We start from the raw sequence: 47,521 nt of genomic DNA, 5'->3' as shown, positions 1-47,521 counted from the left end.
ACCCGCTGGAAAGCGGCGTTGAACGCCTTCGACATCACCTTCGACGGCCGACTCACCGCCGGACGGAACTAACCCAATCAACCCGAGTTACACCGTTATCTGGACAGACCCACGACGCCCGGTGTGGGACGGGCACATTCGTGGAGGTCGACCGGAATCCACTCTTCCAGTCGGCGGCCGTGGGCTTGTTCGAGGTGGTCGGCCCAGGGGGTGCGGCGTTCTTCGTCGGTCATGGCGAGGAGGGTGTGGAGTTTGTTCCAGGCCTCGGGGTCGGCGGGGGTCCAGACCTGCATCCAGGAGCCGGCGATGGAGGGGAGGGACATGCTGGTCATGTACATGACCAGTTCGCCTATGGCGAGGTTGCGGATGACTCGGGTGCGGCCGAGCGGGAGGGCGACGTCGTTGCGGGCCCAGAGTTCGGCGAAACGCGGGCTCAGGGTGACCATTTCGTCGATGAAGGCGACCCATTCGGGGTCGCCGAGGTTGCGGGCGTAGGCGGCGCGGAGGTAGCCGACCATGCGGGCCAGGTGTTCCGGCTCGGAATGAGCCGGGTAGGGGGTGCAGCAGCCGTCGGCGAGGAAAACCTTGCGCAGGATGTTGCGGGAGCCGGTCAGGAACATCGGGTACATGGCGGTGTAGGCGGCGTTGCACGCGATCAGGTCGTACCTCGCGCCGAGTAGCGCGGCGGGCAGCGGATACATGTGGTCGAGGATGATCTGCACCTCCTCGGGCACCGGCTCCTCGAGGACCGGGTTGGGCACGGTGGGGACATCGGCCAGGCGGTACAGGTGTGCGTGTTCCGCGCCGTCCAGGCGGAGCGCCCGGGCGATAGCGTCCAATACCTGGACGCTGCAATTGATGTCGCGCCCCTGCTCGAGCCACGTGTACCAGGTGATCCCCACCCCGGCCAGCTGGGCGACCTCCTCGCGCCGCAAGCCCGGCGTACGACGGCGGATGCCCACGGGCAGACCGACGTCCTCGGGACTGATCCGCGCCCGCCTCGACTTCAGGAACGCCGACAGTTCCTCCCTGCGCACCTTGGCTTTTCCGGTTCCCGCCACCATGACTCCATCGTGGCGGTAATCGCCACCGGTATCCAGGTGCTGCCAGTACCCGTATAAGCAGGCTCCTGTTCCGGGCCTCGGCCGCGCCGCACGCTCAATTCATGACACAGAGCTTGACCCAATCCCCACCGGTGGCGGCTACCGCTCCGGTTACCGTCCGACGGCCACTGGCCGTACTGGCCGTCATTCTGATCGGCCAGTTCATGGCGGTGCTGGATGCCTCCATCGTCAATGTCGCCATTCCTTCGATTCGAACCTCGCTGCACGCCACGGGATCCGGGCTGCAGCTCATCGTCTCCGGCTACGTCATCGCGTACGCGGTATTGCTGGTCACCGGCGCGCGGCTGGGTGACCGGTTCGGGCTGCGCACCATGTTCGTGACGGGGCTGGCGCTGTTCACCCTCGCCTCGCTGGCGTGTGGGCTGGCCTGGAATTCCGGCTCGCTCATCGCCTTCCGATTCCTGCAGGGTGTCGGGTCGGCGGCCATGGTGCCGCAGGTGATGACCTTGATCCAGCGGCAGTTCGCCGGGGCCACCCGGGCCCGCGCGCTGTCGGCCTACGCGGCCGTCATCTCCAGCGGGTTCGTCGCGGGGCAGCTCGCGGGCGGACTCATCCTCAACGGGGATATCGCCGGAACCGGTTGGCGCGGAGTGTTTCTCGTGAACGTGCCCATCGGCCTGGCGCTGCTGGCCGTCGCGCCGCGCATCCTGCCGACGGCCGGTACCCGCGTCGACCGCAAGCTGGACCTACCCGGCCTGGGCATGCTCACCGTCTCGGTGCTGGCGCTGGTGGTGCCGCTGGTCCTCGGCCATGAACAGGACTGGCCGCAGTGGACCCGAATCGCCCTGGGCGCGGCCGTGTTCGGGTTCATCGGCTTCGCCCTGGTAGAACGCCAGGTGCATCGCATCGGCGGGGAACCGCTCTTCGCGGACCGCGTGCTCCGGGCACCCGGAGTAGTGCTCACCGCCATCACCCTGTTCCTGATCATGTGCACCTTCGGTGGCTGGACCTTCCTGTTCACCATCCACCTGCAGTCCACGCTCGGCTACAGCGCCCTGCACGCCGGGCTCATCTTCCTGCCGAACGGTCTGACCTTCGGCCTGGTGAGCCTGTACTGGACCCGCATACCGGCCCGGTTGCACCGCATGATGATTCCCGCGGGGCTGGTGATCGCTGCGGTGACCATGGTCGTGATGGGCCTGCAGATGCGCGATGGCCACGACATCGGCCCGCTGGAACTGATCGTGTTCGGGCTCATGGGTGTCGGCTACGGCCTAGCCTTCAGCCCCCTGATGGCCCGTGCCACCGGCAAGATTCCGCTCGCCCTGGCCGCGGACGCCAGCGGCATACTCGTCACCTGCGTGCAGTTGGGCGTGGTCATCGGCGTCGCGAGCTTCGGCACGGCCTTCCTCACACTGGCCGGGTCCACCGCCCTGTCTGCCGCACACGCCGTCGCCACCACCTCCCTCGCCGAGGGCGTCACCGTCCTTGGGGCTGCGGCCTTCGCCTGGCGCGCCACCAGCGAGCGGCCCGGAATGCCAACCAGCCCAGCATGATCAGCAGGACCACGATCGCGATGAAGGCCACAATTGGTATGACCAGTGCCAGAATCGTGAGGACCAGCGAGGTGGCGTCCTCGGCGGTCGAGACCACCGGATTCCCCACGCCCGCCGTGGTTCCGGTGACAAATGGTCTGGCCACCGTACGACCGGCGTGGACGCTGCCCGCGGTGATCGCGCCGAGTACGGCGGTGGCCGCGGGCGGCAGATGCGAGGACAGGCTGGACTCGGCGGTGAACAGGATCGCGCCCGAGACGGGGGCCACCAGGGTTCCGATGCCGTGCAGGACCGAATCCAGGGCGGGGATCTTGTCGCCGATCAGGTCGAGGACGAACAGCACCCCGATCACCGCCAGCGCGGGCACCGAGGACAGCCACCCATACGAACTACCCAGATCGATCCAGCCGGCCCGGTCCGCGATCCCCACCGCCAGCAATGGCAGCCAGGCATTGAGCCCCGCCGCCCCCGACAGGCCGAAGGCGCCGAGTACCGCGCCGACGGCCGATGTGATCTCCATGCCCCAAGTGTCCCCGCCGTCAGCGGATCGGGAGTGCCGCGAGGATCGGGTCGTAGGCCCAATTCAGCATGCGCTCCGCGTCATCCCGCGCCGCCGCACCGCTGCCGGGCGAGCTGTGCAGGACCACACCGATCAATGGGATTCCCGCCCTGACGGATTCGAACAGCAGGCAGGCTCCGGCGGCATCGGTGGATCCGGTCTTGATGCCGATGGCGCCGGGGTAGTTCTTCAGCAGCAGGTTGGTGGTCTGCCAGACGTGATCGCGGTTGGCCGGGCCGGCGGGCAGGTGATAGCTGCGCGACCCGGCGACCTCCCGGAAAACCGGAAGCATCATGGCGCGCAGCCCGAGCGCCACCAGATCCGCGGGGGTGGAGTAGGTGGAATCGTCCTCGGGGATGGGCAGGCCGCTGGGGTCGGCGAAATACGTTGCCGCCAGACCCATCTGACGCGCGGTGTCGTTCATCCTGGCCATGAAGCCGTCCTGGCCGGGACCGTAGGCCTCGGCGAGGGTGTAGGCGGCGTCGCAGCCCGAGGGCAGCAGCAGCGCGTAGAGCAGATCGCGGGTGGAGAGCACCTCCCCGGCGGCCAGGCCCGCGGTGCTGCCGTCATTGCGAACGCAGTAGGCGATGCTCTCCGCCGGCACGGTGACCGGCCGGTCGAGATCACCCGCGGTGATCACGACCAAGGCCGTCATCACCTTCGCGATGCTGGCGATCGGCACCGGCGTGTTCGCCTCCCGCGACCACAACATGGTGCCGGTGACCCCATCCGCCAGCGCCGCCCCGGGTGCCCGCACGCCCTGCGGCTCCGAATTCCCCCACAGCAATTGGCCGAAGGGCCCGGGCAACTGGCCGATGGGCTCGGGCGAACGGTGAAGGGGCGCGGGCGATTGCCCGATGGGCGCGCTCTGCGCCGGGGCGGCGGTCACCCCATGGCCGACCACCACGACCAACGCACCCGCGACGACAGCGTGCAACACCCGGGCAATTGTCCGCATGCCGCACATTCTGCAACCGAAACCCCTGGACCAGCGGGATTTCCCGCACCGGCCCCGCGCGCCGCCGCAGTCCGCAGGTTGCCACCCGTGCGGTGATCGCCTTTCCCGCCGCGATCACTGCCCCCGCTACCGACGACGGGGTGACCACCGACACATGCGGAGGTGTCACGGTTGGAGTGCGGGCGGTGTCTCCGAGCTTGTCCGCATCATCCGGAAGCGAAGGAGAGCTGGGATGAAGGCCCTGATCGTGTGTGTTTCGGTGTCACATGGCAATACGCGGCGAGTCGCCGAGGCCATGGGTGAGGTGCTGGAGGCCGCCGTGGTCGAGCCCGAAGAGGTCGACGTCGATGAGCTGGGTTCCTACGACCTGGTGGGGTTCGGGTCGGGAATCTTCAATCAGCGGTTTCATCCCCGGCTGCGGGGATTCGTGCGCGGGCTGCCGAAGCAGCGGCGCGGCAAGGCATTCGTCTTCGCCACCAGTGGGTTTCCGCCGCAGCTGTGGCCGATGGAGCGACTGGCCCGCCGGGCCGGGTTCGAGGTCGCCAACACCTTCTCGGTGCGGGCGTTCGACACCTGGGCGCCGCTGCGGCTGGTCGGCGGGATCAACAAGGGCAAGCCCGACGCGGCGGACCTGGAGACGGCGCGAGAGTTCGCCGCCGGACTGCGCGCCCGGGTGACTGCCGGGTCGTGAAAGACCCGGGCGCGCAGTTGTTCTCGGCTGACTCGGTGATTCTCAGCTGACGGTGAACGAATAGGTGGGCGCGGTCTTCTCGCCCTTCGAGGCGTCGTAGCTCAGCACATAGGAACCGGTGGCCGGGGCCGGAACCACGAATACGACGAAATTGTCTGCGTGGTCGATGGTTTCGCCGCGGTTGAGCAGTTCGTTGATCGGGCCGCGGATGTCGGCGACGGCGGTCTGGCCGTCGGGGGTCTTCAGGCTGAAGTAGTCGTAGAAGACGTTCAGGCCGCCGTCGGAGATCCCGGAGCCGCCGACCAGCTTGATGTGCAGGGCCAGGTCCATCTTGTTGCGCTCACCCTTGGTGTAGCTGGGTGTCAGTGTGCCGCCGGTGATTTCGACGGTGGTCTGGTCCTGCACCAGTTTCCCGGACACGTTCAGCGTCTTGGGCGCGACGCTGTCGGCCTTGGCATCGGCCTTGAGCGGGATCAGAGTCTGATTCTCCTGCGAGGTGCCGTAGACGACCGTGAGGGTGTCGAGCAGATGATCGGCGGTGTCGAGCTTCTTCACCGTGGTGGTGATATCGCCTGCGGCCGAACCCTTTCCGGGCACGGTCGGGGTGTCCCAGCTCGCCCCGGCATCGAGCGCGCCGCCGATCTGCAGGCCCGGTGAGGCGTTGAGGGTCTTGTCCTTGGTGGAGGTGTTCTTGTAGGTGATGTCGATGCGCACCTTCGCGCCGCCGAATTCGTCCGGTGTGACGGTGGCCTTGTCGACGGTTATCTCGAAGCCCTCGTAATAGCCGGTCTTGCCGATGGTGCGCACGGCCGACTGCGAGTTCGAGCCGCCCTTGGTATCGGTGGGCGCCCCGCCCAGCGGCACCTGGCTCACCGAGGTCACCGGCGTGCCCTTGACGTCCTTGTCATTGCAGGCCGTCATCAGCACCGCCGAGGTCGCGATGAGTACCGCCGCTCCGACGGTCGTGAGTTTCTTGCGCATGGCTGCCTCCCCTTAGTCGCCATAAGAGTTTCCACCGCCCGGCGACTCCGGGCGAGTGATTCGCCATGAAATCCACCCCGCGACCGGGCGCGTTAACCGTAGCGCCCGGCAAGGAAACCGCAACCCGAAAACACTATGCACTGAATTGCATAGTACGGTCCGTAGCAGTTATCCTGACGGCTATGGCCCTCGAACACGCGCTCCTGGTATCGCTGACCGAACGCGCCAGCTCGGGGTACGACCTGGCCCAGCGCTTCGACAAGTCCATCGGCTTCTTCTGGAACGCTACCCACCAGCAGATCTACCGCGTGCTCAAGCGCATGGACGAGCAGGGCTGGGTGGTCGCCGAGACGGTCCCGCAGGACGGCCGCCCCGACAAGAAGGTCTACACCGTGTCCGAGGCGGGCCTGGACGAATTGATCCGCTGGATCGGCGAGCCCATCGAACTCGAACCCATGCGCAACGAGATGGGCGTGAAGCTACGCGCGGCCTCGCTCGGCGACATCTCCGGGATCATGGCCGAGATCAAGCGCCACCGCGATCAGCATGAGCACCGGCTCGACCTGTACCGCGCCTTCGAGAAGAAGGACTATCCCGCGCCGGATCAGCTCTCCGGCAAGAAACTGCACCTGTACCTGGTTCTCCGCGGCGGCATCCGCGTCGAGGAGGGAATCATCGACTGGTGCGACGAAGTACTCGACGCCCTCAAACGCGATTCTGGCACTCCGAAAAACGACACAGCCCGATCGCAGGCGTCCGGACCGAAAGGCTCTCAGCGATGAGCGCGTACCCGCACCTGTTCGAACCCCTGGACCTGGGATTCACCACGCTGCGCAACCGCGTGGTCATGGGTTCCATGCACACCGGCCTCGAGGATCGGGCCTGGCACATCAACCGGCTGGCCGCCTACTTCGCCGAGCGCGCCAAAGGCGGTGTGGGCCTGATCATCACGGGCGGCTACGCCCCCAACCGCACCGGCTGGCTGCTGCCCTTCGGCGCGAAGCTGACCAACAAGACCGAGGCCTACCGGCACCGGGCCATCACCAAGGCGGTGCACGCCGAGGGCGGCAAGATCGCCCTGCAGATCCTGCACGCGGGCCGCTATTCCTATATGCCGACCAGTGTTTCGGCCTCGGCCATCAAGGCCCCGATCAATCCGTTCAAGCCGCGCGCGCTGTCGGGCAAGGGCGTCGAGGAGACCATCGACGACTACGCGCGCTGCGCCTCCCTGGCCAAGTTCGCCGGGTACGACGGCGTCGAGATCATGGGCGGTGAAGGCTATTTCATCAACCAGTTCCTGGCCGAGCGCACCAACAAGCGCAAGGACAAGTGGGGCGGCTCGGCGGAGAACCGCCGCCGCATCGCCGGTGAGATCGTGCGCCGGGTGCGCAAGGCGGTAGGCCCCGACTTCATCATCGTGTTCCGGCTGTCCATGGCCGACTTCGTGGAGAACGGCCAGACCTGGGACGAGATCGCCGCTGTCGCAAAGGATGTGGAGGCCGCGGGGGCCACCATCATCAATACCGATATCGGCTGGCACGAGGCCCGGGTGCCGACCATCGTCACCTCGGTGCCGCGCGCGGCGTTCGTGGAATGGACCGCGAAGGTCAAGGACATCGTGGACATTCCGGTGTGCGCGTCCAACCGCATCAATATGCCGGAGACCGCGGAGGAGATCCTCACCCGCGGCGATTCGGACCTGGTGTCGCTGGCCCGCCCGCTGCTCGCCGACCCGGAGTGGGCGCGCAAGGCGCAGGACGCGCGGACCGACGAGATCAATACCTGCATCGCCTGCAACCAGGCCTGCCTGGACCACGCCTTCCAGGCGAAAACCGTTTCCTGCCTGCTGAATCCGCGCGCGGGCCACGAGACCGAGCTGAAGCTGCTGCCGACGCGGCGGACCCGGAAGTTCGCGGTCGTGGGCGCGGGCCCGGCGGGCTTGTCCGCGGCGGTCAGCCTGGCCCAGCGCGGGCATCACGTGGACCTGTTCGAGGCCGATGACAAGATCGGCGGGCAGTTCGACATCGCGCGGCGGATTCCGGGCAAGGAGGAGTTCAGCGAGACCATCCGCTACTACACCCGGCAGATCGAGATCAGCGGTGTGCGTTTGCATCTGCGGACCAAGGCGACCGCCGAACAGCTCATCGCGGGCGGCTACGACGAGATCATCCTGGCCACCGGCGTGAAGCCGCGCATCCCCAGCATTCCGGGCATCGACCATCCGAAGGTGCTCACCTACGCCGAACTGGTGCGCGAGGGCAAGCCGGTCGGCAAGAAGGTGGCGGTCATCGGCGCGGGCGGCATCGGCTTCGATGTCAGCGAATTCCTCACCGTCGAAGGGCATCCCAGCCTCAAGCTCGACGAGTGGAAGGAAGAGTGGGGCGTCTCCGACGATCCCAACGTGCCCGGGTTCGTCACCACCCCCAAGCCCTCCCCCGCGGCCCGCGAAGTCGTGCTGCTGCAGCGCAAGTCGTCCTCGTTCGGCAAGGACCTGGGCAAGACCTCGGGCTGGGTGCACCGGGCCGCGGTCAAGGCCAAGGGCGTCGAGCAGATCGGCGGGGTCAACTACGAGCGCATCGACGACCGCGGGCTGCACATCAGCTTCGGCGAGAAGCGCGCCCGCCCGCAGGTCATCGAGTGCGACAACGTGATCCTGTGCGCCGGACAGGAATCCGTGCGCGATCTGCAGGAGCCGCTGGTGGCCGCGGGCGTGAAGGTGCATCTCATCGGCGGCGCGGACCTGGCCGCCGAACTGGATGCCAAGCGCGCCATCAACCAGGGCACCCGCCTGGCGGCGGAGCTGTAATGCCGAACCTGACCCACCTGGGACTGCCCGGAGACGAGCGGTCCTGGGCGGCACTGGGTTTCACGATCCGCGACGATCGGATCCGGATCGGCGGGGTCGACTGCGCGCTGGGCGAGGCCGCCTGGGGATTCGACGAAACCCACTCAGCCCCTGACACACTCGGCGTCGCGTATCTGGATCCCGAACCGGCCGAGAACGATTGGCCGTCCACGCATCCCAATGGCGTCACGACCGTCGACCACGTCGTCTACTGGGTCCCCGACCTGGACGACGCGGTCACGAATCTGACAGCCGTGCTGGGTGTTCCGCCGCGCCGCCGGTTCTTCCCGCGCGGGCCGCAGGGACCGGAGATGGCGTTCTATCGCGTCGGTGAGCCGTTCATCGAAGCGGTCAGCTCGGGGCTGCAGCCCGCGCTGGTTGGCGTCGCCTTCCTGTGCCCCGACCTGGACGCCACCGTGGCGGCCGTGCGCGCCGCGGGCGGGCCCATCGGGGACCCCAAACCGGCCGTACAGGGCGGCCGCATCGCCAGCGTCTGGTTTGGACATCTGACCTGGGGCATCGCCTTCATGGAGCCCGAAAAGTCAGGGGTATAGTCCTTCACGTTTCGCCACGTTTCGCCACCTGATCTGCATCGATCAAAGGAGACGAGCACCATGGCATCACCCCGCAAGGCCTCCGCACTAGTTGGCTCCGCCCTCGCCGGAGGCGCTCTGCTCATGTTCGGCCCGTTCACCCCGACCGCCACCGCGAGCACGGTCTGCAACGGCGGCACCCTGACCGTCACCACCAGCCCCATCGGTGAGATGGACATGCCGGTGAACGGCAATCTCAGCGGCAACCTGACCGGCTGCGACGTGCAGGGCTTCCAAGGCACCTTCAACGGCAACGGCAGCTGCAACGACGTCAATGTCAATGTGGACGCGGATCTGATCTGGGCCAACGGCGACAAGACCCACGTGACCGGACCGTTCCATGTGCCCGGCGGCCCCACCCCGCCCGGAACCAGCAATACGCTGCAGGCGACCTCGGGTCCCGACGCGGGCTCGAACATCATCGTGAACACCGGGCCGATCGACAACCCGCCGTCGCTGGTCGGGCCCTGCCTGGGCGCCACCGCGCGCAGCATCACCATCCCGTTCCAGTCGGTCATCATCGGCTGAAACCGACCCTCCCGAAAGGCCCCGTCGAATCCGGCGGGGCCTTCGTCGTTTGAAATGACCTATACGGCAACCGATTCAGATGGTCGGAGTTGTCGTACCGCCCTGCCATGATCGCGAGGCACCATAAATCGATCTTGGGGGAGGAACTCTCAATGCACCTGTCTCGTAAAGCCGCCCTCGCGATGGTGGCCTCGACCACCACCGCACTGTTCGTCGGCGGTGCGGGCACCGCGCAGGCCGCCGGTGACCTCTACGGCGCGATCGCGGTCGGCGATGACGGCTACTACTACAGCTTCGGCACCGCCTGGAACTACACCGATCAGGGCGGCGCGGACGCCGCCGCCGTCCACGAGTGCGGGGTCTCCAACTGCTACGTGAAGGTCCGGTTCGTGAACGGATGCGCCGCCATCGCCAACCGCGACGGCAACCTGTTCACCGGCATCGGCCGCACCAAGGCGATGGCCGAGAGCAACGCCATCGCCGCCAGCGGCACGAGCCCGAACCCGCTGCTGGTCAGCCTCGGCAGCGCCGAGCCGAGCGAAGTGCACATCAGCGAATCGCAGTGCACCGGCAACGCGGGCTGACCGATACGGCCACGGGGTGAGCCCCGGGGCGGGGTGTGGGTAGGCTGCGATGTCGTGAGCCTGCCTGCACCCACCGCCGACAATCGTGCCGTCGTCACCGGATCCTCCTCCGGGATCGGCGTCGCCCTCGCCGAAGAGCTTGCCTCGCGGGGCTACTCGCTGATCCTCGTCGCCCGGCGCGGCGATCTGCTGGCCGAGCTGGCGCAGCGGCTGACCGAGCGGTACGGCATCACCGCCGAGGTGCGCGCGGTGGATCTGTCCGACCGCGACCAGCGCGCCCCGCTGACCAAGGAACTCGCCGCGCGCGATATCGCGATCCTGTGCAACAACGCCGGCGTCGCCACCTTCGGGCCGCTGGCCAAGCTGGATCTGGACTACGAGCGCGACATCATGGAACTCAATGCCGTTGCGGTGCACGATCTCACGCTGGCCGTGCTGCCCGGCATGCTGGAGCGGCGCGCGGGCGGCATCATGATCACCGGGTCCGCGGCGGGCAATATGCCGATTCCGCACAACACCACGTATTCGGCGAGCAAGGCGTTCGTCAACACCTTCTCCGAGTCGCTGCGCGGCGAACTCAAGGGCACCGGCGTGCACGTCACGCTGCTCGCCCCCGGGCCCGTGCGCACCGACAATCCGGACCAGGAGGAGATGGGCAACAAGATCCCGGAGTTCATCTGGGTCACCGCCGCCCACACCGCCAAGATCACCATCGACGCGCTCGCCCGCAACAAGATGCGCGTGGTTCCGGGCCTGATCAGCAAGGGTATGAGCCTGGCCGGGCAGTTCGGGCCGCGCTCGATCACCTCGGTGGTGGCCGGGGCCGCCTACAAGAAGCTGGGCGAGTGAATACCACCAAGGTCAACATCGCGTAAGGATCCGCGCGAGCGGCGTCAAGGCCGCGTAGCCGGATGTACACCGGCGCCGGTACCGGCGTAGTCCTGATGTCGGCCCCGCAGAAGAGAAAGCGGGGACGCCCACAGGAGATGCCTTGACGCTGCTCGAGATCTTTCCGTCGCTGCGTGACGGGGGCATGACGCCCCGGCTCGACCCGGCCATCTGGCCCCGGGACACCCACTACGACGACGACGGGCGCATCACCGTCGGCGGGGTGGCACTGGCCGATATCGCCGATCAATACGGCACCCCGACCTACGTTCTCGACGAGGGCGAGGTGCGCGGGCGCTGCCAGGAATACCGCAAGCGCTTCCCCGACGCCGAGATCATCTACGCGGGCAAGGCGCTGCTCACCCGCGCGGTAGCCGAATGGATCACCGACGAGGGGCTCTCGCTCGATGTGTGCTCGGCCGGGGAACTGGCGGTGGCACTGTCGGCCTGGGCCGATCCGCGGCGAATCGTGCTGCACGGCAACGGGAAGCCGTTCGCCGAACTGGAGACGGCCATCAACTGCGGGGTCGGGCGCATCGTCGTCGACTCCCCCACCGAGATCACGCTGCTGTCCGCGCTGGCGAATCGGCCGCAGCGGGTGCTGATCCGGGTGACGCCCGATATCGACGTGCACGGGCATCCGGCGGTGCGCACCGGGGTCACCGATCAGAAGTTCGGCTTCCCGATCGGCGGGCACGCGGTGTGGGAGGCGGTGGATCGCATTGTGCGGCAACCGAATCTGGAGCTGGCCGGGTTGCACTGCCACATCGGGTCGCAGATCCACGACACCTTCCCCTACGGCGAGGCCGTGCGGCGGATGATCGGCGAGATGGCGCGCATCCGTGACGAATTCGGTGTCACGCTGACCGAACTCGATCTGGGTGGCGGGCATGCGGTCGCCTATCGCAGCGGGGACGCGGAGATGAATCTGGCCGAGCTGGCCGACATCATCGAGGACTCGCTCGACGCGGCCTGTGCCCGGCATGGATTCCCCAGGCCCCGAATCGCTTTGGAGCCCGGCCGGGCCGTGGTCGCCCGCGCGGGCATCACCCTCTACCGGGTGCTGTCGGTCAAGCACGTGGAGGACGGCCACACCTATGTGACGGTGGACGGCGGGATGAGCGACAACCCGCGTGTGGCCCTCTACGGTGCGCAATACGACGCCGTGGTGGTCAACCGTCACCCCACGGGCCCGCACATGACCGCCACCATCGCGGGACGGCATTGCGAGGCCGGTGACATCCTCGCCCACGACGTCCGGCTACCCGCCGATCTGCGGCCGGGTGAGGTTCTGGCGATGCCCTGCACCGGGGCGTACCACCACAGCCTGGCCTCCTCCTACAACGGCATCGGCCGCCCGCCGATCATCGCCATCAACGAGGGCCGCTGCCGGGAGCTGATCCGTCGCGAAACCATCGAGGACCTCATGTGCCGCGAGATGGGCAACTGAGGCACCCGGGCCACCGCAGAAAGCCCCGTCATTCCCGCTCATGCCGGGATGACGGGGCGTCCGGTCAGCGTTTGCGGGTGCCGAAGATGCTGCGGCTGATCTCGCGCCCGGCCACGGTGGCGGCGGAGCGGAGGAGGTTCTTGAAGGCCGGGTTGTTGACGATCTTCTCGGCCATGGATTCCGGCTCGGGGGCCGCCTTCGTCGAGCGGGAGGACTTGGCCGGGGGTTCTTCCTCCGCCTGCTGCTGGGCGGCCGCCAGCTTCTCGGCCAGGATCTCGTAGGCCGAATCCGCGTCCACCGTGGTGCCGTACTTCCCGTACAGCGTGGATTGCTGTGCGCGAGCGCGGATCTGGTCGTCACCGATGGTGTCCATGAGCGAGCGCGGCGGCTGCATGCGCGCCCAGGCGACCGGGGTGGGCGCGCCCTTCTCCGACAGCACGGTCACGATGGCCTCACCGATACCCAGTGAGGTGAGCGCCTTTTCGAGATCGTAGGTGGCGGTCTTCGGATACGTGCGAACCGTCTTCGACAGTGCCGCTTGATCTTCCGGCGTGAACGCGCGCAACGCGTGCTGGATGCGGGCGCCCAGCTGCGAGAGCACCTGATTCGGGATGTCGGTGGGCAGCTGGGTGCAGAAGAAGACGCCGACGCCCTTGGAGCGGATCAGCTTGACCGTCTGCTCGACCTGGTTGAGGAACGCCTTGGACGCGCCGTTGAACAGCAGGTGCGCCTCGTCGAAGATGAACACCAGCTTGGGTTTGTCCATATCGCCGACCTCGGGCAGGGTCTGGAACAGGTCGGCCAGCACCCACATCAGGAAGGTCGAGAACATCTGCGGGCGCGCGGCCTGCGCACCCAGCTCGAACAGGGTGATGACGCCCATGCCGCCCGCGCTGCGCATCAGGTCGGCCGGGTCCAATTCGGGTTCACCGAAGAACGTGTCGCCGCCGTCGGCCTCCAGATTCACCAGCGCGCGCAGGATCACGCCCGCGGTCTGCGCGGAGACGCCGCCGATCCCCTTGAGATCTTCCTTGCCCTCCGGGCTGGTGAGGAACTGGATGACCGCACGCAGGTCCTTCAGGTCCAGCAGCGGGAAGCCGTTCTGGTCCGACCAGTGGAAGATCAGACCGAGGGTGGATTCCTGGGTTTCGTTGAGCCCCAACGCCTTACTGAGCAGAATCGGCCCGAACGAGGTGATGGTGGCGCGAATCGGCACACCGATGCCCTCCGTGCCCAGCGAGACGAATTCACATGGGAACCCTTGCGGTTTCCAGTCCGCGTCGCCGGTTTCCTGTGCGCGGGTGAGGAGTTTGTCATTGGACTGGCCCGGCTGCGACAGCCCCGAGAGGTCGCCCTTGATATCGGCTACCACGACCGGCACGCCCGCCGCCGAGAGCTGCTCGGCGATCCCCTGCACGGTCTTGGTCTTACCGGTACCGGTGGCGCCCGCGACCAGCCCGTGGCGGTTCATGGTCTTCATCGGAATCCGCACGCGCGCATCGGGGTGCACGGTGCCGCCGGTGATGACGGTGCCGAGTTCGAGGGCCAGGCCCTCCATGGCGTATCCGGCGGCGATCTCCTGCGCCGCGGCCTCGTCCTTGTCTCCCGAACCGCCGGCAGTGGCCGCGCTCTTCGCCTTCTTGCCGGAATCCGGTTCCGCGGCAGCGGCTTCGGCCGCCTGCTGCGCCGCCTCCTGATCGGCCGCTTCCTTCTCCGCCGCCTCGGCCGCGGCCGCCGCCTCCGCCGCGATCCGCGCCGCGTCCTCGGCTGCCTTCCGTGCCGCCGCTGCCTTCTCCTGCGGGGTCGTCATCGCGCTTTCCTCCGTCTGCTCTGCCAACTGCGACTGCCCTGCGAACGTGATGCTCTCTGGAACTGCCCAACCAACATGCCGACCGCTCTGTACGCGCGGATGGTGAGAACGATACTGCCCGGTCGCACAGGTGAGCGGCCTCGACGCGGCCGGGTACCGGGGGCGAAACGCACGGAAGGGCTAGTGTTTGGCGCGTGTCCGACAAATACGTGGTGTGGATGGATTGCGAGATGACGGGCCTACGGCTCGACAGCGACAAGCTGATCGAGGTGGCCGCGCTTGTGACCGATAGTGACCTCAATATCCTCGGCGAGGGCGTGGACATCGTGATCCACGCCGACGACGCCGCGCTGGCCGCCATGCCGCCGGTGGTGACCGAGATGCACGCCCGCTCCGGGCTCACCGATGAGGTCCGCCGCTCCACCGTGTCGGTCAAGGAAGCCGAGCAGCAGATCCTGGACTACATCAAGCAGTACGTCCCCACCCCGCGCACAGTCCCCCTGGCCGGCAACTCCATCGCCACCGACCGCGGCTTCATCGCCCGCGACATGCCGACCCTCGACGGCCACCTGCACTACCGCATGATCGACGTCAGCTCCATCAAGGAACTGGCCCGCCGCTGGTACCCCCGCATCTACTTCGGCCAGCCGGAAAAGGGCCTCGCCCACCGCGCCCTCGCCGACATCCAGGAATCCATCCGCGAACTCCAGTACTACCGCCGCACCGCCTTCGTCGCCCCGCCCGGCCCCTCCACCGCCGAGATCGCCGCCGTGGCCGCCGAACTCTCCAACCCCACCCCCGAGGCGGGCTAAACCCCACCTGAACAGCCGATTAGGTACTCGACCGGGGAACAAGTTAAGCTCTACCGCGCCGGAAGTTACCGGCAATGGTGGCTGTAGTTCAGCTGGTAGAGCACCAGGTTGTGATCCTGGGTGTCGCGGGTTCGAGTCCCGTCAGCCACCCCAATCGAGGCCCCTCGATCCATGTGGATCGGGGGGGCCTCGTCATTCAGCGTCTTGCGGAACCGAGTGCGGTGCGAGCGATACGGTCAACCTATGAAACCGTTCCGTTTGCTTGTGGTGGTCACAGCGGCGCTCGCGGTGATGGTTTTCGGCGGAGCGTCGGCGTGGGCCGACCCACCGGATCCCGGCGCCCCGAGCGGACCGGGTGACGCCCTCGTCTTCCCCCTGATGTTCATCTGCGTCAACTTCTTCGGAACCGGTTCGGACTCACCGAACCCGCAGTGCATCGCGACGTTCGAGCCCATGCGCTGGTGGCTCCGCCAACACGGCAGCTGACCGCGGCGGCCCACCCCGCCGCCGACTACTGGACGGCGGTGATAGCGGCGGTTGTGCCGAGTAGACTCGTTGCCTGGTGTACGCGTCGCGCCCGGCCGCTGACGCAGGTGGCACGGACGGCGTGGTCTGTGATCCACGGGTTCGAGAATCGAAGTCAGGCCCTCGCGGGCACGCGGATTTCGATCGCGAGGCACAGGCAATGGGTGAACATCGGGCACTGCTGCGTTGCTGGTGGCAGGATCGCGTCGACTATCGAGGACTGACAGCCACGCTGGAGTCCTCCTCGGCGTTGTCCCTGATGCGGTTCATAGTCGCGCTCGGCGGCGCCGTGCTGAGTGCGATCGCGATTCTGACCGTGTTGTCTCCGGCGGGTCCGGTGGGGGGCGTCGGCCGACTCGTCGTCGTCGCGGTCGGCGTGCTGGCCGCGGGCTGGGCGCTGCGGTGGTGGTTGCTGCCATGGCCCTCCGCGACCGAGTCGCTGATCTGGCTGGGCACGGCGGACGTCGCGATCACGGCGTCCTGTCTGCTGGACAGCGATCGCGTCTACGGGTCGCTGGGTGCGATGCTGCTCGTGGTGACCGGCGGCTACCTCAGCATCTTCCACGGCCCGAAAGCCCTTGCCGCGCACACGGTCTGGTCGCTGCTGTCGATACTGGCACTGACCATGCGACTCGATGCCGGAGCGCCGATCGGCGACGCGCCCCTGGCCGTCGCCATCGTCCTGATCATGGTGGCCGCCACCGTCCTGGTCCTGCCCGCGCTGCAGTTCTGCTATTGGCTGCTGCGCATCGACACCCTCACCGACCCGCTGACCGGCCTGCTCAACCGGCGTGGACTCGACTACTACCTGCCCGGCCTGACCGCATCGGTTCGGGGCGGCGAAATCTGCGTTATATCGGTCGATCTCGATCGATTCAAGGCCGTGAACGACCGCTTCGGGCACACCGTCGGAGACCGCGCGCTGACACACACCGCGGAGCGACTCAGGAACGTGAGGACCGGATTCCTCGTCGCCCGAATCGGCGGCGAGGAGTTCGCGCTGGTCGGCCACCCACCGTCCGAGGCCACCTGTGTCGTAGCGGAGGCGGTGCGGCAGGCCATCGCGGACATCGATGACCTGCCCGTACACATCACGGCCAGCGTGGGCGCCACGGTATTCGACACCACGAACACGAACGGAAGTTGCGCCGTTCAGCTGCTGGCACAGGCCCTACGATCCTCGGACACCGCGATGTACCAGGCCAAGCACTCCGGCGGGAATACCGTCATCGTCTCGAACAGCGGTCAGACGACCGCGCTGCCATAATCGACCAGAGCAAGACCGGACACCTCCGCCGCGGTCAGGTGCGGCCGGGGATCGGGCAGGCGTCGATGGCGTGGGCGACTACTTGCGGTTCGGTGGCGGTGAGGGTGGGGCGGTGGCCCTGCTCCCATGCTGCGCCGGTGGTGGGCTCCGACGCCTCGAGGGCCGAGCGTTCAGCGGGGGCGAAAACCCTTCCGCGGGTGAGGAAACGCATGCCCTCGGGGGCTTCGAGGCTGAAGCCCGCACCGCGGCCGGGGACCGCGTCGAGGACCAATTGGGTGTGACGCCAGGCGTCGAACTGGGGGCCCGAGATCCACACCTGGACAGCGTCTTCCGGGTCGGGCAGCGTGAGCGAGGGGTCGCCTGCCCGGAGCCGGAGATCCAGTACGCCGAGCAGGACGTCGCGGTCGCCGATGATGAATTCGCCTGCGGGATAACACATCGGGGCGGACCCGTCGCAGCAGCCGCCGGACTGGTGGAGCATGAGGGGGCCGTGCGCATCGCGGAGGCGACGGAGGAGATCCATCGCCGCCGCGGTGGCGCGTACCCGGCGGGGCACGGGCATCAGAAGAAGCCCTGGGCCTTGGGGGCGTAGCTGACCAGGAGGTTCTTGGTCTGCTGGTAGTGGTCGAGCATCTTGTGGTGGTTCTCGCGGCCGATGCCGGACTGCTTGTAGCCGCCGAAGGCCGCGTGGGCGGGGTACTGGTGGTAGGTGTTGGTCCACACCCGGCCGGCCTGGATGTCGCGGCCCGCCCGGTACGCGATGGAGCCGTCGCGCGACCAGACGCCCGCGCCCAGGCCGTAGAGCGTGTCGTTGGCGAGATCGATTGCCTGCTCGTAGGTTTCGAACGAGGTCACCGACACCACGGGTCCGAAGATCTCCTCCTGGAAGATGCGCATGGAGTTCTCGCCGGTGAAGATGGTCGGCTGCACGTAGTAGCCGCCGGACAGGTCGCCGCCGAGGTCGGCGCGCTCGCCGCCGGTGAGCAGTTTCGCGCCCTCGCCCTTGCCGATCTCGATGTAGGACAGGATCTTCTCGAGCTGGTCGTTGCTGGCCTGCGCGCCGATCATGGTCTCGGTATCGAGCGGATTGCCTTGGCGCACAAGCTCTGTGCGGGCGACGGCACGGGCCAGGAACTCGTCGTAGATGCCGGACTGGATGAGCGCGCGCGACGGGCAGGTGCACACCTCGCCCTGATTGAGCGCGAACATGGTGAAGCCCTCGAGCGCCTTGTCCTGGAAGTCGTCATCGCCCGAAAGCACATCGGAGAAGAAGATATTGGGGCTCTTGCCGCCGAGCTCCAGCGTCACCGGGATGAGGTTCTGGGAGGCGTACTGCATGATCAGCCGCCCGGTGGTGGTCTCCCCGGTGAAGGCGATCTTGCGGATGCGCGGGCTGGAAGCCAGCGGCTTGCCCGCCTCGACGCCGAAACCGTTGACGATATTGACGACACCCGGCGGCAGCAGGTCCGCGATGAGCTCGATGAGGAACAGGATCGAGGCCGGGGTCTGCTCGGCGGGCTTGAGCACCACCGCGTTTCCGGCCGCCAGCGCGGGCGCGAGCTTCCAGGTAGCCATGAGGATCGGGAAGTTCCACGGGATGATCTGACCGACCACGCCCAGCGGCTCGTGGAAGTGGTAGGCGACGGTGTCGTGGTCGATCTCCGAGAGCGAACCCTCCTGGGCCCGAATGGCTCCCGCGAAATAGCGGAAGTGGTCGATGGCCAAGGGGATGTCGGCGGCCAGCGTTTCGCGGATGGGCTTGCCGTTGTCCCAGGTCTCGGCGAGCGCGATGATCTCGAGGTTCTCCTCGATCCGGTCGGCGATCTTGTTGAGGATCACCGCGCGCTCGGTGGGCGAGGTCTTGCCCCACGCCGGTGCGGCGGCATGCGCGGCGTCGAGCGCGAGTTCGATGTCCTCGGCGGCGCCGCGGGCGATCTCGCAGAAGTTCTCGCCGGTGACCGGGGTCGGATTCTCGAAGTACTGCCCCTTGACGGGCGCGACCCACTGCCCGCCGATCCAATTGTCGTACCGGGACCGGAAACTCATGGCGGCGTCGGGGGTTCCGGGCCGGGCGTAGACGGTCATGCTGTGGCTCCTCGATCTACTGACGGACGCATCAGATGTGAGCCAGGACACTACGAGCGTGGATGTTGGACCAACGTTGCAGGTTTTTGGTCAAACGCCCAGTCTTTTATCCAGGAGTCGAAGCTGCTCCCGCACTTGGGCATACAGCGAGGAGCGCGGGTCCAGCGCGTCCCGGTAGGCCGCCCAGGCCGCCAGGTCGTCGCAGCCGTCGGCGGATTCCGTCCAGCGCGCCAGCAAACGCCACTCCCCCGAGCGCAGCAGGGCCGCGCGCATGCGACCACGCAGCCCGGCGCGGATCTCGGCGATGCCCGGCGCGAGCGAGCGCGGCAGCAGCGGGCCCGAATAGGCGCGCAGGGCGGCGGCCGGATCGCCGCGGTCGAGCGCGTGGCGCACCTCGTCCACATCGGAGTCGAGGTCGGCGAGGAGGCGGTAGGGCTTGGATCCGATCGCGTTCCCGCCCAATGTCTTCCGCAGCCGCGACAGCTCCGCGCGCACCGTCACCGGATCCAGATCCCCGTCATCGAGCAGCAGCGCCAGGTGATCGGCGCTCAACCCCTCCGGATGCGCGGCCAGCAGCACCAGGATCTCAGCGTGCCGCTGCGACAGTCGAATTCGCTCCTCGCCCCGCTCGAGCGTGGGACGGACCGAACCGAGCACGCGCAGCCGCAGCCGCTCCGGGCGGACCCGCGGCGCGTCCAGCAGCCGCAGCCGCAGTTCCGATTCCGCCGCCACCACGGTCGCGCGAATCAGTGACAGGGCTTCCGGCGCGGCCACTCTGGGCCCTCCGGTGATATCGACAGCCCCGATGATCTGCCCGCTCAGGGGATCATGCACAGGCGCGGCCGAACAGCTCCAGTCGTGCACCATCCGGCTGAAATGCTCGGCCCCGAAGATCTGAATGTGATGGTCCAACGCGAGCGCCGTCCCCGGCGCATTGGTCCCGACCCGGTCCTCGCTCCAGTCCGCGCCCTCGACGAACCCCATCCCGTGCGCCCGATCCTTGACCTTCGTATCGCCCTCGACCCACAGCAGCCGCCCGTGCGCATCACTGATCGCGACCAGCAGCCCGGCATCCACCGCGTCCTCGACCAGCAGCTTGCGCACGACCGGCAGAATGGACGCGATCGGCTGCGCGGCACGGTATTGCCGCAGTTCGGAATCCGCGACCGCCACCCGCCCGAGCCCGTCGGGGTCGACTCCCCTCCCCTGACTGCGCCGCCAGGAATCCAGCACCACCGGCCGCAGCGGCCCGCCCGGCCGCACCTCGCCCTCCAGAAATACCGAATGCGCCAGCGATACCCGCCGCGCCAGCCGCGCGACATCCTCCCCCGGCCGCACGGCCACCCAGGGATTGCGCTGCGACGCTGTGCTCATCGATGTCCTACCGCTCGGCCCCTCCTCACTGTAACTCCGGTCACACCGCCTCGGACCGGGCGGTTGCTACTCGGGGCGGAGAGCGCCGTCCACGTGAAATGGGTGAGAACCCTGAGGCAAAGGCAGCTATTTCTGGGCACACTTGCCGGGTGGATACAGTGCACCCGGTAGAAGAGGCGGAGCGTCGGTGAGCGGGCCTTATGTGCGGCGAGCCGTTCTCGACCGGCCCGGGGTGCCGTCGTTCGAGGAGTATCCGTTTTCGCTGCCGGTGGTGCGCGGGTTGTCGGAATTGGAGTTGCATCCGCGGGTGACGTTCATCGTGGGTGAGAACGGGAGCGGGAAGTCGACGCTGCTGGAGGCCATCGCTACGGATTGGGGGTTCAATCCGGAGGGCGGGACGCGGAACTTCAACTTCGCGACGCGCAGTTCGCATTCGCGGCTCAATGAGCATCTGCGGCTGGTGAAGTCGGTGGACCGGCCGCGGGACGGGTTCTTCCTGCGGGCGGAGAGCTTCTTCAACGTGGCCACGAATATCGAGGAGCTGGATCGGGAACCTAACTCCGGACCGCCGGTGATCAGCTCCTACGGCGGGGTGTCGCTGCACGAACAGTCGCATGGAGAGTCGTTCTTCGCGCTGCTGATGCACCGGTTCGGCGGGCACGGGTTCTACGTGCTCGACGAGCCGGAAGCCGCACTGTCACCGAGCCGCCAACTGGCGATGATCGCCCGCATCCACGAACTCGTCCGCGCCCGATCCCAATTCCTGATCGCCACCCACTCCCCGATCCTGATGTCCTACCCGGACGCCTGGATCTACCAAATCGGCGACGACGGCATCGAACTCGTCGAGTACGAGGACACCGAGCACTACCGCATCACCCGCACCTTCCTCGACAACCCCGCCAAATACCTCGACGAACTCCTCGACTGACCTGCACGGTCAGGGATCCGCCAGGGAGATTCCGGAGGCGGGGTTGGGGGTGGTGACCGGATGTGTCCGATCGCGCCCGGCGAGACGATGAATCGCATGCGGAAGCCTTCTATGAAGCACCAAATGCCCTGGGGTATGGCCGTTCTGGTGACGGCGGCCAGTGCCTTCGGATTGGCCGGAGTGGCGGCCAGTGGCACGGCGGCGGCGAGTCCCGGCGACTGTCTCTGGGCGGGAACGGCACACGCCCAGGGCTCGACGGTGGTAGCCGGTGGATGGACATTCAACTGCGGGACAGGGCCTTCCGGTGCACCACGCTGGTCTCGTGGTGCGGCTGTGGGGACGGCGAGCACGGTGGCGAATCCCGGCGCCATCACGAACCCGGCCGGGTTGTTCAGCGCCGGAGCCATCCAGCCGGGGACCGAATACAACGACTACTGCGTAGGCTCTCAGCTGATCGACGGCAACGAGGCCATGTATGAGGCCGTATCCGATGGCGGACAACTATTTTGGAAGGCTGCGGGCCCCATCTCGCGTTGGACCTTCGACGCCGGTACCGGCCCGGCACCGAGGTTGCAGCCCGCGCAGGTCTGCGACCCCGGCCCCACACTCTGGCCCGACAACCCGTCTCCCTGGCCCGAGACAAGGTAATCAGCGGAGCAATTCGATCCGTGGCTCGATCAGACGAAGCTCATCTCGGCCAGGCCGAGCTCTCGGTGTTGTGGGCGGCATTTTCGCTGGAGATACACCACGACCAGCTCGAACAGACCGCGCATAACGGACACCTTCCCAGCAGACTGCAGCCCCCACTTCGCCTCGCCCTGTCTACTGACGCCTCCACACACCACAAATAGCCCAACAGCAATCGTTGAGCAAATGAGACCTGTCGCACCACCGTCAACTCTGCTCAATAGCTTTGCGAAAAGTCGAATGGCACGCAGCGTCCGGTGTCACCGTTGGTCCAACCGAAGAGAATGCCGTCGGTCAGGAAGCATTCGCTCCCGTTCGGCACACACTGACCATTGGTATTGAAGACCGCGGCACCGTCATTGCACTTCGTACCCGGCGGCGGCGCGGCCTGGGCATCCCCCGCCGAAATCAGTGCCGCTCCGAGCGCCGCGATACCGACACCGGCAAGGCGCGACGAGATATGAAGCATGGCAATACCCCTATTCGCATCGAGTCCGACCTGACCCCGCACACCCTATTGCCTCCACCCCCGCCCGTTGGACATCGCCCGCCGAGATCACCTGTCGGAAAGAGCGGTTGGGTCAGCGGACCCAATCCAGGAGTAGACCGGTATCCCGGTGGCGGCGTATGCCCGAGGCTTCTCCTGTCGGTCACGGCGTTCGGTGTCCTGATCGTCGGAAGTCACCTCGACGACCATCAACACCGGAGCCGGATCAGCCCATTCACCCTGGCCGACAAAGGAATCAGCACCCGCGAGGGCTCCGTCCGGACGGGCGCGGCCCTTGCGGTACCTCTCGACCTTCAACCCTTGTTCAGGCGTCAGGAACAATTCCGGACGGGCCACCACAAAGATCCGGATCAGCCACTGGATGATTCGGGCGTGGTCCCCATCCGGCATTGCCTTGGCGGTCAATTGTCCATCGATGACCTCGAGACGCACACCTTCCGCAATACGATCGGCCGCCCGCGCGAGTTCCTCGAACTCCTCTATCGTCATGAGCGATTCGGGCACGGCGGTGATATTACGGGGCTTGGACGAAGGTTAGTTGGGAGCGTTTGCGGAGGGTGAAGCCGAGGGTTTCGTAGAGGCTTATGGCGGTGGTGTTGTGGGCTACCGCGTGGAGGAAGGGGATGTCGCCGCGGGCGCGGATGCCGGCGCCTACCGCGCGGATCAGGCGGGAGGCGAGGCCGCGGCCGCGGAAATCGGCGTCGGTGCAGACCGCGCTGATCTCGGTCCAGCCTTGGGGGCGCAGGCGCTCACCGGCCATGGCGATCAGTCGGCCCTCGGATCGCAGGCCCAGGTAGGTGCCCATTTCGATGGTCCGGGGCGCGAACGGGCCCGGCTCGGTGCGGGCGATCAATTCGAGGATCTCGGGGACGTCGGCGGTGGTGAGCACCTCGAGGTCGGGGTCGTGGGCGACGCGCAGGCCGCTGCCGTCCATCTGCAACGACTCGATGGTGTCGAGTACCGTCCAGCCCTCCGGCGGTACATGCCCGTGGCCGCGCAGCGCGGTGACGCCGCCCGGGCCGAGCAGGGTAGCCAGATCGGTCCAATCCCGCTCCTCCAGCACGGGCGGATGCCCGAAGAACCTGGCGACCTCCGGGTCGTAGCGCCCGATCCGCCCCTCCCACGCGGCGAACCGCCGGTGCACACCCCGCAACGACGACCGCACCGGGTCATCCAGCGGGTGCAGCGAGATTTCGACATCGATGGCCGACTCCGTGGTCAAGGCACACTCCTCCGCATCAGGCGTCCGACCACAAGACGTTAGCGGGGCGTACGACTACCCGAACCGGTTGCACTCACTCGGATTCCGATACCCGTTGCCGCTCAACGGTGCTGAGCATGCGACACCGCATCGATCACGACGTGAGCAGTGATCACAAAGTGTTAGATTGGGCGGAAACGACGAAGGGCGGACCATGGCGGGCACGGCGACGGGTGGGGTGACCAGGCGTGCCGAGCGTCGTGCGGAAACCATCGCGGAGATCAAGTCCCTCGCGCGGGAACAGCTCGCGGACAACGGGACCGGCGGCCTCACGCTGCGCGGCATCGCGCGGTCCATGCGCATGTCGCCCGCGGCGATCTTCCGATACTTCGACACCCAGTCGGCGCTCATCACCGCGCTGTGCGTGGATGCTTACAACTCCCAGGCCGATGCGATAGCCGAGGCCTTGCGGACGCCCGGCCGGTCACCGGCCGACCAGTGGCGGGCGGTCTGTGTCGCGACTCGTCGCTGGGCCCTGGCCCATCCCGCCGATTACGCCCTGACCAATGGCACGCCCATCCCCGGCTACCAGGCACGACCGGAGGACACCGGCCCGGCCGCCGGGCGCATCATGGCATCGGTCTCCTCCGTCTACATCGCGGCAATCGCCAGCAAGGACGCCGATCCGGCCGCGACGGCGGTCCCCGCGCTCGCATCCGGCCCCTTGCTGACGGCGATGCTCGCCGGCGCGGACCTGCCCGACAGCCCGGTCCCCGGCATCATCCTCAATGCCTGGTCGTCGATCCTCGGATTCATCTCCGCCGAGATCTTCGGCAGTCTGCGAGACCTGGTGTCCGACACCGACACCCTGTTCGACGCCCACGTCACAACCGTCATGAACGGCATGGGATTCACGACCGGCACCGAGGGCTGATCCCTCAGGCGGGTCCGCGGCGACGGTGGCGGCCCGCCGTGAGCGGGGACGTCAGGGCCGGGGCGGGGAGCTGGTCGGTGGGGGCGTCCAGGAGGCCGCGGAGGTAGTCGCAGAAGGCCTCGATCGACCCGTAGCGGGCCAGTACCTCGTTGATGAGTCGGCGGACGCTCGCCGCGGATATCGGCTCGGTCGGCTCGCTACCCCTGACTTCGCCGCTGTCGCGGCCCGACAGTGTCACGCTGGGCATTCTGCATCAAAGACCGCGATTCACCTCCGTGCCTCGGGGACCGATCGCGCCAATTGCCGCCGGTACGCGCCAATTACCGCAGATCCTCGTCCGAATCGACCGCTGAGCGGCACTCGAGCGGGTCAGGGGAGGTTGCGGAGGATGAAGTCGGTGATGGTTGTGCTGACTGCCTCTGGGCGGCTGTCGAATTGGTGGGTGGCGGCCATGTTGACGTCGGTGTGGGTGTAGTTGTCGAGGTAGATGGTGTCGGAGGGGAAGAGGGGTGCGGCTGTGCCGATCCAGGATTTGGTGCCGATGGTGGTGAGGACCGGGCGTTGGCGGATGCGGTCGCCGAAGCGGATGGGGGCGAGGTCGCCGGTTCGGGTTCCGGTGAAGGCGGATTGGATGTCGATGAGGAAGCGGGGGGCGAAGTAGGGGTCGAGGAAGCCGAGGGAATCGCCGGGGGCGGCGGCCAGGGTGGTTGCCAGGTCGTGGATGCTGACGACCTCGGATCCGGGTGGGGCGTAGTCGATTCCGTCGAGTTGGTCGTAGTCGCGCCAGGTGTAGAGGGCGGTCTTGTCGGTGGGGACCATGCGCGGGCCGCGGCCGGTGACGGCGCTCAGCGGTGAATCAGGGTTGTCGGGCCAGGGTACGGTTTTCGCGGTCACCGGGCCGCCGTCGAGAACGCCGAGGCCGAACTGCATCGGGCCGATGTTGAGGGTGTGGTCGCCCAGCAGCATGCCGAGCAGGGCGGTGTTGGTGAATCGGTAGTCGCGCAACGCATTACCGCCGCCGAACAGGTCGGCATAGGTGCCCGCGAAGGCGAGGCGGGTGGAGATTTCGTCGATCCAGTCCGAAGGCAAGCGGCGGTGCAGGTCGGTTTCCTCGTCCGGGGCGTAGTGGGCGGCTGCTCCCCGGACGGCGAGCAGCGTGAAGAAACGCGGTTCCACATACGGGATTCCGGTGAAACTCACCGGCAGGATCCCGGCGTGCAAGGCTGCGACCTGCGCCTGATACGACAGACCTCCGCCCAGTCCGGCGAATTCGCGAAGCGCCGGAACCGACTGCAGGGCAAGCGGATCGGTGGAGATCAGTGAGTCGATGCCCAGGAATGCCGCACATTGGTTGTATCCGGCGTTCTCCTCGCCGCCGCCGAAATCCCAGGCCGCGAATGCCCCCGCGACCAGGCCGCCGTCGGAGGTGCCACCGCAGAATGCCTTGGCGCGCCGGATGTTCGGGTCGGGTAGCTCGCGGCTGAGCACGGTGTGCATGTCCTCGACATAGCGGGCCAGACCGACGTCGGCGAGCCAGCCCAGCTCGGCATTCGAATGGAATCCCGCGAAGCGGTGCCCTTCGACGACTCCGTTCCCGTAGTAGTAGTCGAAGGCGACCCGGCCATCGCGCGCGTCGGCGGCCGCGCGCAGTCCGGTGTCATCGAACAGGCAGGTGGTGCGGCGCGGCTGCGACCACCATTCGATGCGCTTGCCGTGTGCGCCGAGCGCGTTAATCGTATTGCGCGCCGCCAGCTCCATGGAGGTCGCCCCCAGCCACGCACCGACCTCCGACAGCACTACCGCATCCGCCAGCTGCGGGTCGGCCGGTCCGGAAGCGGGCCGGTAGCGCAGGTTATTCGACCCAATCGCAGGCGGCCGGATGCGGCAGGCTGCCCGCGGCCAGCGGGTCGAACAACCGGACATGGCTGACGGTGATATCCCCGTCCGCCTCCACGACCGTCTCGGTGCGCACCTCGTCGGACACCGGTGCGGCGAACGCGTGAATCGGCATCAGCGCCGCACACAGAGTCGGTATCACCCAGTGCGCGAATCTCTTTCGCGTGACCATGGTTCCTTCGCAGTCGTCAGCGGCGGGTCAGTTCGACCAGCGCGTCGGCGGGCGTCGGACTGCCGTCGTTCGACGGCGCGCCGCTGAACGGGAAGTCGAGATGCCGCATATTGGTGAGATAGGTGGTCGGTTCGGCGTCGATGCCGAAGATCGAGGCCAGCTGCCACAGTCCGCTGGCCAGCCGGACGTACGGCACCCGGGACAGATAGTCGGGATGCCACAGCGCCGCGAGATCACCGGTCTTCGAGCCGAGCACGCCGTACACGATGTCCATCGCCGTGCGGACCGTGTCGTAGGGCGAGCCCACCGCGAGTTCGCCGCCACCGAAGTAGTACGCGAATTGCTCTATGTCGCAAACCTTCTCCTGCGGCGTCGCGAACGGCTGACCGCCCGCATCCGGGGCCGCCGGTTCCTCGGCGAGGGTGTCGTAGTTGCGCCAGCCGTTGAGCCGCCCGGCCGGATCCGCGGGCACCACCTGCGGCCGCACGATCGTCCTGAGCTGGGGGCCGATCATCGGCAGATCGGTGAACCAGGACAGCGGCACCGGCAGATTCCGCTCCACGACCGGTCCGTCATAGCTGCCGAGCCCCGCGGAGAACGGCGTGGGATTGGTACTGCTGTCGATCAGCGACGCGAGCATGGCCTGGTTGGTCAGCCGCCAAGTCCGGAAGTCGGGTTCGACGGGCCGGAACAGATCCCGGGAATACAAGGCGGACAGGCCGATATCCCACGCCGGCGCCCGCGGCAGGCTGCGCGGAATGTCGCTTTCCGCCGTCGGCTCGAAGCGGGCGGCGAGGCCCGCGATGCTCACCAGCTGGAACAGCGTATTGGTCTCGATCCCGTTCAGTCCGAGCAGCGCCTGCGCGATGCCGGTGAGCGCGGGATCGACCAGGCCGAGATTCACCGCGTAGGGCAGCAGACCGGAGCCGAGCAGATCCGTGGCGGCCTGGTAGGTCAGCCCCGTCAGGTGGTCGACGACCCACTTCAGCGCGGGCACCCGACCCAGGTCCGCGGGGTCGAGCTGCATCGGCGCGTCCAGCACCCACAGTCCCGCGACCTCGTCGTATCCGGCGTGCCCGGCGAAATCCCAGGCGGCGAAGTAGGCGGTCAACGGGCCGCCCAGGGAATGACCGCCCAGATAGATCTTCTGCTTGCGCACAGCGGGATCCGGGATCTCCCGGGCGTTGATGTACTGCCAGTCCTCGACAATGGATCTGACGCCGAGATCCTTCAGGAACGCCTGCTGACCGACCGGAACGACGCCGCCGTAGGTGCGCCCGTCCACGGTGCCGCCGTGGAAGTAGTAGTCCAGGGCGACCCGATAGTCGCGCCGGTCGACGGCGGCGACCATCCCGGTCCGATCGTCGAGGCAACTGGGCCGCCGCTGCATCGCCCAGAACTCACCGTGCTTGCCGGTCCGGGCCAGGGCGTGCAGGGTGTTCTCCGCGATCGGCCCCAATGATCGTGGCCCGCCGATGAATCCGGGCTGCCCGGAGTAGATGACGTCCGCGTCGGCCGGGTCGTCGGGACCGTCGGCCATGCGCAGCCGCAGATACGACAGGGTGTCGCAGCGTGCGGGATGCGGCCCGGCCGAGGCCGGAAGCGGTGCGGCCCAGGTGACTTCGCTGATAATGAGGTCGCCGCGTCTATCCAGGACGGTCTCCTGACGGTCCGGCGACCGCTCCGGTTCCGCGTGAGCCACGGCCGTGCACAGCGCGCCGGTCGTCATGGTCGCGGCGAAGAGCGCGATGGCAATGGGCGCACGCATTCGAACCTCCTCGTCTCCCAGAACTCAATGCCCGCCCGAACCGGAGCCACGCCCGTCGTCGGCACTGCCGGTGACGCCGAGCGGCAACAGATTCGGCGGATCGGAGCTACCGAACGCCGGCGGTGTGCCCGTCCCCTGCGCCGGTCCGGGTGGCGTGTTCACCAGATCCGTGATGTAGCTGGTGATCCGGGAGCTGTACGGATCGGGCCCGCCATTGTTCTGCACCGGTGCGGCACTGCCGATGTCGTAATGCACCGGCCCCTCGACGAATTCGGTGTTGTTGGGAAACAGCGGCGACACCAGCGCACCCTCGAGGCTGTCCTTCGACCAGATCGTCAGCGACGGCAGCGCATTGGCCTCGGCGACGTGCTGGACGCCCGACAGGTCCTGGCTGCGCGCGCCGAACCAGATCATGATCTGGTTCGCGACAGTCCATTTCAGCGCCATGTACGGGTTGGCCCAGCCGAGCGGGCTGCCGACCTGCCGGGCGAAGTAGTCGATATCCACGAAATGCTTGGACGGATCGGCATACGGCAGCCCGTCCAGCTCGTTGAACTTGCGCCACGTGTACAGCACAGTGTGGTCGGTGGGGCCGACGCGATTCGTGGTGCCGGTAATGGTGGCCAGATACTTACCGAGGATCGGGATGTTCGGCAGGATGTTCCCCGGCAGGGGCGCTTCCTTGAGGACCACCGGCCCGCCGTCGAGCACACCGACGCTGTACGGCGGGTAGGGGATGTTCACCGCGGTATTGCCCACCAGCTCGCCGAGAAACGCCCGGTTGGTGAATCGGAAGGTGTCGATTCCATTGGTGCCCAACAGAATATCGGCCCAGTTGTTGGGGAAATTGACCCGCAGGCTGATGTTCAGGAATATGTCCCGCATCGCCAGCTTGTTGAGGTCGGTTTCGTCATCCGGCTGATAGGTGGCCGCGATTCCGGCAATCGAAACGAGCGTCCACCAGCGCGGGCTGAACATGAAGCCCAGCGTCGGGGTCGTCGGGAAAAGCGCGAGCCGATCGCCACCGGGCAGGTTGACGCCGAGATGGAACAACGCCAGATAGATGTTGTAGACTACGGTGGCGACCGCGCCGATAATGTCGCGGGCTACCGGAATACGTTGCAGCCCAGCCGGATCCACCGTCGGCACCGCCTCCGGAGTGATCAATGCCCGGCACTGCCGGTACCCCGGATCACCGTTGAAATCCCAGGCGGCGAACGCGGCTTCCCACAACCCGCCGTCCGAGGTGCCCAGGCAGAAGGTGCGGTCCTTGCGGAATACGGGATCCGGCAGATCTCGGCTCAGGATCGTGTACTGATCCCGCATGGTCTGTGCGAGCGCCATATCGGAGACCTCGGGCATATCCCAGTCGGCCTTGAAGCCGCCGAACTTCTTGCCGTCGATCTCCTTGCCCTCGAAGTAGTAATCCCACGCGAGGTGGTAATCCCGCGCGTCATTGGCGGCCTGCAGCCCGGTCCGATCGAACATGCAGATATTGCGCGGATGGACGGCCCAGAACTCGGCCTTCTTACCGGTGTCCCGTAATTGGTGTTCCAGATTGCGGGCCAATCCGTCCAGGCTGTATCCCGCCATGAGCGCCGCGGGCTGGCCGATGATCACGGTATCGGCCTGTTGCGGATCCTCCGGTCCGTCCGCCAACCGGTAGCGCAGGTAGGTGATGTAATCGCAGGCCGGGGAATGCCGGGCCGCGCTCGGCGGCAGCGGCGCGTACCGGGTCACCTCACTGACGATCAGACCGTCGCCCGTCTGCACGACACGCTCGGTGCGTTCCGGCGGATCGGCTTGCGCGGGTGCCGCGGTGATCGGAAGCAGCAGGGCTGCGAGCACCAGAATGGAGAGCCTTCTCACCGATTCCTCCGGAGCGACAACGCGATTGGATCCCGGGCCCACACAACCCGTGGCGTCAAACCGTAAGCCCCGCGACCGGAACCGCGGTTGCCCCGGACCGCCACAGCTTTGACTCGAGCGGACAACGGCGGCGGCTCGAATAAGCGGCCACGAGTGACAGCGGCGGTACGCTCGCGTCGAAATCACAGGGAGAACAGCCAAATCGAGGGAGAGCGTTGATGACTGAGGCGTTTGTACTCGGTGGTGTGCGGACACCGTTTGCCCGCTATGGCGGGTCGCTGTCGCATCTACGGACCGACGATCTGCTCGGGATGACCATGAAGGGGGCGTGTGAGCGGGTCGGGGTGGGGCTGGAGCAGATCGAGGACATTGTCGCGGGGTGCGTGAATCCGGCGCACGAGGGAATGGGCGATGTCGCGCGCTGGGGTGCGCTGGCGGCGGGGTTCCCGGACAGCGTGGCGGGGGTGACGATCAATCGATTCTGCGGATCGTCTTTGAGCGCGACAATCAATGTGGCGCACGCGATCAAGGCCGGGGATCTCGGTGTGGGAATCGCCTGTGGCGTCGAGTCGATGTCGCGGTCGGGGTGGGCATACATGAAGGGGGACTCGCCATTCGGGCCGCGCGGGCCGGTGATTCTGCTCGACACCATGTGGGCCGGAGCGGGCGGCCCGGCGAATCCGGCTTTGCTGGCGCGTAACGCCTATATCGGGATGATCGAGACCGCGCAGAACGTGGCCGACCGCTACGGGCTGACCCGCGAGGAGATCGACGCGTTCGCGTTGCGCACGCAGCGAAACGCCAAGGCCGCCAGGGATTCCGGCCGACTGGCCAAGGAGATCATGCCGGTCGAGATCGCCGCCACCCGCAAAACACCGGCACGACTGTTCGAGCACGACGAGTTCATTCGCGACACCACCGCCGAGCAACTCGCGGCCCTGCCCGCGCAGCCCGGCACCACGCAGATGACCGCCGGGAACTCGACACCGCTGACCGACGGGGCCAGCGCGCTGGTCCTCGCCTCGGGCGAACGCGCCGCCCAACTCGGCGTCGAACCGCTGGCCCGGATCGTGTCCTCCGCGGTCTACGGCATCGATCCGCTGTACATGGGCCTGGGCCCCGCCTGGGCGCTGCCGCTGGCCATCCAGCGCGCTGGCCTGACCCCCGAGCAGATCGACGTCTGGGAAGTCCACGAGGCCTTCAGCGCCCAAGCCCTCGGCGTCCTGCGCGAACTGCCGAACCAGCTCGGCGGCTTCACCATCCCCGACGAGAAGCTCACCCCCAACGGCGGCGCCGTCGCCATCGGCCACCCCTTCGGCGCCACCGGCGCCCGCTACGTCCTGACCCTGGCCACCGAACTCCGCGAACGCAACGCCCGCTACGGCGCCATCGGCGTCTGCATCGGCTCCGGCCAGGGCGTAGCCATCGTCCTCGAAAACCCCTCCGCCACAGCCTGACACCATCGGCGCACGCCGGATCGGATCGGGTCTTCGGGTGAGTCTTTCACCGCGCAATCCCTCATATTGGCGTGATTCCAGGGCTGATTCAGGGTGTGAGCGGGCGAAGCTTGACTCTTGTGAATCAAGGTGATTCGATCTGAATCATCATGGTTCCAGTGAATCGACCCGCAGAGGGCGCGAGCATCGCGGCGGTTAACGCCGCGAGTTCGGTTGCGCGCCACTCGCGCCCGGCCCAGCAGTTGGGTACGGAGCTGCGACGGTTGCGGGATATCGCTGGAATCTCGGGGCGGGAGTTGGCGAAACGGGTCGGGATCAGTCAGTCGACGCTGTCGCGGATCGAGGCGGGGACCGTGGTGCCGCCGCTACCCCAGGTGCTCGACTGGGCCAAAGCGGTTGGGGCGGAGGCGGATTCTCAGAGTTCGCTACGCACGCTCACCGAGGCCGCGCACTCACCCGAGGTGCGCGATTGGACGACTTCGCTAGCCGGCCGCCCGCACCTACAGGACGACGTCCGGGCCTTCGAGGAAGACGCGCACGTGGTGCGGAACTTCCAGCCCGCTCTGGTGCCCGGCCTACTACAGACCGCTGAGTACGCCAGACGGGTGTTCGCCACCTTCGATCCACCCTATTCGCCCGATGCCGCCGCGGCCGCGCTCGCCGCGCGACTGGATCGCCAGCGGGTGCTGTACGACCCCGCGAAGCAGTTCGAATTCCTGATCACCGAAGCGGCCCTGCGCTTTCGGCCCGGCCCACACCGCGTGCTGCTGGCCCAGCTGGACCGGATCATTTCGATCGAGACCCTCGATACGGTCACCATCGGGGTGATTCCGCAGGACATCGAGGCCAGTACCACCATTCCGCACGGTTTCGTGATCTACGAGAACGAGGATCACGCCCTCGCCTCCGCCGAACCGATCCCGGGCAGCATGGTCACCCGCGGACCCGAACTCGTCGACGCCCACCGCCGCCGCTGGGACGCCCTGACCCGAATGGCCGTCTTCGACGTCGAAGCCCGTTCATTCCTCAGCGACCTCCGGGATGAAATCCACCGTGTCGCAACCGATTGACCATTTTCCAGCGGCCGTCGAGGGGTCGGCCGCACGTGGGGGTGGTGGTGTCGCAGCAAACCCGCTGCGACACCACCTTCACGTCAGTCGCCGAAGTCGAACTCACCGGCCCGGACACCCGACGTGAACGCCCGCCACTCGGAGCGCGTGAACCACAGCGTCGGGCTGTGCCGATCCTTCGAGTCACGCACCGCGATCTGACCTTCGTGGTACGCGACCTCGACGCAATCGCCGCCACCGTAACTGAAACTGCTCTTCGCGAACCTGGGGCCGCAGTGACCCCCGCGAATCATATTGCGGTTCATGGCATTCATTCCTTCCCCCCGAGGGCCACTCCCCATGGCCCTGCTGGTGTATCGTTTACGACTGCAACAGTGCTATCCGAACCACCGGTAGCGCAACCGAATTCGACAGGTCCTGCGCGCCGGCACATCGAAATGCTCATGAGCGCAACACTACGGCGACCCACCGACAACTTGCGTTGCCCGGATCGCACGTACGAGTCGCACCTGCGATATGTAATTTTGCTATGCCTGGGCCCAGCCTTTCAGTAGGAACAGCGGTAGGAACTCGGACGGCACGAACAGCCGGTCCTCCGGCAGTGGGATCTCGATATACCGGTGTGGCGCAAGCAGTTTGCCGTCCGTCGCGTTCAGGTCGATGACCCAGCGATCGGGCCCCGTGCGGACGGTGTGCCCGCCCCGCTTGGTCACCCGGCCCAGGTAGCGGAGTTCGAACGGCAGCAGCCGCAGCGGGTCGGCGGTCTCGAATATCCCGTCGTGGGCGGCGCGGGCGGCCTTGACCGACTGCCGGGCGGCATCGAGCCGGGGATCGCTGATCGGTTGCCCCGGAACGGGAACGGCCTCGGTCAGGACCGCTTGCCTGCGGAACGGATCGATATTGGGCCAGATGAAATACGGCGTGACGAACCCGCCCGCGAGCAGTCGCTCGTTGTAGGTCAGCGGATGCGGCTGCCCCTTGGGGACATCGACATTGAGGTAGCAGAGGAAGCGGCCGTACCGGTCGATGACGTCGGTGGCGAAGGCGAGGAAGAAGCGGAAGTCCTCCAGCGTCGCGCCCTTGTCGGTGCGGTCCTTGTCGACCAGGCCCTCCAGCGCCTTCGTCGCCACCCCGGCGTGCTTGGCGTGATTGGCCGCGCAGCCCGGCCCCAGCCGCGCCTGCAGGTCCGCCAGCAGGGGTGCGGCCAGCGGCGGATCGAACGGCGGCGTCCCCGCCGCGAAGGGATCGTTCAGGAAGTCCGCCCACCGCGGTGATCCGATGGAGCGGAAGGTCTTCGGCGCGTCCGGGAGCGTGAAGCTCACCTCCGGCGCGTCCATGCCGAGCAGGCGGGTACTCACATTGCCCGCCGGATCGATGGAGACGGTGTCACCGTCGTGCACCGCCCTGGCGACGGAATCGACGGTCCCATCGGGTGCGCGCCCGAGGCCGGCGTGCGCGACGGTGAGTCCGCTCTGTGTCTGTTCGACTGCCTTGGACATGATGGTCTTCTTTCGAGCGGGAGTACTGCCGCCGCTCCGAGAAGCGGCTTGATCTCATCATGGCCCCGCTTCCAGCAGCGATAACGCGTAGCCAACTACCCGAATCGACGCGTAGCCGGGTCGGCGGATCCGAGTATGTGCCCAAGTAATTCGGGGCTTCCTGTCCGAATCCCGCCCACCGAGCAACCACTTGCCCATAAAGTGAAACGGCAATATTTTGCTTACCCGTAGGCGTGACGAGGATGTGCATTGACCAGTTCCTGGACCCCGGGCAGGGTGTTTCACCTGCTGCGACTGGCCGCCGTCGGCGTCCTCGCCGCGGCGGCGTCGGTGGGTACGGCCGATGCCGATCCCGCCCCGGCACCGGGACGCACGCTGGTCGCGCTGGGTGATTCCTACACGGCCAACCCGGCCTGCGATGCCATTTTCGTGAAATGCGTGGACCCGGACGGCACGGGTCTGCGCGCCTGCCTGCACGGCCCGACCTCGTGGCCCGTCCAGCTCGGCGCCCTGATGGGCCTCGATTCCGAAGACCTCGAGAACAATTCGTGCTCGAGCGCGACGATCGACACCGGTCCGACCACCTCGACCGGCGAATCGGTGCCGGGCCGCGACGGATACACCCTGGCACAGGAGGCGCTCGCCGCCGCCAAGGACGGATCGTTCGGCCCGCGCACCCGCGTGGTCGCGATTCAGCTGGGTTTCAACGACGCCTGGCCCAAGGGCGGCGCGGTCACCCCCGCGGCATCGAGCGTGTTCACCTGCGTGTTCGACCTCCTGCGGGGCTGTGACGAGAACGCGGTCGCCGAGGACCGGTGGCCCGATCCGAACGCGGTCACCGGCCCGGCCTACGCCGACCGCATGCGCAAGGTCATCGAGTACGTGCGGTACTACGCGCCCAACGCGAAAATCGAACTGGTCGGTTATCCCGAGGTGATGCCCGCGGGCGCCGGACAGTGGTGCGCGGACTTCCTCGGGACCGCCCGCTGGGTCCAGCCGCGGGCCCGTGCCATGGTCGAGTACTGGAATCGCCTGCAGGATGCCGAGCGCGATGCCGCCGGTTTGCTGGGCATCGATTTCGTCGATGTGAAGGCGGCGACCGCCGGACACGACCTCTGCTCCCCCGATCCGTGGTTCAACGGCTTCCTGGATCCGCAGCACGGCGGCCTGCCCTTCCACCCCTCGGCCCGCGGCGACGCCGCCGTGGCCGCCGCCGTCTACGGCCATGTCGCACAACCCAACTGAGTCGCCCCGGGCCCGGGCCGAGCACCGCCATCGGAGTAGCAATGACGCTGACCTACACCCCTGAATCCGAATCGACCTCCGCGCCACCGCTTTTCGCTTGGCGGGGCGTCCTGCTGGTATCGGGCCTGATCACGCTGGCCTGGTCGGTCTCCGCGGCGCGGTTCCAGCTGGCCGGTGACGAGCTGTACTACCTGGCGTGCGGGCGGCGGCTGGCGGTCAGCTATGTCGACAACGGTCCGGCGATTCCCCTGATCGCCCGGCTGTGCGATCTGCTCGCGCCCGGATCGGTTGTCGCGCTGCGGATTCCCGGGCTCCTGCTGCTGATCGCGGTGTCGGTCCTGACGGCTGCGGTGGCCTTCGAATGCGGCGCGCGGCCGCGGTATCAGCTGCTCGCCGCGGCGGGTTACGCCGCCTCGCCGTTCATCTTCGCCTACACCGTGCTGGACAGCGTCGCCTTCGACGTGGCCTGTCAGGCATTGATCGTCTGGCTGCTGGTCCGCTGGGTGCGCACCCGCCGCGACCGGTTGCTCATCGCGGCGGGTGTGGCCGCGGCGATCGACGTGCAAGACAAATGGCTGGTGCTGATGCTGGGCGCGTGTGTCGCGTTCGGCGTGCTCGTCGCCGGACCCCGGGAGATCCTGCGCCGCCCCGCCCTGTGGGTCGGGCTGCTGATCCTCGCGGCCGCGATGACTCCCGCGCTGCTCTGGCAGGCGTCCCACGATTGGCCGCAGCTGGCGACCAACCGGGCCATCGCCCAGGAGACGGCGGGCAGCGACGGCGGCCAGTTCGGCACCGTCATCGCGATCATGGTGGTCACCGGATTCCTCGGCGGCGGACTGGGTGTGCTCGGCCTGTACGGCCTGGCCCGCTCGCCGAAGCTGCGGCCGTATCGATTCGTGGTGGTCGCCGCCCTGGCGATGGTGGTCCTGGTGGTGGCGTCGCACGGCCGCTCCTATTACGTCGCCGGGATCGTGCCCGCGATCTTCGGCGCGGGCGCGGCCGTGTTGTCCGGATTGCTCGAAACCCCCGGCGCACGCTCCTCATTGCGGCGGCTGTTCACCGGCCTGACCGTGCTCACCGCGATACTGGCCGCGTTCCTGGCCATGCTGCCCTACCCGAAGAGCTGGATCGACGTACCCAACGGCACCTACTGGGGCTTCCTGCAGCACTACGGCAATGACGACTGGGCCGATCTGGCCGACGCGGTGCACACGGTGGCCGTCGGCCTGCCGCCCGCCGACCGGGAGAGCGTGGCCGTGGTCGCCGAGGCCTACAACGAGGCGGGCGCCCTCGACCAATACGGCCGCTCCCAATGGATTCCACCGGTGTACAGCCCCAATCGTGGCTTCGCGCAATGGGGTCCGCCGCCGGACTCGGCCACCACCATCCTGTGGGTCGGCTACAACGACGGTCCCGAACAGCGCGCCCTTCTCGCCAATTTCGCCCACACCACGCCCGCGCTGCGGATGGACAACCCGCTCGGCATCGCCGGCCAGAACCATCACGTCACCGTGTGGATCTGCCGCGATCCACTGGTACCCGTGTCGATTGCGTGGCCGAAGTTGACCTATATGGTTGTCCCACCGGCGTCTTGAGTGAGATAGCCGACACATTCATAGAGGATTTGCATGATCAATTTCAGGACCCGCGGTCGAGCCGTGTTCCCGCTCCGGCTCGCCGCCGCCGTCGTCGTGCTCGCCGCGACCGGCTCGATAGGCACCGCAGCCGCCGACGACCCGGCCCCGGCGGCCGGGAAAACACTGGTGGTACTGGGCGATTCGTTCGCCGCGAACCCCGCCTGCGATGGTGTCCTGGTCAAATGCGACGGCAACAATGACGCCGCGTCCCACGAGTGCCTGCACCGCGACACCTCCTGGCCCGTGCAGCTGAGCGCGCTGATGGGCGTCGCCCCGGCCGATTTCGAGAACGCCACCTGCACCAACGCCTCGATCGACAGCGGCCCGGTGACCTCGACCGGGCAGAAGGTTCCCGGCCGCGACGGGTACACCCTGTCGCAGCTGGCGATCAAGGCCACCAAGAACGGCGCGTTCGGACCGCGCACCAAGGTGGTGGCGATCCAGTTGGGCGCCAACGACGAATGGCCCCGCGACTCCGCCACCGCCGCCGACGCACCCACTCAGCTGGCCTGCGCGTTCAACACCACCGAGGGCTGCGATCCGGACGCGGTGGCCCAGGGCCGCTGGCTGGACCTGAACGCGGTCACCGGGCCCGCCTACGCCGACCGCATCCGCAAGGTCGTCGAGTACATCAAGTACTACGCCCCGAACGCGGCGATCCAGCTGGTCGGCTATCCCGAACTGGCCCCGGAGAGTTCGGCCACCTGGTGCCTCGACATCATGGGCGTCTACCGCTACGTGCAGCCGCGCGGCGGCGCCATCACCGCCTACTGGAATCGCATCAACGACGCCGAACGCGAAGCCGCCCAGATCCTTTCGATCGGGTTCGTGGACTCCCGGGTCCCCACCGCCGGCCACGGCCTGTGCTCCCCGGACCCCTGGCTGCTCGCCGTCATGGATCCCCGGGTCAGCCTGGTCGGCCTGCCGTTCCATCCCACGCCCCGCAACGACACCGCCGTGGCCGCCGAGGTCTACAGCCACTTGGCCTCGACGCGCTGATCCCGCACCTCCGAGGTCTTCTTCAGTTCGCGGACAACGAGATACGACAGCAGTCCGATCGGCGAGAAGAAGATGGTGAGGAACAGGATCGGTGAAGTCACGAACGCGGAGACGCGGCGCTCGCGGCTGTCCAGGTAGATCCAGCGGCCGATGAACAGATCGAAGCCGATCAGATGAGACCAGGTGGCGGCGGATCCCGGTGCGCTGCCCAGCAATTCGGTCAGGGTGGTGAGATCCGGGCGGGTCATGGCGGTGAAGAACCGGGAGAAGTGCGGAAGCATGATGACCAGGTAGATCAGCAGCGGTGGGACCGCGATCAATGGCGAGGCAACGAGTTTCGCGGTCCACCGATGCCCCGGGGCGAAGATCATGGCGGCCCAGAACGGTGCGGCCAGCCAGAAGACGAGGTTGAACAGGGTGGTGGTCATCGGCGCACCGCCCAGGTCGTGGCGGCGGCGGTCGCGGCGGCGATGACGGCCAGCGCGATGAGGGTCGGCGCGTGCGGATGAACTATCGATTCGCCTCTTAGCGCCTGCCAGGTAACCAATCCCAGCAAAGCCGTGTACGCGCCGGTCGCGACGGTGACGAGTGCTGCTCGCGTACGCACCTCACCGAACGGCCGCGAGCGGTGCGCGAGCAGTTCGAACGCGATGACGATCAGTGGAATCACCTGCAGGGCATGGATTCCCACGAAGTGCGGAATCCGCAGGTCGCCGCCGACGGTGCTCCATCCGAGCAGCGGCAGTCCCGGCCCGCCGTCGGCCAGGCCCACGGTGTGCGCGCCCGAGATGGTGCGGGGGACGTCGTGCTGCCCCGCCTTGGGCCCGACCATCAACAGCCCCAACGCCATTCCGACGAGGGACAGCACGGTTCCGTAGCGAAACGCGAGGTTGCGCGCCCGATCCGGGCCGGGGTTGCGGAACAGCACCACCGCGATCACCGCGGTGGCCAGCCACAGCGCGCCGATCGACGCGGCCATCACGTACCAGATGGCGCTGTTCAGCGGCGAGCTCACATTGAAATGGCTGGTGGTTCCGCGCACCACCTGAATCACGATGGCGACCATCTCCACGGCCAGCATGACCGCGGCGGCGATCCCGGCCCACTCGGCCAGCCGGCGCCCCCTGGGTAGCTGCGGGATGAGCCAGGCCCAGGTCACCGCGTAAATCAACACGGAGAGAGCGAATTTCGCCGGTTTGTCCCAGGCGGGCAGGCCGGTGATGACCCGATGGTCGAACACCATCCCGCCCACGGAGAACACCAGCAGCGCGAACATCGCCGCCGCCAGCCACAGCAGCGGGAGATGCCAACGCGATCGAAGGGGAACAGGGGTGACAGCCGCGATACTCATAGTGGATAGCGTAATTATCGATAGTTTCACTGTCCATAATGAGCTCGCGGCAAATACCCGTTCCGACCGGTCAGTTTGTTTAGGCGTGCGGCGGGAACTGCCCGTCCGCGGTGACCTTCGTGCCGTTCAAGGTGAAGGTGACGACGCTCGGCCCGCCCTTCGGGCAGCACATGGCGTCATTGTCATTGAGCCAGTGATAGGTCAGCGACAGACTGGTCCGCGTCTTGCCGGTGATCATCGTGTACATGTACGGATCCGAGGTCGCGGTGCCGAGGTAGGTGCCGTTGGTGAAGAACAGCACGTGGGTATAAGGGTGGTTGACGTTCGAGCTGACCTCCAGCCACGACAGCACCCCGTCGCAGCCCGAGGAGATCTTGTCCTCACTGGCCTGCCCGGTCTGCCACTTCCCCACCGGCGGCGGGGACAACTTGGCGATCGCGGCTTGGGCGAGACCGGAATTCACATCGAAGCACAGTCCGTGACCGCTCCCGTTCGGCGCGGCCTGCTGCTGGGCCGCCGCCGGAACCGTGGTCGTCGCGTCCCCCGTCGACGAATTGCTCCCGCAGCCGCTGACCGCGAGCGCCAGCCCGGCCGCCGCCGAAATCACCGCCATCGACCTGGCCTTCATGAATCCCCTCCGGTCTCGCTTCACGCCCTGATCATCGAGCAGGCCGGAACGCACGTTATCGGGAGGGGTGCGGCCGGGTGCGAGAATGCGGTATGAGCATCAAGATCGACCGGCTCGATTCCGCGCTGCTGGCGGAGCTGGCGACCGATCCGCGCGTGCCGATCCTGGAGTTGGCGCAGCGGCTGGGGATCGCCCGGAACACGGTGCAGGCCAGGATGAAACGGCTGGAGACGGCCGGGGTGGTGCGCGGCTATCCGCCGGATGTGGATCTGGAGGCGATCGGGTTCGCGGTGCACGCGTTCCTGGGCATCGAGCTGAACCAGAACAAGATGAACGACATCGTCGAGGCGCTGCGGGCCTTCCCGAATGTGCTCGAGGTGCATGCCACCACCGGCCGCAACGATCTGCTGGTGCGGATCGCGGCGCGGTCGCAGCCGGATCTGCTGGCGATCATCCAGCGCGTGCACGCCGTTCCGGGCGTCAAGCACACCGAGACCATGCTGGCGCTGGCGACGCCGATCGAATACCGCTCACTGCCCCTGGTCGAGCATCTGACTCGAGCAGAATGACGCGTACGTCACAGTGTTGTAGATCACTTTTGAGCAGTCTGATCAACTTTTCGCGCGTCTGTTGACACAGATCACTCCCCACGGCAGATTTCGCTGCACCGACCGCTGGTCCCTTCCATTGCGGCTCACGATCTGGGCCGTGGAGAGTGTGGTGACTGTTCATGACCGACGTTGCCTGTGCGCCTGTACGACAGGCCGAGCCGGCTGCGCCCTACGACCTCGCCGACCGCTATCGGTCGGGTGCGGGTCCGGTCCTGCTGACCGGTGTGCAAGCCATCGCGCGACTGCTCGTCGAGCAGCATGTGCGCGATATGCGTAGCGGCCACCGCGTGGCCACCTTCGTTTCCGGGTACCAGGGCAGCCCGCTGGGCGGCGTCGACAAGATGCTGCTGGGCATGCCGAATGTGCTGGCCGAGCACGACATCGCGTTCGTGCCGGGCTTCAACGAGGAACTCGCCGCCACCTCGGTGTGGGGCAGCCAGGCGGATCTGCCCGCCGGGACCGCGACACACGATGGCGTGGTGGGTGTTTGGTACGGCAAGGGGCCGGGCGTGGACCGGGCCACCGACGCCATCCGGCACGCGAACATGTACGGGGTGAATCCGCGCGGCGGCGTGCTGCTGCTGGTGGGCGACGATCCGGCGTCGAAGTCCTCGACCGTGCCCGCGGTGAGCGAGCGGTCGCTCGCGGCTCTAGGGATCCCGGTGCTGTTCCCGCGCAATGCCCGCGAGATCATCACGATGGGCATGCAGGGTGTGGCGCTGTCACGGGCCTCCGGATGCGTCGTGGCCTTGAAGATCGTGGCCGATGTCGCCGACGGCGCGTGGACGGTCGATTCCTCGGTGGCCGAGCTGCCGATCGAGGTGCCCGAGATCCAGTGGGACGGGAAGACTTTCGTCTACCGGCAACGGCCGATGGCGGCGCCCGCCGACAGTGTGCTGGCCGAGGCCGATCTGTACGGGCCGCGCTGGGCGACGGTGCGCGCGTTCGGGGCGGCCAATGATCTCGATGTCATCGAGGTGGATCCGGCGGGGGCGCGGATCGGTATCGCGGCCACCGGCACCACCTTCGACGCGGTCCGGCAGGCGCTGGTTGATCTCGGCGTCGACGAGGCGGCCATGCACCGCGCCGGAATTCGCTTGCTGCGCATCGGGATGCCGTATCCCGTGGGCGCGCACCGGGTGCTGGAGTTCGCGCACGGGCTGGAGCAGGTGATCGTGGTCGAGGACAAGACCGCGTTCATCGAGACGCAGATCCGCGAAATCCTGTACGGGACAGCGGATGCGCCGCGGATCATCGGCAAGCTGGATGCGAACGGCATGCCGCTCATGCCGTTCGACGGCGAGCTCACCGCCGGTCGGCTGCTGGCTCCGCTGCGCCGGGTGCTGCGCGATCACATCGAGTTGAAAAAGGCTCCGCCGCCGCCGCTTTCGCTGGAGGTGCTGTCGGCCAAGCGGACGCCGTACTTCTGCAGCGGCTGCCCGCACAATCGCTCCACCGCGATTCCGGAGGGCTCGATCGGCGGTGGCGGCATCGGCTGCCACACCCTGGTGACGCTGTCCGGGCGCAGCGACAGCGCGGTGACCGGGCTGACGCAGATGGGCGGCGAGGGCAGCCAGTGGATCGGGCAGGCGCCGTTCACCGATGTGCCGCATCTGTTCCAGAACATCGGCGACGGCACGTTCTTCCACTCCGGGCAGCTGGCCGTGCAGGCGTGCGTGGCCGCCGGGGTGAACATCACCTACAAGCTGCTGTGGAACGAAGTCGTAGCCATGACCGGCGCGCAAGACGTCGAGGGCGGGCTGACGGTCGCGAAGCTGACCCACAAGCTCACCACCGAGGGCGTCAAGCAGATCATCATCTGCGCCGACGAACCCAAGCGGCACAATAAGAAAGCGCTCGCCAAGGGCACGCTGCTGTGGCATCGCGACCGGCTCGACGAGGCGCAGAAGCTGCTGCGCGAGGTCAAGGGCGTGACCGTGCTGATCTACGACCAGCACTGCGCCGCCGACGCCCGGCGGCAGCGCAAGCGGGGGACGCTGCCGGTGCGCAATACCCGTGTGGTGATCAACGAGGCGGTGTGCGAGGGCTGCGGCGATTGCGGCACCAAGTCGAACTGCCTGTCGGTGCAGCCGGTGGAGACCGAGTTCGGGCGCAAGACGCGCATCGACCAGACTTCGTGCAATACCGATTACAGCTGCCTCGATGGCGATTGCCCGTCGTTCGTGACCGTGGAGGTGAACCCGGAGGCCAAGGGGCGCAAGGGGTCCAAGGCCGCCAAGCGGAAGACCGCCGAACCGCCGACGGTGGCCGATCCGGGTCTGGGCGCACCGCTGGGTACACAGAACGTGCTGATCGCGGGCATCGGCGGCACCGGCATCGTGACGGTCAACCAGGTGCTGGCGACCGCCGCGTTGCGGGCCGGGTACCCGGTGGAGAGCCTGGACCAGATCGGGCTGAGCCAGAAGGCCGGTCCGGTGCTGTCCCACCTGCGGTTCGCCACAACGGAATTGGAGCCGTCGAACCGGCTCACCCCCGGCAGCGCGGACTGCATCATGGCGATCGACCTGCTGGGCGCGGCCGATCCCAAGAACCTCCAGTACGGCAACCCGGAGGCCACCGTCGTGGTCGCCTCGACCAGTCAGACGCCGACCGGTGACATGGTCTACGACAAGTCGGTCACCTACCCCGAGACCGGATCGCTGCTGGATCGTCTTGCGGCGGTGTCAGATTCGATGTTCTCCTTCGACGCCCTGGCGGCCGCGCAGCAGCTGTTCGGCAATACCGCCGCGGCCAACTTCCTCATGGTCGGCGCGGCCTTCCAGACCGGTGGCCTGCGACTGCCCGCCGCGGCGATCGAAGAGGCGATCACCATCAACGGTGTCGCGGTGGCGGCCAATATCGCCGCCTTCCGCTGGGGCCGGGTGGCCATCGCCGACCCGGACGCCTTCGCGGTGGCGACCGAACCGGCCGCGGCGCGGCGTGCCGCCCGCGCGGTTCCCGCGGAACTGCTGGCGGGCACCGATTTCCACGGTGAGGTGCGGCGGATCGTCGAGCTGCGCGCCGCCGAACTGGTCGGCTACCAGAACGCGAAGGTCGCCCGCCGCTACATCGACACGGTCCAGGCCGCATGGACCGCCGAACGCGCGGTCACCGACCGCACCGACTTCAGCGAAGCCGTGGCCCGCGGCCTGTACAAGTTCACCGCCTACAAGGACGAGTACGAGGTAGCCCGTCTCCTGGTCGACCCCGCCTTCCTCGACGAGGTCAAGGCCCAGGTCCCCGACGGCGAAAACCTCACCTACAAACTGCATCCCCCGGTCCTGCGGGCCCTCGGCCGCAAGAAGAAGATCGGCCTCACCCCCAAATCCCATGTGGCCCTGAAACTCCTCGCCAAGGGCAAGTCCCTGCGCGGCACCAAACTCGACCCCTTCGGCTACGCCCGCGTCCGAAAGGTCGAGCGCGAACTCCTCTCCCACTACACGGAGATGATCCACCGCCTCGCCTCCGGCCTGACCGACCAGACCTACGCCACCGCCACCGAGGCCGCTGGCCTGCCCGACCTGGTCCGCGGCTACGAGGACATCAAGCTCGCCAACGTCGAGCTCTACCGCACCCGCCTCCGCGAACTCGGCCTCGACGGCTGACCACAAAACCGAAACACACTCTCCGGTCATTTTCGGAATGACACCCGTCATTCCGTGATGTCCGGTGCTCACCGCCGCCACCATGCGGCACCCACCAGCCGCCACAAGCGGCGACCAGGAAAGGAATCGATTGTGACCGCAATGCACACCGAGGCACGGGTTTTCGGGCGCTCGCAGGAGTTGAGCGGGCGACGGCACGAGCAGGTGGTGTTCTGCGAGGACGACAAGAGCGGGCTCAAGGCGATCATCGCGATTCACTCGACCACGTTGGGGCCCGCGCTGGGTGGGACGCGGATGTACCCGTACGCGAGCGAGTCGGCGGCGCTGGATGATGTGCTGCGGCTGTCGTGGGGCATGACGTACAAGGCCGCGGCGGCGGGGTGCGATCTGGGTGGCGGCAAGGCCGTCATCATCGGTGATCCGGCGGTGGACAAGAGCGAGGAGCTGTTCGTGGCGTACGCACGGTTCGTGGAATCGCTTGGCGGGCGGTACATCACGGCGGGTGATGTCGGCACCAACACCGATGATCTGGATACGATCGGCCGCTACACCGGCTATGTGACCGGCCGCAGCAAGGCCGCGGGCGGGTCCGGCGACAGCGCGCGGCTGACCGCACTCGGCGTCTTCAACGCCATGCGCGCCGGGGCCGAATCCGTTTGGGGCGCACCGACCCTGGCGGGCCGCACGGTCGGCGTCGAGGGCGTCGGCAAGGTCGGCAACGAGCTCATCCAGCTGCTGCTCGCCGACGGCGCGGAGGTCTGCGCCACCGACGTGAACCAGGCCGCGCTGGAACGCATTTCGAAGACCAATCCCTCGGTTCGACTGTTGAGCAATGTCTCCACCGCTCCGGTCGACGTCTACGCCCCCTGCGCCCTCGGCGGCACGCTCACCGCGTCCTCGGCCGAGGCCATCGAGGCGAAACTCGTCTGCGGCGCCGCCAACAACCAGTTGGCCACGCCCGCGGTGGAATACGCCCTGAACGAGCGCGGCATCACCTGGGTCCCGGATTTCGTGGCCAATGCCGGCGGACTCATTCAGGTGGCCGGTGAGCTGCGCCAGGCGGCGCCGGCCGAGGTCGAAGACGCGGTGAGGGGCATCTTCGACCGTTGCCGCGACATCATCGCGGAAAGCAAGGCCGAGGGAATCGGCACCGGCGCGGCGGCCAACAGGTTCGCGGAGCGGCGTCTGGACGCCATTCCGCGGGCCCTCTGATCGCCGTAGTTTTCAGAGAGGAGACGCAAAGTGGCGTTCGCGAGCGGAGTGTTCCGCACCAAGTCCGTCGAGCAATCGATCAGGGATACCGATGAGCCGGATTCCAAGCTACGCAAGGACCTGACGGCGAGGGATCTCACCATCTTCGGTGTCGCCGTGGTCATCGGGGCGGGCATCTTCACCCTCACCGCCCGGACCGCGGGCACGGTGGCGGGGCCCTCGGTCTCGCTGGCCTTCGTGTTCGCGGCCATCGCGTGCGGATTGACGGCGTTGTGCTACGCCGAATTCGCCTCGACGGTGCCGGTGGCGGGCAGTGCGTACACCTTCGCGTACGCCACTTTCGGCGAGGTCATCGCCTGGATCATCGGGTGGGACCTGATTCTCGAGTTCGCCCTCGCGGTCTCGGTGGTCGCCAAGGGGTGGTCGCAGTATCTCGGCGAGGTACTCGGCAATGTGGTGAATCCGGTCGCACACGTCGGGTCGATCTCCTTCGACTGGGGCGCGGTACTGATCATCGCGATCGTCGGCGTGCTGCTGGCCACCGGGACCAAGCTGTCCTCGCGCGTCTCGGCCGTCGCGGTCGCCATCAAGCTGGCCGTGATCGCGCTGGTGCTGGTGGTCGGCGCGACCTACTTCAAGGCCTCCAACCTGAGCCCCTACATTCCGCCGTCGCAGCCCTCGGAGCAGGCGGGCGGCGTGCACCAGTCGCTGTTCTCCTTCCTGACCGGTTCGGGCGGAACAACTTTCGGCTGGTTCGGCCTGCTGTCCGCGGCCTCGCTGGTGTTCTTCGCCTTCGTCGGCTTCGACGTGGTCGCCACCACCGCCGAGGAGACCCGCAACCCGCAGCGTGACGTCCCGCGCGGCATCTTCGGCTCGCTGGCCATCGTGACCGTGCTGTACGTGGCGGTCTCGCTGGTGCTCACCGGCATGGTGCCCTACACCGACCTGGCCAATGGAAACGCCACCCTGGCAACGGCTTTCGCCCTGCACGGCGCCACCTGGGTGAAGAACATCATCTCCATCGGCGCGCTCGCGGGCCTGTCGACGGTGGTCATGGTCATGTTCCTGGGCCAGACCCGGGTGCTGTTCGCCATGGCCCGCGACGGCCTGCTCCCCCGCGGCCTCGCCCACACCGGCAAGCACGGCACCCCGGTCCGGCTGACCGTCATCGTCGGCGTCGTCTGCGCCCTGCTGGCCGGGTTCGTGGACTTCGGCACGCTCGAGGAAATGGTGAACATCGGCACCCTGGTGGCGTTCGTCCTGGTCTCCCTGGGCGTCCCGATCCTGCGCCGCATGCGCCCCGACCTGAAGCGCGGCTTCCGTGTCCCGCTGGTCCCGCTGATCCCGATCCTGGCCGCCCTGGCCTGCCTGTGGCTGATGCTCAACCTGTCCATCGAGACCTGGCTGCGCTTCGTGATCTGGATGGCGATCGGCGTCGTCATCTACTTCGCGTACAGCCGTTCGCATTCGGTGCTGGGCAAGCGCGGCACTCCGGAGTCCGCCCCCGCCCAGGAATCCATCCCGTCACCCTCACCGGACCCCGTCCCCTAGCCTGGTTCGACCAAGATCAGGGAGCTCTCACACCGGAATTTCGCCCGAATTCCAGCAGTGAGAGCTCCCTGATCTTGTTTCGGGGGGTGGTGGGATTCGGGACATTGGTCAGTGTCGGGG

The 47,521-nt window shown here is 67.3% G+C and carries 45 protein-coding genes and 1 tRNA gene; 25 read left to right on the top strand and 21 right to left on the bottom strand.

Going from position 1 to position 47,521, the window contains the following annotated elements; all coding sequences use genetic code 11:
• Positions 1–95 precede the first annotated feature (95 nt).
• A complete protein-coding gene (locus ACAM49_RS14460) occupies positions 96–1,064 on the bottom strand; it encodes a helix-turn-helix transcriptional regulator (RefSeq protein WP_369636005.1) in 969 nt (322 codons plus the stop codon).
• 101 nt (positions 1,065–1,165) lie between these two features.
• Between ACAM49_RS14460 and ACAM49_RS14455 the strand changes: the two genes are divergently transcribed.
• Positions 1,166–2,620, top strand: coding sequence for an MFS transporter (locus ACAM49_RS14455; RefSeq protein WP_369636004.1), 1,455 nt, complete (start codon positions 1,166–1,168; stop codon positions 2,618–2,620).
• Here ACAM49_RS14455 and ACAM49_RS14450 read toward each other — a convergent pair.
• Positions 2,544–3,140: a DUF4126 domain-containing protein gene (locus ACAM49_RS14450; protein ID WP_369636003.1), complete on the bottom strand. Its 597-nt coding sequence runs from the start codon at positions 3,138–3,140 to the stop codon at positions 2,544–2,546. The genes ACAM49_RS14455 and ACAM49_RS14450 overlap by 77 nt on opposite strands.
• Before the next feature lie 19 nt (positions 3,141–3,159).
• On the bottom strand, positions 3,160–4,137 hold the full coding sequence (locus tag ACAM49_RS14445; protein WP_369636002.1) for a D-alanyl-D-alanine carboxypeptidase family protein: 978 nt from the start codon (positions 4,135–4,137) through the stop codon (positions 3,160–3,162).
• Between the two features lie 232 nt (positions 4,138–4,369).
• Here ACAM49_RS14445 and ACAM49_RS14440 point away from each other — a divergent pair, with 232 nt between their 5' ends.
• Positions 4,370–4,828 (top strand): flavodoxin family protein, encoded by a 459-nt coding sequence (locus ACAM49_RS14440; protein WP_369636001.1) that lies wholly within the window; start codon positions 4,370–4,372, stop codon positions 4,826–4,828.
• A gap of 42 nt (positions 4,829–4,870) precedes the next feature.
• On the opposite strand, the gene ACAM49_RS14435 is transcribed toward ACAM49_RS14440, so the two are convergent.
• On the bottom strand, positions 4,871–5,809 hold the full coding sequence (locus ACAM49_RS14435) for a hypothetical protein (protein WP_369636000.1): 939 nt from the start codon (positions 5,807–5,809) through the stop codon (positions 4,871–4,873).
• 182 nt (positions 5,810–5,991) lie between these two features.
• Between ACAM49_RS14435 and ACAM49_RS14430 the strand changes: the two genes are divergently transcribed.
• From ACAM49_RS14430 to lysA, 7 genes are all read left to right on the top strand, one after another.
• The gene (locus ACAM49_RS14430) at positions 5,992–6,591 is read left to right on the top strand and encodes a PadR family transcriptional regulator (protein ID WP_369635999.1); all 600 of its coding nucleotides are present in this window, start codon (positions 5,992–5,994) and stop codon (positions 6,589–6,591) included.
• Positions 6,588–8,615: an FAD-dependent oxidoreductase gene (locus tag ACAM49_RS14425; protein WP_369635998.1), complete on the top strand. Its 2,028-nt coding sequence runs from the start codon at positions 6,588–6,590 to the stop codon at positions 8,613–8,615. Before ACAM49_RS14430 ends, ACAM49_RS14425 begins: the two co-directional genes overlap by 4 nt.
• Positions 8,615–9,208, top strand: a complete 594-nt coding sequence (locus ACAM49_RS14420) for a VOC family protein (RefSeq protein WP_369635997.1) — start codon at positions 8,615–8,617, stop codon at positions 9,206–9,208. The genes ACAM49_RS14425 and ACAM49_RS14420 overlap by 1 nt, the downstream gene beginning before the upstream one ends.
• 60 nt (positions 9,209–9,268) lie before the next feature.
• A complete protein-coding gene (locus tag ACAM49_RS14415) occupies positions 9,269–9,775 on the top strand; it encodes a hypothetical protein (RefSeq protein ID WP_369635996.1) in 507 nt (168 codons plus the stop codon).
• Between the two features lie 152 nt (positions 9,776–9,927).
• Positions 9,928–10,359: a DUF4189 domain-containing protein gene (locus tag ACAM49_RS14410; protein WP_369635995.1), complete on the top strand. Its 432-nt coding sequence runs from the start codon at positions 9,928–9,930 to the stop codon at positions 10,357–10,359.
• Positions 10,360–10,413: 54 nt separating this feature from the next.
• A complete protein-coding gene (gene cmrA, locus ACAM49_RS14405; RefSeq protein ID WP_369635994.1) occupies positions 10,414–11,208 on the top strand; it encodes a mycolate reductase in 795 nt (264 codons plus the stop codon).
• Positions 11,209–11,350: 142 nt separating this feature from the next.
• Positions 11,351–12,697: a diaminopimelate decarboxylase gene (lysA, locus tag ACAM49_RS14400; RefSeq protein WP_369635993.1), complete on the top strand. Its 1,347-nt coding sequence runs from the start codon at positions 11,351–11,353 to the stop codon at positions 12,695–12,697.
• 64 nt (positions 12,698–12,761) lie between these two features.
• Here the strand turns inward: lysA and ACAM49_RS14395 are convergent, their stop codons facing one another.
• Positions 12,762–14,507 carry a helicase HerA-like domain-containing protein gene (locus tag ACAM49_RS14395; RefSeq protein WP_369635992.1) on the bottom strand — a complete coding sequence of 582 codons (1,746 nt, stop codon included), beginning with the start codon at positions 14,505–14,507 and terminating at the stop codon, positions 12,762–12,764.
• A 194-nt stretch (positions 14,508–14,701) separates the two neighbouring features.
• Between ACAM49_RS14395 and orn the strand changes: the two genes are divergently transcribed.
• The 4 genes from orn to ACAM49_RS14375 all read left to right on the top strand — a co-directional run bounded on the left by orn (position 14,702) and on the right by ACAM49_RS14375 (position 17,111).
• A complete protein-coding gene (gene orn / locus ACAM49_RS14390) occupies positions 14,702–15,319 on the top strand; it encodes an oligoribonuclease (RefSeq protein WP_369635991.1) in 618 nt (205 codons plus the stop codon).
• A gap of 77 nt (positions 15,320–15,396) precedes the next feature.
• A tRNA-His gene (locus ACAM49_RS14385) sits at positions 15,397–15,472 on the top strand.
• A gap of 90 nt (positions 15,473–15,562) precedes the next feature.
• A complete protein-coding gene (locus ACAM49_RS14380) occupies positions 15,563–15,805 on the top strand; it encodes a hypothetical protein (protein ID WP_369635990.1) in 243 nt (80 codons plus the stop codon).
• A 199-nt stretch (positions 15,806–16,004) separates the two neighbouring features.
• Positions 16,005–17,111 carry a diguanylate cyclase gene (locus ACAM49_RS14375; RefSeq protein WP_369635989.1) on the top strand — a complete coding sequence of 369 codons (1,107 nt, stop codon included), beginning with the start codon at positions 16,005–16,007 and terminating at the stop codon, positions 17,109–17,111.
• Positions 17,112–17,145: 34 nt separating this feature from the next.
• On the opposite strand, the gene ACAM49_RS14370 is transcribed toward ACAM49_RS14375, so the two are convergent.
• The 3 genes from ACAM49_RS14370 to ACAM49_RS14360 all read right to left on the bottom strand — a co-directional run bounded on the left by ACAM49_RS14370 (position 17,146) and on the right by ACAM49_RS14360 (position 20,570).
• Positions 17,146–17,673, bottom strand: coding sequence for a DUF779 domain-containing protein (locus tag ACAM49_RS14370; RefSeq protein WP_369635988.1), 528 nt, complete (start codon positions 17,671–17,673; stop codon positions 17,146–17,148).
• A complete protein-coding gene (gene adh / locus ACAM49_RS14365; RefSeq protein ID WP_369635987.1) occupies positions 17,673–19,196 on the bottom strand; it encodes an aldehyde dehydrogenase in 1,524 nt (507 codons plus the stop codon). The genes ACAM49_RS14370 and adh overlap by 1 nt, the downstream gene beginning before the upstream one ends.
• Before the next feature lie 90 nt (positions 19,197–19,286).
• Complete coding sequence (locus ACAM49_RS14360; protein ID WP_369635986.1) at positions 19,287–20,570, bottom strand: transcriptional regulator; 1,284 nt, start codon at positions 20,568–20,570, stop codon at positions 19,287–19,289.
• A gap of 187 nt (positions 20,571–20,757) precedes the next feature.
• Here ACAM49_RS14360 and ACAM49_RS14355 point away from each other — a divergent pair, with 187 nt between their 5' ends.
• Both ACAM49_RS14355 and ACAM49_RS14350 read left to right on the top strand, forming a co-directional pair.
• Positions 20,758–21,501 carry an AAA family ATPase gene (locus tag ACAM49_RS14355; RefSeq protein WP_369635985.1) on the top strand — a complete coding sequence of 248 codons (744 nt, stop codon included), beginning with the start codon at positions 20,758–20,760 and terminating at the stop codon, positions 21,499–21,501.
• A gap of 333 nt (positions 21,502–21,834) precedes the next feature.
• A complete protein-coding gene (locus tag ACAM49_RS14350) occupies positions 21,835–22,149 on the top strand; it encodes a hypothetical protein (protein ID WP_369635984.1) in 315 nt (104 codons plus the stop codon).
• Between the two features lie 256 nt (positions 22,150–22,405).
• On the opposite strand, the gene ACAM49_RS14345 is transcribed toward ACAM49_RS14350, so the two are convergent.
• The 3 genes from ACAM49_RS14345 to ACAM49_RS14335 all read right to left on the bottom strand — a co-directional run bounded on the left by ACAM49_RS14345 (position 22,406) and on the right by ACAM49_RS14335 (position 23,918).
• Positions 22,406–22,657, bottom strand: a complete 252-nt coding sequence (locus ACAM49_RS14345; RefSeq protein WP_369635983.1) for a hypothetical protein — start codon at positions 22,655–22,657, stop codon at positions 22,406–22,408.
• An 87-nt stretch (positions 22,658–22,744) separates the two neighbouring features.
• Positions 22,745–23,200, bottom strand: a complete 456-nt coding sequence (locus ACAM49_RS14340) for a Uma2 family endonuclease (protein ID WP_369635982.1) — start codon at positions 23,198–23,200, stop codon at positions 22,745–22,747.
• A 10-nt stretch (positions 23,201–23,210) separates the two neighbouring features.
• Positions 23,211–23,918 (bottom strand): GNAT family N-acetyltransferase, encoded by a 708-nt coding sequence (locus tag ACAM49_RS14335; protein WP_369635981.1) that lies wholly within the window; start codon positions 23,916–23,918, stop codon positions 23,211–23,213.
• A 193-nt stretch (positions 23,919–24,111) separates the two neighbouring features.
• Here ACAM49_RS14335 and ACAM49_RS14330 point away from each other — a divergent pair, with 193 nt between their 5' ends.
• Complete coding sequence (locus ACAM49_RS14330) at positions 24,112–24,831, top strand: TetR/AcrR family transcriptional regulator (RefSeq protein WP_369635980.1); 720 nt, start codon at positions 24,112–24,114, stop codon at positions 24,829–24,831.
• A 4-nt stretch (positions 24,832–24,835) separates the two neighbouring features.
• Here the strand turns inward: ACAM49_RS14330 and ACAM49_RS14325 are convergent, their stop codons facing one another.
• The 5 genes from ACAM49_RS14325 to ACAM49_RS14305 form a co-directional block, all read right to left on the bottom strand.
• Positions 24,836–25,069 carry a hypothetical protein gene (locus ACAM49_RS14325; protein WP_369635979.1) on the bottom strand — a complete coding sequence of 78 codons (234 nt, stop codon included), beginning with the start codon at positions 25,067–25,069 and terminating at the stop codon, positions 24,836–24,838.
• Between the two features lie 131 nt (positions 25,070–25,200).
• Positions 25,201–26,628 (bottom strand): hypothetical protein, encoded by a 1,428-nt coding sequence (locus tag ACAM49_RS14320; protein ID WP_369635978.1) that lies wholly within the window; start codon positions 26,626–26,628, stop codon positions 25,201–25,203.
• A 55-nt stretch (positions 26,629–26,683) separates the two neighbouring features.
• On the bottom strand, positions 26,684–26,842 hold the full coding sequence (locus ACAM49_RS14315) for a hypothetical protein (protein ID WP_369635977.1): 159 nt from the start codon (positions 26,840–26,842) through the stop codon (positions 26,684–26,686).
• Between the two features lie 73 nt (positions 26,843–26,915).
• Positions 26,916–28,667 carry a hypothetical protein gene (locus ACAM49_RS14310; protein ID WP_369635976.1) on the bottom strand — a complete coding sequence of 584 codons (1,752 nt, stop codon included), beginning with the start codon at positions 28,665–28,667 and terminating at the stop codon, positions 26,916–26,918.
• Between the two features lie 24 nt (positions 28,668–28,691).
• A complete protein-coding gene (locus tag ACAM49_RS14305; protein ID WP_369635975.1) occupies positions 28,692–30,536 on the bottom strand; it encodes a hypothetical protein in 1,845 nt (614 codons plus the stop codon).
• A 218-nt stretch (positions 30,537–30,754) separates the two neighbouring features.
• Here ACAM49_RS14305 and ACAM49_RS14300 point away from each other — a divergent pair, with 218 nt between their 5' ends.
• Positions 30,755–31,993 carry an acetyl-CoA C-acyltransferase gene (locus tag ACAM49_RS14300; RefSeq protein WP_369635974.1) on the top strand — a complete coding sequence of 413 codons (1,239 nt, stop codon included), beginning with the start codon at positions 30,755–30,757 and terminating at the stop codon, positions 31,991–31,993.
• Between the two features lie 158 nt (positions 31,994–32,151).
• Positions 32,152–33,063 carry a helix-turn-helix domain-containing protein gene (locus ACAM49_RS14295; RefSeq protein WP_369635973.1) on the top strand — a complete coding sequence of 304 codons (912 nt, stop codon included), beginning with the start codon at positions 32,152–32,154 and terminating at the stop codon, positions 33,061–33,063.
• 83 nt (positions 33,064–33,146) lie between these two features.
• Here the strand turns inward: ACAM49_RS14295 and ACAM49_RS14290 are convergent, their stop codons facing one another.
• Together ACAM49_RS14290 and ACAM49_RS14285 are read right to left on the bottom strand one after the other, a co-directional pair.
• Complete coding sequence (locus ACAM49_RS14290; protein ID WP_245568518.1) at positions 33,147–33,368, bottom strand: DUF397 domain-containing protein; 222 nt, start codon at positions 33,366–33,368, stop codon at positions 33,147–33,149.
• A 222-nt stretch (positions 33,369–33,590) separates the two neighbouring features.
• Complete coding sequence (locus tag ACAM49_RS14285) at positions 33,591–34,562, bottom strand: hypothetical protein (protein ID WP_369635972.1); 972 nt, start codon at positions 34,560–34,562, stop codon at positions 33,591–33,593.
• Positions 34,563–34,811: 249 nt separating this feature from the next.
• Between ACAM49_RS14285 and ACAM49_RS14280 the strand changes: the two genes are divergently transcribed.
• Genes ACAM49_RS14280 through ACAM49_RS14270 form a run of 3 tightly spaced genes read left to right on the top strand, consistent with a single transcriptional unit; the run spans position 34,812 to position 38,443 of the window.
• Positions 34,812–35,807: an SGNH/GDSL hydrolase family protein gene (locus ACAM49_RS14280; protein WP_369635971.1), complete on the top strand. Its 996-nt coding sequence runs from the start codon at positions 34,812–34,814 to the stop codon at positions 35,805–35,807.
• A 41-nt stretch (positions 35,808–35,848) separates the two neighbouring features.
• The gene (locus ACAM49_RS14275) at positions 35,849–37,402 is read left to right on the top strand and encodes an ArnT family glycosyltransferase (RefSeq protein WP_369635970.1); all 1,554 of its coding nucleotides are present in this window, start codon (positions 35,849–35,851) and stop codon (positions 37,400–37,402) included.
• A gap of 33 nt (positions 37,403–37,435) precedes the next feature.
• Positions 37,436–38,443 (top strand): SGNH/GDSL hydrolase family protein, encoded by a 1,008-nt coding sequence (locus ACAM49_RS14270; protein WP_369635969.1) that lies wholly within the window; start codon positions 37,436–37,438, stop codon positions 38,441–38,443.
• Here ACAM49_RS14270 and ACAM49_RS14265 read toward each other — a convergent pair.
• The 3 genes from ACAM49_RS14265 to ACAM49_RS14255 all read right to left on the bottom strand — a co-directional run bounded on the left by ACAM49_RS14265 (position 38,416) and on the right by ACAM49_RS14255 (position 40,422).
• Entirely contained in the window at positions 38,416–38,871 is a 456-nt protein-coding gene (locus tag ACAM49_RS14265; RefSeq protein ID WP_369635968.1) for an ABA4-like family protein, read from the bottom strand. The two genes, ACAM49_RS14270 and ACAM49_RS14265, sit on opposite strands and share 28 nt — an antisense overlap.
• Complete coding sequence (locus tag ACAM49_RS14260) at positions 38,868–39,794, bottom strand: hypothetical protein (protein ID WP_369635967.1); 927 nt, start codon at positions 39,792–39,794, stop codon at positions 38,868–38,870. The genes ACAM49_RS14265 and ACAM49_RS14260 overlap by 4 nt, the downstream gene beginning before the upstream one ends.
• Before the next feature lie 79 nt (positions 39,795–39,873).
• Positions 39,874–40,422, bottom strand: a complete 549-nt coding sequence (locus ACAM49_RS14255) for an LppP/LprE family lipoprotein (protein WP_369635966.1) — start codon at positions 40,420–40,422, stop codon at positions 39,874–39,876.
• A 92-nt stretch (positions 40,423–40,514) separates the two neighbouring features.
• Between ACAM49_RS14255 and ACAM49_RS14250 the strand changes: the two genes are divergently transcribed.
• The 4 genes from ACAM49_RS14250 (at position 40,515) to ACAM49_RS14235 (ending at position 47,401) form a co-directional block, all read left to right on the top strand.
• Entirely contained in the window at positions 40,515–40,991 is a 477-nt protein-coding gene (locus ACAM49_RS14250; protein ID WP_369635965.1) for an Lrp/AsnC family transcriptional regulator, read from the top strand.
• 161 nt (positions 40,992–41,152) lie between these two features.
• Entirely contained in the window at positions 41,153–44,638 is a 3,486-nt protein-coding gene (locus ACAM49_RS14245; RefSeq protein ID WP_369635964.1) for an indolepyruvate ferredoxin oxidoreductase family protein, read from the top strand.
• 141 nt (positions 44,639–44,779) lie between these two features.
• Positions 44,780–45,850, top strand: coding sequence for a Glu/Leu/Phe/Val dehydrogenase (locus ACAM49_RS14240; protein WP_369636006.1), 1,071 nt, complete (start codon positions 44,780–44,782; stop codon positions 45,848–45,850).
• A gap of 30 nt (positions 45,851–45,880) precedes the next feature.
• Positions 45,881–47,401: an amino acid permease gene (locus ACAM49_RS14235; RefSeq protein WP_369635963.1), complete on the top strand. Its 1,521-nt coding sequence runs from the start codon at positions 45,881–45,883 to the stop codon at positions 47,399–47,401.
• Positions 47,402–47,521: the final 120 nt, after the last annotated feature.

This window comes from Nocardia sp. JMUB6875 (assembly GCF_041154655.1).
In the GTDB taxonomy this organism is placed as follows: domain Bacteria; phylum Actinomycetota; class Actinomycetes; order Mycobacteriales; family Mycobacteriaceae; genus Nocardia.
The sequence above is the reverse complement of the archived record's forward strand: the minus strand, read 5'-3'. Positions and strand labels throughout refer to the sequence as shown.

What these genes read in the sequence shown, in the direction of transcription:
- ACAM49_RS14460 (WP_369636005.1), bottom strand. Translation starts at nt 1,064, where the DNA reads ATGGTGGCGGGAACCGGAAAAGCCAAGGTGCGCAGGGAGGAACTGTCG.
- ACAM49_RS14455 (WP_369636004.1), top strand. Translation starts at nt 1,166, where the DNA reads ATGACACAGAGCTTGACCCAATCCCCACCGGTGGCGGCTACCGCTCCG.
- ACAM49_RS14450 (WP_369636003.1), bottom strand. Translation starts at nt 3,140, where the DNA reads ATGGAGATCACATCGGCCGTCGGCGCGGTACTCGGCGCCTTCGGCCTG.
- ACAM49_RS14445 (WP_369636002.1), bottom strand. Translation starts at nt 4,137, where the DNA reads ATGCGGACAATTGCCCGGGTGTTGCACGCTGTCGTCGCGGGTGCGTTG.
- ACAM49_RS14440 (WP_369636001.1), top strand. Translation starts at nt 4,370, where the DNA reads ATGAAGGCCCTGATCGTGTGTGTTTCGGTGTCACATGGCAATACGCGG.
- ACAM49_RS14435 (WP_369636000.1), bottom strand. Translation starts at nt 5,809, where the DNA reads ATGCGCAAGAAACTCACGACCGTCGGAGCGGCGGTACTCATCGCGACC.
- ACAM49_RS14430 (WP_369635999.1), top strand. Translation starts at nt 5,992, where the DNA reads ATGGCCCTCGAACACGCGCTCCTGGTATCGCTGACCGAACGCGCCAGC.
- ACAM49_RS14425 (WP_369635998.1), top strand. Translation starts at nt 6,588, where the DNA reads ATGAGCGCGTACCCGCACCTGTTCGAACCCCTGGACCTGGGATTCACC.
- ACAM49_RS14420 (WP_369635997.1), top strand. Translation starts at nt 8,615, where the DNA reads ATGCCGAACCTGACCCACCTGGGACTGCCCGGAGACGAGCGGTCCTGG.
- ACAM49_RS14415 (WP_369635996.1), top strand. Translation starts at nt 9,269, where the DNA reads ATGGCATCACCCCGCAAGGCCTCCGCACTAGTTGGCTCCGCCCTCGCC.
- ACAM49_RS14410 (WP_369635995.1), top strand. Translation starts at nt 9,928, where the DNA reads ATGCACCTGTCTCGTAAAGCCGCCCTCGCGATGGTGGCCTCGACCACC.
- ACAM49_RS14395 (WP_369635992.1), bottom strand. Translation starts at nt 14,507, where the DNA reads ATGACGACCCCGCAGGAGAAGGCAGCGGCGGCACGGAAGGCAGCCGAG.
- ACAM49_RS14380 (WP_369635990.1), top strand. Translation starts at nt 15,563, where the DNA reads ATGAAACCGTTCCGTTTGCTTGTGGTGGTCACAGCGGCGCTCGCGGTG.
- ACAM49_RS14375 (WP_369635989.1), top strand. Translation starts at nt 16,005, where the DNA reads ATGGGTGAACATCGGGCACTGCTGCGTTGCTGGTGGCAGGATCGCGTC.
- ACAM49_RS14370 (WP_369635988.1), bottom strand. Translation starts at nt 17,673, where the DNA reads ATGCCCGTGCCCCGCCGGGTACGCGCCACCGCGGCGGCGATGGATCTC.
- adh (WP_369635987.1), bottom strand. Translation starts at nt 19,196, where the DNA reads ATGACCGTCTACGCCCGGCCCGGAACCCCCGACGCCGCCATGAGTTTC.
- ACAM49_RS14360 (WP_369635986.1), bottom strand. Translation starts at nt 20,570, where the DNA reads ATGAGCACAGCGTCGCAGCGCAATCCCTGGGTGGCCGTGCGGCCGGGG.
- ACAM49_RS14345 (WP_369635983.1), bottom strand. Translation starts at nt 22,657, where the DNA reads ATGCTTCATATCTCGTCGCGCCTTGCCGGTGTCGGTATCGCGGCGCTC.
- ACAM49_RS14330 (WP_369635980.1), top strand. Translation starts at nt 24,112, where the DNA reads ATGGCGGGCACGGCGACGGGTGGGGTGACCAGGCGTGCCGAGCGTCGT.
- ACAM49_RS14315 (WP_369635977.1), bottom strand. Translation starts at nt 26,842, where the DNA reads ATGCCGATTCACGCGTTCGCCGCACCGGTGTCCGACGAGGTGCGCACC.
- ACAM49_RS14310 (WP_369635976.1), bottom strand. Translation starts at nt 28,667, where the DNA reads ATGCGTGCGCCCATTGCCATCGCGCTCTTCGCCGCGACCATGACGACC.
- ACAM49_RS14300 (WP_369635974.1), top strand. Translation starts at nt 30,755, where the DNA reads ATGACTGAGGCGTTTGTACTCGGTGGTGTGCGGACACCGTTTGCCCGC.
- ACAM49_RS14290 (WP_245568518.1), bottom strand. Translation starts at nt 33,368, where the DNA reads ATGAACCGCAATATGATTCGCGGGGGTCACTGCGGCCCCAGGTTCGCG.
- ACAM49_RS14285 (WP_369635972.1), bottom strand. Translation starts at nt 34,562, where the DNA reads ATGTCCAAGGCAGTCGAACAGACACAGAGCGGACTCACCGTCGCGCAC.
- ACAM49_RS14275 (WP_369635970.1), top strand. Translation starts at nt 35,849, where the DNA reads ATGACGCTGACCTACACCCCTGAATCCGAATCGACCTCCGCGCCACCG.
- ACAM49_RS14270 (WP_369635969.1), top strand. Translation starts at nt 37,436, where the DNA reads ATGATCAATTTCAGGACCCGCGGTCGAGCCGTGTTCCCGCTCCGGCTC.
- ACAM49_RS14265 (WP_369635968.1), bottom strand. Translation starts at nt 38,871, where the DNA reads ATGACCACCACCCTGTTCAACCTCGTCTTCTGGCTGGCCGCACCGTTC.
- ACAM49_RS14260 (WP_369635967.1), bottom strand. Translation starts at nt 39,794, where the DNA reads ATGAGTATCGCGGCTGTCACCCCTGTTCCCCTTCGATCGCGTTGGCAT.
- ACAM49_RS14255 (WP_369635966.1), bottom strand. Translation starts at nt 40,422, where the DNA reads ATGAAGGCCAGGTCGATGGCGGTGATTTCGGCGGCGGCCGGGCTGGCG.
- ACAM49_RS14250 (WP_369635965.1), top strand. Translation starts at nt 40,515, where the DNA reads ATGAGCATCAAGATCGACCGGCTCGATTCCGCGCTGCTGGCGGAGCTG.
- ACAM49_RS14245 (WP_369635964.1), top strand. Translation starts at nt 41,153, where the DNA reads ATGACCGACGTTGCCTGTGCGCCTGTACGACAGGCCGAGCCGGCTGCG.
- ACAM49_RS14240 (WP_369636006.1), top strand. Translation starts at nt 44,780, where the DNA reads ATGCACACCGAGGCACGGGTTTTCGGGCGCTCGCAGGAGTTGAGCGGG.